Genomic DNA, 56302 nt, shown 5'->3' on the forward strand with positions numbered 1-56302 from the left:
ACACCCCGCCAGCCCGGCACCGACAACGCACCATCCCCGGCCAACAGCCGACACTGTGTGATTCAGACGCTTCGGTCAGGCGTGTCATGAGTCAGACCCCGGGCCCGGGACAGCACGGGCCCATCCTCTCGCCCCTCACCTCACACGGGCCCCCGTGCACAAACCCGATCGTCAGCCAGGACCATTCGACAACCGACGCCCACTGACGACAAGAAATGCGCGAAACAAAGAGACAGCGAGGCCCGCGGCGTTCTGTGCGAGCCGGCCCGCCGGGCCGCAGGACGCCCCGGACACGTGCGCTATCGGCGACATCTGCACCATCCTTACGACCGCTGACGGCTCACACAGGGCCAAGTAGGTCGGCGATCCGGCGGGCGGCTCCGCGGATGGGGCGGCCGCCAGGCGGCGAAGTAGTAGTAGGTCGCGCTCTTCCCACTAGCAACCGGTCCGTCCCTGGCACAGGATCGCGTTCACGATCTCCCGCACGTCGTAGGCACCTTGATGGCCTCTGACCGACCGATGCCGCCCCTTCCACGCGGTGATCACCGGCTCGATCAACGACCACTGCCCGTCCGATAAGTCACTCGGATTCGGCTTGCGTTCACTCACCCGGTCACATCACCAGATCAACGACCGTGAACCGGCAGATTCCGCCTCGACGCCACACCATCAGGCGACAGCAGATCCGCTCAAAGACTCACGAACCGCCCACTGAGTGCGGTGAGACAGGCAGCTGCGGCTACGCAGGCGAGGGCGATGAACAAATGAGGGTATCCGCCAAGCGATGCGGCCAAGGCTGCGCCGGCGAAGGGAGCAAGTGCTGAGGCCGTGGTGGTCGGCGCGGCAAGGATTCCGGACAGGCGGCCGTAGTGGGTGGTGCCCCATCGGTCGGTGATTGCTGTGGCCTGCAGCAGGGTGATGTTGCCGCGGACCATTCCGGCGGCAATCGAGAGCACCACCAGCAGCGAATACGGGCCGGGGGCCAGCGCGAGTGCCGCGGTGGTGACGCCGCCGAGCGCGATGAGCGCGGCCGTTCGGACGGTGACACCGGTTCGGGCGGCGAGTGTTGCGTACAGGGTGCGACCGAGGGTCTGTCCGGCGCCGCCGAGGCCGAGTGCCCATGCAGCCTGGCTGGTTGAGTACCCGCGCTCGATGAGGAGGGGGACCAGGGCGACGACTGCAGCGGACACCGCGAAGGCCGAAAGAGTGAGGGATGCGGCGAGCATCCAGAAGGGCCGGCTACGTGAGACCGCGGCCGCGGAGTCGTTGGTGTGGGGCGACGGTGGCGGCGCGGCGGGCCAGGGGGCCTTGAGTGCGAATAGGTGGGCGGGGATCGTGACGGCAGCAAGGATCACGGCAAGGACGGTGTAGGTCATGCGCCAGCTCATGTGGTCGGCGAGAGCTGCAGTCAGGGGCGCGAAGACGGTGGAGGCAAGTCCGCCGGCGAGGGTGATGATGGTGAGGGCGCGGACGTGATCGGGTGCCCACCAGCGGGTGAGTGCAGCGAATGCAGGCTGATAGAAGGTGGCTGCCATGGCCAGTCCTGCCAACAGCCAGCCGGCGAAGAACACCGGCAGGTTCGGGGCAGCTGCCATGACGAGCAGGCTTGCCACTCCGAGGACGGAGCCGGTGGTCATGACGGTGCGCGGTCCGCGGTGGTCGATGATCCGGCCGACCCGGATCCCGGCGAAGGCGGAGATGAGCAGGGCTGTGGAGAACGCGGCTGTCGTTGCACCGGCGGACCAGCCGGTGTCGGCTGTGATGGCCGGGTTCAGTACAGGGAAGGCGTAGTAGACGATTCCCCAGCTGGTGATCTGTGTGGCGCAAAGGGCTGGGAGCACGGCGCGGGGCCGCGACCGGTCCCCTGTTCCGGTCGCGGCCCCGCGGGCGTCAAGGTTGGTCACGGGCAGCAGCCACCGGCCTGGACCGGAGTGGACGGGTCGGCTACGGCGGCCGGGTCGGCGCAGCAGGTGCTGTTCTTCTGCTTGGCCATGGAGTCGGCGTCTGCCTTGACGACATAGACCTCCCACGGTTCCTGGCCGGGGCCGTGGACCCAGACCTTGTCCTGGAGGGCGTAGCAGCAGGTGGTGTCGTTCTCGACGTCGGTCGTCAGCCCTTGGTCCTGGAGGCGGGCGGTGGCGGCGTGGACTGCTTCCGTGGTGTCGACCTCGACGCCTAGGTGGTCCATGCGCGTGTCCTCGTCGAACTTGCCTTGGACGAGGACGAGTTTGAGCGGTGGGTCGGCGATGGTGAAGTTGGCGTAACCGTCACGCAGTTTCGCCGGTTCGGTGGCGAAGAGCTTGCTGTAGAAGGCGATTGAGGCTTGGAGGTCGGGGACGCGTAGGGCGAGCTGTACTCGGGACATGACGATCCTCCTGACGCAGGGTGGAAGCGCTCCGACCTAGGTAGGTCGGAGCGCCGATGTTCAGGACCCGCAGCATCCGCCGGACGCCGTGCCGGCAAGGGCTGCGACGGGAAGCGAGATTCCCGTTCCGATCTGTACGAGCGCTGGGGCTGCCGGGGCGCAGCAGCCGCCTTCGTCGGTCTGCCCGGCGGCGGGGTCATCGAAGAGTCCGGCGCCGCCGCAGACCCCGGTCTCGGGGAGGGTGAGTTCGACGCGGTCGGCGGCTTCGGTGTCGCCGGCGAGTGCGGCGGCGACGGAGCGGACCTGCTCGTAGCCGGTCATGGCGAGGAAGGTCGGGGCACGGCCGTAGGACTTCATGCCGACCAGGTAGAAGCCCGGCTCGGGGTGGGACAGTTCGCGGTGGCCGTGCGGGTAGACGGTGCCGCAGGAGTGCTGGTTCGGGTCGATGAGCGGGGCGAGCTCCACCGGCGCCTGGAGGCGCTCGTCCAGGGCGAGGCGGAGCTCCGACAGGAAGGACAGGTCGGGGCGCAGGCCCGTCAGGACGATGACCTCGTCCACCGGGTCGAGGCGCCGGCCGTCCTCGCCGACCAGGACCAGGCGGTCGTCGTCGGTGGGCTCGATTACTTCGGTGCGGAAGCCGGTGACGGCCTCGGCGTGGCCGTTGTCGACGGCGGTCTTGGCGGCCAGGCCCAGCGCGCCGCGGGCGGGAAGCTGGTCGGCGGAGCCGCCGCCGAAGGTGGAGCCGCTGATGCCGCGGCGCAGGACCCACACCGAGTGGGTGCCGGGTTCGTCCTTCGAGACGGCGGCGAGGGCGGCCAGGGCGGTGAACGCGGAGGCCCCGGAACCGATGACAGCGGTGCGCCTGCCCGCGTACCGGGCGCGGACGGCCGGGTCCTTGAGGTCGGGGATGCGGTAGGAGATTCGGGCGGACGCGGCATGCTCGCCCAGGGCGGGGAGGCCGTCGGCGCCGATCGGGGCGGGGGTGGACCAGGTACCGGACGCGTCGATTACGGCGCGCCCCAGGATCCGCTCCTCGACACCGTCGCCACGCGTGATCCGGATGGTGAAGGGCTGCTGCTCGCGGTCCGCGTCGACGATCCGGTCCCGTCCAAGGCGGGAGACGCCGGTGACGGTGGCGCCGTAGCGGACCCGGTCCCCGAGGACATCGGCGAGCGGCTGGAGGTACTGCTCGGCCCAGTCACCGCCCGTGGGGTAGGTGTCCGCGGCGGGCCGGACCCAGCCGGTGGGCGCCAGGAGCTTCTCGGCGGCCGGGTCCGTCAGCTCGCTCCAGGTCGAGAACAGCCGCACGTGCGACCAGCCGCGCACCGCGGTGGCGGCGGTCGGGCCGGCCTCCAGGACCAGGGGTTCGATGCCGCGTTCGACCAGGTGGGCGGCTGCCGCCAGTCCGGCGGGGCCGGCGCCGATGACGACGACCGGGAGGTCTGCAGTGGTGGTCATGGCGGTGATGTCCTCCGGGATGAGCGACCACTCCGGGCCGCTGTTTCGACTGTTGTCTATATCCAAAGGTTGCCACCGGTATCGACGAGTGTCAACATAGACGCATGTCGAATTCAGAGATTGCGGAGCTGCCGATCCTCGATACGGATGCCGTGGTGCCGTGCTGCCCGCCGATCACCGCCGGGGAGCTGTCGCAGGAGGACGCGGAGCGGATGGCCGCGATGTTCAAGGCACTGTCCGACCCGGTACGGCTGCGCCTGTTCTCCAAGGTCGCCTCACACCCGGGCGGCGAGGCGTGCGTGTGCGACATCTCCGACGTCGGCGTCTCCCAGCCGACCGTGTCCCACCACCTGAAGAAGCTGCGCGAGGCCGGCTTGCTGACCTCGGAGCGACGCAGCACCTGGGTCTACTACCAGGTCGCCCCGCCGGTCGTCGCCGCCATGTCCGCCATGCTCGACCTCCGCACCTGACCTTCGACCGACTTCTGAGCGTCAGCCGTTGCAGTCAGGCGGGCAGCAGCGCGCCAGGTACGCCTGGAGCGCAGAGACGCGCAGGGTCATCGTGGCGCCGTCGGCCCGGTAGTAGACCTGCTTGCCCTCCTTACGGGAGATCACCAGGCCGCCGCGGCGCAGCAAGCTCAGGTGCTCCGAGGCGGTCGACGGCTTCAGCGCACAGCGGTCGGCGATCTCGCCGACCGTCAGCTCGATCCCGCCGGCGAACTGCTGCAGCACCTTCTGACGCGTTTCGCTGGCCAGGGCCTTGAGGAAGTCAGCCGTCGCCGGATCCACCACGGACGCCTCGATGCCGTTCTCTGTCACAGCTCCCTGCCAAACATTTCGTCACTTCCCGAAATAACGACTCAAGTGAAGGATTACGTTCTCATGGAACATGCCGATCTCATCGTCATCGGCGCCGGGCAGTCCGGCCTGGTCACCGCAGCCCTTGCCCCACGTCACGGCTTCACCCGCACTCTGGTCCTGGAAGCCGCAAAGGAACCGGGCGGATCGTGGCCGCGCTACTACGACAGCCTCACGCTGTTCTCCCCTGCCCGGTACTCCTCCCTTCCCGGCATACAGTTCCCCGGCGACCCGGATCGCTACCCACGACGGGACGAAGTCGTGAACTACCTGCGCGACTACGCCAACCGCCTACTCGCCGACATCCGCACCTCGACCTCTGTCACCTCTGTAACGCACCAGGATGGTGCCTGGTCCGTACTCGCCGACGACGGGCGGAAGTTCACCGCCGGGGCGGTCATCGCCGCTACCGGCGACTACGGCACCCCCTTCACTCCGGACCTTCCTGGCCGGACGGAGTTCGGCGGCCAGGTACTGCACGCCGCCGACTACCGCAGGCCCGACGCGTTTACAGGGCAGCGAGTCGTCGTGGTCGGCGGAGGCAACTCCGCGATCCAGATCGCTGCGGATCTCGGCGCGATCGCCGACACCACCCTGGCCAGCCGACGCCCGATCGGGTGGATGCCCCAACGCCCGCTCGGCCGGGATCTGCACTGGTGGCTCAAGCACACCCGCCTCGACATCGCACCGATCCGACGGCTACTGGCGAAGGTCCCCGTCTCCGTGATCGATGACGGCCACTACCTGGCTGCACTGGACCGACACGGCGTCGAACGCCGCGACATGTTCAGCCGGTTCACCAACCAGGGCGTGGTGTGGGCCGACGGAACGAAGGAAGCCGTCGACACGGTCCTGCTCGCCACCGGCTACCGGCTCACCTTCCCCTACCTGCACGACAGCGGCGCCGTCGGCGCCGATGGCGCGCCGCTGCACAGGGGCGGCATCGCCAGCACCGTGCCGGGATTCGGTTTCGTGGGCATGGAGTTTCAGCGCAGCTTCTCCTCCAAGACCCTGCGCGGCGTCGGCCGGGACGCGGAGTACGTGCTGTCGCGGCTGCGGAAGCACTGAGTGGCTCTGTTCATGAGAACGGGCTCTGGCTCGACTTCTGTGAAGCGGAGCAGGAACGCCGCGTTCGGAAGGTCGCTCCTCCGTCTGACTGCGAGATATCCGGGCACGGCCTCGTCCGGACTCGGTATGACCGCTGACATCACAGAAGATGAGTCAGAGCTCGAGTTTCGACGGCATCCCAGCGCGGCAGAGGCGGCGATTGCTGGACGGTCAGCCCCGTACCTGCACCGCGTAGAGCGCGCCAACGCTGATGGCCAGGACGGCAAGCAAGAGGCGCAGGGCAGTTTCGGGCAGGCGTGGCTGGAGGTGTGCGCCGAGATATCCGCCCAGGAGTCCGCCGACGCCGCAGGACAGGCCCAGAAGCCAGTCGGGGGCAACGTCGCCTGTGGTGGTCAGGGAAAGCAGTGCGTAGGTGGCCGCGCCGACGATGGAGGTCACGAAGGTAGAGGCCAGAGCTGCAGGTGCGACGGTGGCGACCGGGGTTCCGCGGCCGACGAGGATCGGTCCGAGCAGGGAGCCGCCTCCGATGCCGTAGATGCCGCCGACGACGCCGACCACCAGGGCCAGCGTCCTCGTGGTGCGTGGCGGGAGCGGTTGCGGGTCACGGGCCGGTGCCGGACGTACGGTCCGCAGCCACAACCACAGCCCGAGCGGCAGGAGGAGTGCTGCGACGAGCAGTCGGAAGACGCGCGGGCCGGGTACGGCGAAGACTCGGATCAGGGCGCCGAGCACGACGCCGGGCAGGGTGCCGGAGATCAGCAGCCAGGTCAGCGGCGTTCCGAGACGGCCAGTCCGCGAGTACCGGAAGAGGGCGCCGGGGCCGGCCACGACGTTGTAGAGCAGGTTCGTTGGTGTCACCGCTGGGCTCGGCACGCTCAGCATGCTGAGCTGAACAGGCAGCAGAAAGACCGCTCCGGAGACGCCTACGGGCGCCGTGGCTACGGAGATCATCAGCCCTGCAGAGAAACCGAGCAGTCCCATCGACCAGTCCACGAGGGCCCCCTCGGCGATCCGCTCCCGGTGCCCGACGAAGGCTCCGGCTCAGGTGCCCCGTTCTCGTGAACATCGACCCCGACCTGATCCAACCGCCTCCCGAGGCGGTGAACAACTGCTGTCCAAACTCAGGCTCTGGCTCAACTTCTGTGACGCCAGCGGTCACACCGACTCCGAACGAGGCCGGGCCCGGATTCGCGCAGGTCAGACGAAGGCGCGACCTTGATGAGGATCTGTGAGAACGGCTCTGACCGGACTTCCGTGATGTCCCGGTTCGCTCAGCCTCGGCCACAGCAGATCCCCGGTTTGGATCACCGGTGCGCCTATACGGGTCGCTTCCGGGAGTCCCCCGAGCGAAAGATGCTCGGTGGGGGTAGGTCGCTTCGCGCAAGGTGAACTTGGGATCTGTGAGGAGATCAGCTGTGTACGCAGTAATTCGGCGTTACGAAGGAGTGACTGACTCTGCTGAGGCGGGACGCCGAGTGGATGAGGGATTCGTGCCTCTCCTCCGCCGAGTCCCCGGATTCGTGGCCTACTACTGGGTGGACGCCGGGGACGGAGTGATGGTCTCTACCAGCGTCTTCGAAGACCAGTCCGGGGCCGAAGAGTCGATCGAGCGGGCGGCGGACTTCGTAAGGGACAACCTCGCGTCGCTGCTCCCCAACCGTCCTCAGGTCACGGCCGGCATGGTTGTGGCTGCTGGGTAGCGACCTACGAAGGGTGCTGCTGAATCCCAGCCACCTCCACTCCGACGACCTGGCCCTTCACGAAACTCCGGCCAGAGCCGTGAAAACGGCCAATGCTGCTCCTCGTTCCCCACTCGGTTGCTGCCGTAACGACGACAAGCGCCGGCTCGGATGTCTTCAGCGGCTGAGGAGTTCAGCGATCTCTGAGGCGGCGTCGCGGGCCGGGCGGCCGACGCCGATGAGGGTGGCGGAGGCGGGGCCGGTCCAGTCGCCGTAGCCGAGCAGGTGCAGGCGCGGTTCCCCGGCCGCCCGCGTGCCGTGTGTGGGGATGTGGCCGCGTGATCCCCGAAGGCCCAGCGCGGCGAGGTGGGACAGGGCGGGGCGGAAGCCGGTGCACCAGATCACGGCGTCGGCTGCGGCCCGTGTGCCGTCCGCCCACTCGATGCCGTCGGCGGTGAGCCGGGTGAACATCGGGGACGCCTTGAGCAGTCCGGCGTCCCGCGCCTCGCGAACGGGTGGGACGGCGACGATGTCGCCCAGTGAGGCGACGCCGCCGGTATCAGTGCGTCCTTCGTCCAGGGCGCGGCGCCGGGCGGTCGCGGCGTCGAACAGGGCCCGGCCGTCGATGTCGTCAGCGAGGAAGCGTGGCGGGCGCTGGGTGACCCAGGTCGGATCGACCCCGTCGTGGGTGGCGAGATCCGCGGCGATCTGCGCTCCGGAGTTCCCGCCGCCGACCACGACGACTCGCTGCCCGGCGAAGTCGGATGGTCTCCGGTAGCCGGTGGTGTGCAGCTGCCGGCCGGCGAAATCGTTCCGGCCGGGGGTGGCGGGCAGGAAGGGGCGCCACCAGGTGCCGGTTGCCGAGACGACGGCCCGGGCGGACCAGGTGTCCTTGTCCGTCTCCACCCGCAGCCGATCGCCGTCCCGGCGTACCTGCTGGACCCGGACCGGGCGGTGAACGGGCAGTTCGTAGCGCTGCTCGTAGTCGCTCAGGTACTCCACGACGTGCCCGGCGTCCGGGTACTCGTGGCCCGGCTGGGCCGGCATGATCCGGCCGGGCAGCGAGGAGAAGGCGGCCGGCGAGAACAGGTGCAGGGAGTCCCAGGTGTGCTGCCAGGCCCCGCCGGGTGTGCCCTGCGCGTCCAGGATCACGAAGTCCAGCTTCTTGCGGCGCAGGTGGTAGCCGGCGGCGAGCCCGGCTTGCCCGCCGCCGATCACCACCACGTCCGTCTGCCTGGTCACGGTGTCAGGACGCATCGCTCAGGCGTCCTTTTGCGGGGTGGCGAGGGCTGAGGGGGCGAACTTCTTGCGCCAGGCCAGTGCGACGTACACCAGGCCGATCAGGACGGGGACCTCGATGAGCGGGCCGACGACGCCCGACAGGGCCTGGCCGGAGGTGACGCCGAAGGTGGCGATGGCGACGGCGATGGCCAGCTCGAAGTTGTTGCCCGCGGCGGTGAACGCGAGCGTGGTGGTGCGGTCGTACGCGAGGCCGAGGCCCTTGCCCAGGAGGAAGGTCCCGAAGAACATGATCGCGAAGTAGACCAGGAGCGGCAGCGCGATCCGTACGACGTCCAGCGGCTGGGAGGTGATGGTCTTCCCCTGGAGTGCGAAGAGGATGACGATCGTGAACAGCAGCCCGTACAGCGCCCAGGGGCCGATCTTCGGCAGGAATTTCGCCTCGTAGTTGCTGCGGCCCATCTTCTGCTCGCCGATGCGGCGGGTGAGGAAGCCGGCGAGCAGCGGGATGCCGAGGAAGATGACGACGTTCAGTGCGATGTGCCAGACGGACACGTCCAGGCCCTGGCCGTCGCCGAGGTTCATCCAGCGCGGCAGCAGGTCGAGGTAGAACCAGCCCAGCAGGCCGAACGCGAACACCTGGAACACCGAGTTCAGGGCGACGAGAACAGCGGCGGCTTCGCGGTCGCCGCAGGCGAGGTCGTTCCAGATGATGACCATGGCAATGCAGCGGGCGAGGCCGACGATGATCAGGCCCGTGCGGTACTCGGGCAGGTCGGGCAGGAAGATCCACGCCAGGGCGAACATGACGGCGGGCCCGACGATCCAGTTGATAACCAGCGAGGACACCATCAGTTTGCGGTCGCCGGTAACGGTGTCGAGCTTGTCGTAGCGGACCTTGGCCAGCACCGGATACATCATGACCAGCAGGCCCAGGGCGATCGGCAGCGAGATCCCGCCGACCTCGATCTTCGCCAGCGCATCGTTCAGGCCGGGAATGAGCCTCCCCAGGCCGAGCCCCAGGGCCATGGCCAGGAGGATCCAGACGGCGAGGAAGCGGTCGAGGGTGGAGAGCTGCTGCACGACCGAGGCATCCTCGGTCGTCGCGGGCGCGGGTGCTTGGGTCGGGGTCACGGGCATGCCCTCTTGTTCTCGGCGGCATTACGGGCGGAAGCCGCCAGGTCGGCGAACTGATCCGCGAGCTGGGTGATGACGTCGGGGCGGAGCTTGTAGTAGGTGAAGCGGCCGCAGGGCTCCGTCTCCACCACACCCGCCTCTCGCAGCACCCGCAGGTGGTTGGAGAGGTTCGTCTGCTTCGCCCCCGTCTCCTCCACCAGGTGTGTGGTGCACAGGGTCTCGCGGGCGAGCAGGGTCACGATCTTGAGCCTGAGCGGATCACCCAGCACCCTGATCAATTCAGTATCGACTGACGTCATCATGTACTGATACTGTCACATCAGTAGCCACTGACGCCATTCGGTGCTGATATCAATGACACCTGATCCCGCCGTGAGACAAGAGAGCCCCCCTGATGTCCGACAAGCCTTCGGTGCTGTTCGTCTGTGTACACAATGCCGGCCGTTCCCAGATGGCCGCCGCCTGGCTCAGTCACCTCGCGGGCGACCGCATCGAGGTCCGCTCCGCCGGCTCCGCACCGGGAGCGGAGGTCAACCCGGCCGCAGTCGAGGCGATGGCCGAAGTCGGCATCGACATCTCCGATCAAACTCCGAAGATCCTCACCGTGGACGCCGTGCAGGCGTCGGACGTCTGCATCACGATGGGCTGCGGCGACGCCTGTCCCGTGTTCCCCGGTAAGCGCTACCTCGACTGGAAGCTCGAAGACCCTGCAGGACAGGGCGTCGCAGCAGTCCGCCCCATTCGCGACGAGATCAAAGCCCTCATCGAGGACCTGATCGAGGATCTCGCCCCGGAGCCTGCGGCATGAGTGAACGCGTGCGCAACGTCATCATCATCGGCTCAGGACCTGCCGGGTACACCTCGGCCCTGTACACGGCCCGCGCCGAGCTCAAGCCTCTGCTGTTCGGCAGCTCGATCTTCGTCGGCGGCTCGCTGACCACGACGACCGAGGTGGAGAATTTCCCCGGCTTCCCTCAGGGTGTCGACGGTCCTGTCCTGATGGACAACATGCGGGCCCAGGCCGAGCGCTTCGGCGCCGAGATGGTCGACGACGACATCGTCTCCGTTGACCTCACCGGACCCGTGAAGCAGGTCACTGACAGCGCCGGGAGCGTGCATCGCGCGAAGACCGTGATCATCTCCACCGGCTCCGGGTACCGGAAGCTCGGGCTGCCGCTCGAAAACAATCTTTCGGGACGTGGCGTGTCGTGGTGCGCGACTTGCGACGGGTTCTTTTTCCGCGACCGCGACATCGTCGTCGTTGGCGGTGGCGACACCGCGATGGAGGAGGCCACCTTCCTCACCCGCTTCGCCCGTTCGGTCACCATCGTCCACCGGCGCTCGTCCCTGCGCGCCTCCCAGGTGATGCAGAACCGGGCCTTCTCCGACGACAAGATCTCCTTCGCTTTCGACAGCGAGATCGCTGAGATCAAGGAGGAGGGCGGAATGCTCGCCGGTGTGGTGCTGCGGGACACGTTCACCGGAAGACTGCGCGATCTACCGGTGACGGGGCTGTTCATCGCGATCGGCCACGACCCGCGGACCGAGCTCTTCACCGGGCAGCTCGACCTCGATGCCGAGGGCTACCTCAAGGTCGATTCGCCCTCGACCCGCACCAGCATCCCCGGTGTCTTCGGCGCGGGCGATGTCGTCGACCACACCTACCGCCAGGCCGTCACCGCAGCCGCGTCCGGGTGCGCGGCGGCACTCGACGCCGAGCGGTACCTCTCCTCGCTGACCGACCACACAAAGACCATCCCCTCGCCGGCCGGAGCCCTTGCCGAGGCCGTGACCAGCCACACCACCGTCTGATCACCCCCACCCCATAAGCACCAGCTTCTGTCCGCCGCGTTGGCGGACCTGGCGGACAGGAGCTGGCCCCCGCCTTCCGTGACCGCACGTGCGCGCAGGTCCCGCCCCGCCCCACCGCGCCCGTCGTCGCCGTGAATTCCATCGACCGGTTGGCGACTCCGACGTCCTCCGCCTCGGCCCTCTGATGAGCCCCGTCGTGCACTCGGAAAGAATTGCCGCAAGCACCTTCCCCACCGCACCCCAAGAGGAGAGCCCGTGCACGGCGCCTTCACCCTGGAACCCATGCATGCCAGCCATGCCAACCAGGTCCTGGCGGTCTACCAGGCAGGCATCGACGAGGGCAACGCCACCTTCGAAACCTGCGCACCGACGTGGGCCGCGTTCGACAGATCAAAGCTCCCCAGCCACCGTTTTGTCGCCCTACGGACGGACGGAACGCTCCAGGGGTGGATCGCTGCTTCAGCGGTATCCGCCCGCCCTGCGTATGCGGGCGTGGTCGAGCACTCCGTCTATGTCGCCCCGTCGGCACGGGGTCAGGGTGTGGCCCGGTCCTTGTTGGAAGCGTTCATCGCCTCAACGGAGGCTGCGGGAATCTGGACCATCCAGGCCGGAGTGTTCCCGGAGAACACCGCCAGCCTCCTCCTGCACGAGCGTGTCGGGTTCCGGGTTATCGGCACTCGTGAGCGCGTCGGTCGGCTGCACGGGGTGTGGCGTGACGTCCAGCTGATCGAACGCCGCAGTCCTGTAGTGAACTGACGGGCGGCCAAGGATCGTGCATCGCCTTCGCTCAACTCCCAGGCCCTTCAGCGACCGATCAGCGGCACTGTCGCCCCGGCGTTCTCCGCTCCTGGCATTCAGGGGTTGACCACCTATCGAACGGCCCTCACTGTCGCCTCGGGCGGGGAAACTGCTTCCGGGTCCGTGAGGAAGGTCCCGAGCAGGCTGAGAATGCCCGGCGCGAGCCGGTAGTAGACCCAGGTGCCGCGGCGTTCGGACGTCAGCAGCCCCGCCTCACGCAGCTTCTTGAGGTGATGGCTGACCGTGGGCTGCGAGACGCCGACATCGGCTATGTCGCAGACACACGCCTCGCCACTCGGGTGCGAGGCAACCCGGGAGAACAGGCGCAGGCGCACCGGGTCGGAGAGGGCCTTGAACATGACCGCCATGGTCTGGGCGGCCGGTTCGGACAGCGCTGCCGTGGTGATGGGCGGGCAGCAGGCGGCTATGCCGTCGGATATCTGCGACTTCTGCTCAGACATTCGTCCACGTTTCAGGCGGAGGCCGCGGGACGGCCCATGACGGCATCGGCAGCGCTGGGGAAACAAGCGACGCAGGCAACGTTGATCGAGTAAAGCATGGAGGTCCCCTGGCGTTCGCGCAGTACGAAGCGGACGTCGGCCAGGAGTTTCAGGTGGTGGGAGACCGTGGACTGCCCCACACCGACTCGCTCGACGATCTCGCCGACGTTCATCGCGCCAGGGGCGAGCGCGAGCAGGTTGAGGATCTGTACGCGGGTGGGGTCGGACAGTGCTTTGAACCACGTCGCATAGGACTCGGCGGTGGCTCGGTCGATCAGCTGGGCGTTCAGTGTGCCGCTCATGATCCATCGATGTTAGTCGATGGCGCGCGACAGAGGCAAGGTGCGTGCAACAGGCGACAGCACGCCGCACGACCACCGACGGAACGTTCGCGCCTATATGGACAAGAATCGATCCTGCCAAATCGGAGCCACCGGGAGGTCGGCCGAACCGCTTCCCACCCACAAGAGCCAGGGCCGATCGATCGGCCTGCATGAACAGGCCCTACAGGCCATTGCTCACCCGTTCTTTAATCGTCTATCATCGATATTCGATGAATGGGGGCGGGTTGTTGAGCCTCCCGTGCTGCCGACCGTGCAAGTTCGGCGAATTGACACCCGTGTGCCGCCTTCCCAGAGAGGTCCTCCTGTGAGCGAAGTGCAGGCCCTGAGCCTGTTCATACTGCGCGAGTTGCTGCACTACCTCCCGTGGTTTCTGGTAGCCATCGTTCTGGGCATCGCCGTTCAGCGGCTGTCCATCGACGTGGTCGCCAAGCGCAGTTTCGCCAACGGCCGCGGAGGGATCCTCGGCATCGCGATCACCACGGCCATCGGCGCTTTCAGTCCGTTCTGCTCCTTCACCGTCATTCCGCTCATCCGGCGCTTTCTGATCGCTGGGGTCCCTCTGTCGGCCGTGATGGCCTTCTGGATCGCCTCCCCCGCAATGGACCCCGAGATCTATGCCCTGTCCGCCACGCAGCTCGGCCTTCCCGTAGCAACAGCGCGTCTGGTCGGCGCGCTGATCCTCAGCTTCGGGGCGGGTCTGATCGTCCTGGCAATGGAGCGCCGGGGGCGCTTCGCCAATCCGCTGCGCGAAGGCACCAAGGATTCGGCTCCTGCCAAGGCGTGCTCCCAGACGGCGGTCGAGGCCCCTGCATGCTCGGCGGTGCAGTCTCCTGCCCCGGTCTCGGTCGGCGCAGGTTCCGCTCCCGGAGCCGGCGAGCCTGCACAGGATGCCTCCACCGGTACGAGCTCCTGCGAGGCGGCGGCGAATGCCCCCGACGAGGACGATGGCACGCCTTGGCGGATCCTGGTCAGGCGTGACATCAAGAATCTCAACGCGGTTGAGATCCTCAAGGAAATCGTCAGTGACTCGCTCATCCTGGGCCGCTGGCTGCTGCTGGCCATCGTGCTGGAAGCGCTGATCGTCCGCTACGTGCCGAGTGATGTCGTCAGCTCCATCCTGGGAACGGACGGCATCTTCTCCGTCCTGCTTGCCGGACTGATCAGTGTTCCGCTCTACCTCAACGGCGTCGGAGCCATTCCGGTCGTCGAGGGCTTGATGAATCAGGGCATGGCGGCGGGCGCCGGCGTCACCTTCCTCCTGGGCGGTGCGATCACGACCATTCCCGCGATGGTCGCGGTCCGCAGCGTCGTGAAGGGCAATGTCTTCGCCTTCTACCTCGGCGTGGGCCTGGTGGGCAGCGTCGGCATCGGGCTGGCCGCCCTGCCGCTCCTGTAGGACCGCTCCCCCGCCCCTGCCGGCCCCCGCTGCGCCACTCAGGCGCAGCGGGGGCCGTTCGCGCGGAAGGTTCCTGATCCCGGTTGGGGCGGCACCGGACTCGTTCAGGGCAGGTTGATGGGCAGCGTGATGCCGTCGAGTACTGCCGCGCAGCTGCAGGGGCGCGTGAGGTCGAGCTGGGCGATGGCCTCAAGAACCAGGCCCTTCAGCACTTCGACGTTCTCACCGAAGATGCGGAAGACCTCGTCCTGCGAGACACCGTCGCCTGCCTGTACGCCCGCGTCGTAGTCGGTGACCAGTGCGATCGGGGTATAGCACAGGGCCAGTTCGCGGGCCAGGACGGCTTCGGGGTGCCCGGTCATGTTGACCACGGACCAGCCGGACGAGGCGTACCAACGGGATTCGGCCCGGGTGGAGAATCTGGGCCCCTCGATGACCACCATGACGCCGCCGTCGTGGGCGGGGAGGCTGGTGCCGGCGGCGGCCTTGACCACGGTGGTGCGGCCGGCGGGGCAGTAGGGGTCGGCGAAAGGCACGTGGACCGCGCCTTCGTCGAAATAGGTCTGCACGCGCGAGGTGGTTCGGTCGACGAGTTGGTCCGGAATGACGATGCTGCCCGGTCCGAGCTCCGGGCGCAGCGATCCGACGGCGCAGGGTGCCAGAACCTGGCGTACTCCCAGTGAGCGCAACGCCCAGAGGTTCGCGCGGTAGTTGATGCGGTGGGGCGGGTGGCGGTGGTCGGTGCCGTGGCGGGCCAGGAAGGCGACCTGCCGGCCGGCGACCTTGCCCAGAGCTATCGGGTCGGAGGGCTCCCCGTAGGGGGTGGCGATGTGGACGAGCTGCGCACCGTCAAGGAGTGAGTAGAAGCCGCTGCCTCCGATGACGGCGATGTCGGCCTGCGGGCTGGGGGTGTGGGTGCTCATGGGCGGGATCCTTCGGCGTGCGTGGGAACGCCGGTTTGCGCGCCGGCCCGGATGAGAGGTGTCAGTGAGGTGAGCAGGCGATGGGCCGGAGGTGCGGGACGGGGGTCGTCCGGGCGGCGGACGGCGAGGGTCTGGAAGCCTGCGGTGGCCGCGGCATCCAGTTCTTCACCCGAGTCGCTGGCGAAGAGGACGAGCGCCGGTGGTGTGCGGATGGCTCTGGCGATGCTCAGGTAGGAGGCGGCATCGTGCTTGGGGCCGGCCGAGTTGAGGTCGAAGTGGCCGTCGAGGAGCAGGGTCAGGTCGCCGTGGGCGGTGTGGGCGAACCAGTCGCGTTGGGCGGCTTCGGAGCCTGAGGAGTAGATGTAGCGGGCGATGCCTTGTTCCCGCCAGGCGGCGAGGGCCGGCGGGACGTCCGGATAGACGTGACCGGTCAGTTCGCCGGCGGCGTATCCGGCTGCCCAGATGTGGCCCTGGAGGTTCTTGAGGGGTGCTGCCTTGGTGTCGGTGTCGGCCCATTCTTCGAGCTGGGTGATCACATCGGTGGGGTCGAGTCGCGGGTCGCCGAGGTCGGTTCGGACTGCTTGGAGGATCTGCTGGCCCTGGTCGGTGTGGTGGTGGGCGGTTATCCACGGGGCGATGCGCGTGCGGGCGTAGGGGAAGAGCACATCGCGGACGTGGGAGAGGGCGCCTGTGGTGCCTTCGATGTCGAGGAGGACTGCCTGGTGGTGCGGGTTCATGTCAGTCCTCGGCCAGCAGTGCGTCGAGGCGGGGGAAGGAAGCGGCGATGGGGTCTGCGGTGAAGTCGCCGACCCAGCCGTCCTCCTTTTCGAAGAAGCGGATGGCGGCGAAGTCCGGTACGGGGCCCATGTCGAACCAGTGCCGGGTGCCGGCGGGGACGGACAGGAGGTCGCCCGCCTCGCATACGACGGCGTGGACCTTGTCGTCCAGGTGCAGGTAGAAGCAACCGGTGCCGTGGGCGAAGAACCTCACCTCGTCTTCGTCGTGACGGTGTTCTTCGAGGAACATCGAGCGGGCCGCGTCGGCACGCACGGCCCATGCGGGGCTGTCCTCGGGATGGAGTCGGGCCACGTCCACCAGACGCAGGCCCTGCTCGGCGCACAGGGCGTCGACCTCCTTGCGGTAGGTCTCCAGCAGGTCGGCGGGGGTGGTGGTGGGGGCGACCTTCAGCCGCACCGGCCAGCGGCTGAAGGACGCTCCATGTGTGCGCAGCATGTCGGTGATCTCGGCGGTGTCGCGGGTCCGGGTGAGGACGGTGCCGGGTGCTTCGACCGGCATGACCTGAAGGAGTGTCATGAGTGCTCCGCGGTGGGTGAGGTGTCAGGTGTGGTGGTGGTGCTCAGGGGCGTAGCTGCCAGGACCAGGAGCTGGCAGATCGCTTCCAGGCATTCGAGACGGTTGCGAGCCTGGGCAAGGGAGTTGCCCCAGGTGGTGATGCCGTGGTCGGCGATGAGCAGTCCGGGCGGAGCGCCGGGGGTGGCCGTGGCCCAGGCTGCGACGTTGTGGGCGATGCGGGGGACGTCGGGCCAGTTGACGAAGACGGGCACGGTGGTCCGGGAGGGGTCGGCCAGACCGAGGCCCTTGAGGAGCTCGTAGCGTTCCAGGTGCAGAAGGCTGGTGTGCTGGGGGTGCTGGGCTCGGGTGGCGATGACGGTGGCGTACGGCGAGTGGACGTGGATGACGGCTTGTGCGTCGGTGGTGCGGTAGAGCGCGGAGTGGATGCAGGTTTCGGCCGAGGGGCGCTGGGACCCGGTGCGGACGGGTTCGCTGGTGTGGGCGTCGATCTCGACCATGTCCTGGTTGGTGAGTTCGCCCTTGTCCCGGCCGCTGGCTGTGATGAGGGCACGCTGCGGCTGGTCGGGCAGGAGCATCGACAGGTTGCCTGCGGTGCCGGGCATCCAGCCCTGCTCGTACAGGTGGCGGCTGGTGGTGGCCAGTTGCCCGGCAGTTGTGCGGCCGGTGCTGGTGGCGGGTGCGTAGGTCATGCGTGGTCTCCCTTGGGCCAGGTGATGCCGTCCTCGGAGATGACCGCTGTGATCAGCTGGGCGGGGGTGGTGTCGAAGGCGGGGTTGAAGGCGCGGGTGGAGGCCGGCGCGGTGAGTTTCCCGGCGTAGTGGGTGACCTCGTGGGCGGGGCGCTGCTCGACGACGATGTGACTGGCACCGGGGATCGTGGCATCACGGGTCGATTCGGGGGCCACGACGAAGAACGGGACGCCGTGGTGATGGGCGGCCAGGGCGAGGGCGTACGTACCGATCTTGTTGGCGACATCGTGGTTGGCGGCTATGCGGTCGGCTCCCACCAGGACGCAGTCGACCAGGCCCACTGCCATGGCGGTCGCGGCCGCGGAGTCCACGCACAGCCGGTGCGGGATGTCGGCCTCGGCGAGTTCCCATGTGGTCAGGCGGGCGCCTTGAAGGAGTGGTCTCGTTTCGCCCACCAGGACTTCACGGACTCGGCCGGATTCGGCGAGGGCGAGGATGGTGCCCAGAGCGGTTCCGACTGCGGCTGTGGCAAGGCGGCCTGTATTGCAGTGCGTCCATATGCTCAGCGGTTTGTCGGGGCAGGTAGAGGTGACTGCGTCGACGGCGTGCGTGACCATGCGCAGGTTGACGGCGATGTCCTGGTCCAGCATGTTCAAGGCTTCTGCCAGGACCGCGTCGGTGCCTTCGGGAAGGTGGTGCAGGACCCGGTTTACGGCCCAGGCGAGGTTGACGGCGGTGGGGCGCACGGCGACGAGCCGTTCTGCATCTGCCCGCACCGCTCCGGGGTCGGGTGCCGGTCCGGACAGATGGCGGCGAGCTGAGAGGGCCACGGCCAGGGCTCCGGCCAGTCCGATGGCCGGGGCTCCGCGGATGGCGAGGGTAGCGATGGCCTCGCTCACTTCCTCGACCGTGGTCAGCCGGATCTGCCGGGTCTCGTGAGGCAGGGCGCGCTGGTCGAGGGTGACGATCGTGCCGTCGTCCCAGGCCAGCGACGACTGCACGGTGCCGGGTGGGTTCACTGGTGGGTGTCCCTTCGGGTTGGGCCTGTGCCGACGGTTCAGCTGGCAGGGGGCTGGGCTCGCAGTTCGATCAGTGCGCTCGGATCGGCGAGGTCGGCGGTCACCTGCTCGGGGTCCTCGCCGACGGCGATGACGTATCCGTAGCGGTTGAGGTAGGCGCGTGGCGGCAGGGCGAGTGCGGTACCGGGGCCGGCGGTGGCCACGGCGCGATGGATGGTGGGGCCGAGGCGGTCGGTCCGGACGGTCACGGTGGCCGCGATGCAGTCCTGGGCCGGGTAGAGGAAGCGGATCGCGGCGGTGTTACCGGTGCGGGGTGTGGTGTCGGGGGCGAACCCGGCGGCCACGTGGGCGGCGGCGACTGCGGGGTCGGTGCCGGTGGCGAGGGCTCCGAGATAGGGGATGAAGTCACCGCCGAGCCGGGCGTTGATCTCGATCAGCCGGGGGCCGTGGGGGGTGAGTTTGAACTCGGTGTGCGTGGCGCCGTGGACGTAGCCGATCGCTTTGTGGATGCGGTTGAGCTGGTCGAGAAGTTCGGGGTCCTCCATGAGCGGGTCGGCGCCGTGGACGGTGTGTCCGATTTCCTCGAAGTAGGGGTTGCAGCCGACCTGCTTGCGGGCCAGGACCATCGGGGTGCAGACGCCTTCGGTGATGACGGCGTCGATGCTGATCTCCTCACCGGTGACCAGTTCCTCGATCAGGACGTCGGCTTCGTAGCGCGGCACTCCGGCGTAGGTGGCCCCAGCGGCGACCGTGTACGCCTGGCGGACGGCGGCCGGGGTGTCGGCGCGCAGGACGCCCATGCTTCCGGCGAGTCCGCGGGCCTTGACGACTACGGGGTATCCGATGGTCTCTGCTGCGGCGGTTGCCTCATCGGCGTCGGCCACGGGGATGGATGCCGGTTGCGGGATCTCGGCTTCGGTGAGGAGGGCGCGGGTGGTTGCCTTGTCTCGGCAGGCCAGGACCGCGCGCGGCGGGCTGCCGGGCAGGCCGAGGGTCTGGGCGAGCTGCGCGGCGGCGTGCACCAGTGACTCGTCGTAGGTGAAGACCCCCACGACGGGAAGAGCGGCGGCGACGGGACCAGCAGCTTCGTACAGGGCGCGGACGTCTTTGGTGTTCAGCACCGTGGCGCCTTCGATGTACGGAAGTTGCCAGGTGGGCTCGTAGGCATCCAGGAGCCAGAGGCGGAAGTCACGGGTGATCGCGGCGAGGATGTACTCGCGATAGCGGCGGTCTCCGCTGCCGATGAGCAGGAGGACGGGGGCCGGCGTGTCGCCGGTGGGCGGGGTGGTGGCGTCCATTTCGGGCCTCTTGATGGGCGTGTGACCGTCGGGGTGATCGGCTGCGGTGCGGGGACTGGCGCGGCCGGGGTGGTAGGGGCCGTTGCCGGTGAGGAGACCTGCGGGGAGTTGGGTGAGGCAGTGGTCGTCGAGGCTGTAGAGGATGCTGGTTCCGGCTCGGGCGGTGGTGAGGAAGCGGGCCTGGCGCAGGATCTTGAGGTGGTGGGAGACCGTCGACTGGCTGAGCTTGAGGTGGTCGACGATGACGCCCGCTGGTACCGGGCGTTCCTGCCGGCTGACGAAACGCACGATGAGAATGCGTGTCGGGTCGGCGAGGGCCTGGAACCAGCGGGCGTACTCCTCGGCGGTTGCCCGCTCGAGTGAGGGCTCGTGCACGAGGGTGGTTAGCGGGCCACCAGGAAGACCAGGGCGGCTACCGCTGCGGCGAAGGGTGGGGTCACCAGCCAGGCGATGAGGAAGTGACGCAGTGTCTTGCCGCTCAGACGGTTGAGGTTGGCCCCGGCCGAGCCCGCGATGGCGCCCGTCGAGGTGTGGGTGGTGGACATGGGCAGCCCGTAGCCGGCGCCGAGGCCGACCAGGGTGGCGGTGGTGATGTTGGCCATGAACCCTTCGCGGTGGTTCATGCGGATGACGCCTTCACCCAGGCGCTGGGCCAGGCGCATGCCACCGGTGAGGGAACCGAGGGCCATCGCTCCGGAGACCAGGAGCATGATTTGCCAGGTCGTCATGCCGGCCGGGACCAGGGCGAACGCGCCGATGGCGACGATCTTGGGGGTGTCGTTGAGGCCCCGGGCGAAGCCGGTGGCACCGCTGGTGAGCCAGTGCGCGGCGGCCAGGACGCGCCCGGCGGGGGGCTCGGTGGCGGTGGTCGGGGCGGCGTTGACGCGTTCGGCGGCCAGCACGGCTCCGCCCTCGCCTGCCGGGGTGGCCGGGGATGCGGGTTCGGCGGTCGCTTCCGGCTCAGTGGTGGGGGGCTTGGAGGCGGCGCCGCGGTTGAAGACCAGGGCCAGGATCAGGGATATGGCGTAGGCGATGCCGATGCTGACGAGCAGCGGGATGATGAGCTTCTCCGGAATGGCGCTCCAGGCGATGGAGTCGGATGCGAGCAGCATCCCGGCGCCCAGGAGGGCGCCGATCAGGGCGTGGGTGGTGGAGACGGGCAGGCGCAGGACGGTCGCGAGGGCGACCCAGGCGACCGCGCCGGCGAGCACGGCGACGGCGAATGCGTCGGTCGGTTCAGCGGTGACGATGCCCGCGGAGAAGAGCTTGGTCATGCGGTCGGCCAGGGCCAGGGAGCACAGGCATCCGGCGAGGGTGGTGACGGTGCCCCACACAATGGCGGTGCGGTACTTGGTCACCCCCGCCCCGGCGAGGGTGGCGACGCCTTTGGGGACGTCATTGCTGCCGTTGGCGGCGGCAAGGGCCGCTACCAGGATGAAAACGAGCACGACAGTGAAAGACATGGCGGTGTCTCCAGTGTGTGAAGGGGCCGCGGCCATCAGGGGGCCGCGGCCCGGAATCCGGCGGTGCGGATCAGCAGCAGGTGCCCCCGGGGGCACACTCCTGCGGAGCGTCGGCTTCGCTGTCGACGGGCTTGCGGGCGCGGATGATGGCGGCGTGCAGGCCGTCCGCGGCTTCCTGGGTGAAGACGATCTCGGTGTCCTTCAGGCCCACAGCGTCCAGGAGTTCGCGGTACTCCCCCACCGACAGGGCGCCTGCGATGCACTGACTGTGCCCGCCGCGCTGGGCCCGCTCGTCGGGACTGAGGCGGTCCTCGGCCACGACGTCGCTGATGCCCAGGCGTCCGCCGGGGGCCAGCACGCGGGCCATCTCGGCGAACACGGCCGGCTTGTTCAGCGACAGGTTGATCACGCAGTTGGAGATGATGACGTCGACGGTCTTCGCGGGCAGCGGAATGGACTCGATGGTGCCCTTGAGGAGGACCACGTTGTCGATCTCGGCGTCCTCGATGTTGCGGGCCGCCAGAGCGAGCATCTCCTCAAGGAAGTCCAGCCCGAAGACCCGCCCGTCGGGGCCGACGCGGCGTGCGGACAGGATCACGTCCAGTCCGCCACCGGAGCCCAGGTCCAGAACCGTTTCGCCTTCCCGCAGTTCGGCGACCGCGCTGGGGTTGCCGCAGCCCAGGGAAGCGAGCAGGGCGGTGTCCGGTGCGGCGCCGGGGCCGATCTCGTCGTAAGCGGCGGGGCCGAAGGTATTGGGGTCGGGGGAACAGCAGGCGCCACTGGTCTCGGCCTCTTCGGCCTTGGCGCGGTAGTAGGCGCGGACCTCTTCCTGCAAGGTGCCCGAGGCCGTGGTGGTGGTGTCACTCATGTCTGAAGTCCTTGAGGAAGGGGGTCAGGCGCCGGCGGGGGCGAGGCGGTGGACCGGGCGGGGATAGGACGGCTTGAAGGAGACCGGTGCGGTCGCGGAGGACATGACCTGGTGGCTGTCGTCGGCGGCTTTGACCGCTGCGGTGACGGCCTGGTCGAGGGCCTCGGGCTCGCAGGCGACGCGGGCGTTGACGACCGCCCGGCCGGCCGCGGCATGGGCAGCCGCGGCGCGGTCGCACGTGGGGTCGGCTCCTGCCTGGGTGCAGCTGAGCTTGGCGAAGTCCCCGTCGGGCAGCTCCACGGTGAGCTTGGCATGCCCGATCACCGCGTCGCTCTCCTGTGCCCAGCGGGAGAGCCCGGCCAGTACGGTGCCGGCCCAGGCGGTGGCGTCGAAGCCGGTGCCCGCCACTGCTGCGGTGAGGTCGAGTTCCTGGTTCATCCAGGCCAGTTGCGCCTCGGCGGCGGCATAGCGGTCGTAGTCGATGTCGAGCTGGACATCCTGGTTGGTCGCCGGTGCCTGCCAGGCGTCGGTGAGGTCCTCAAGTCCGGCACCAGTGGTGGCGGAGTAGCCCACAACAGTGGCGTTGGGGTACTGGGCGGCCAGGTCCTTCAGCAGAGTCTCGGCCCGCGGCGCCGGGATGGTGTCGAGTTTGTTGACGGCGATGACGTCGGCTTCGGTGAGCTGCTGGCGGAACAGGTAGGAGAGGTCCGATTCCGGTTCGGCTCGCTGGGCCGCGCGCTCGAAGGCCAGGTGGCGCAGCGGGTCGACGACCGTGGTGAGGGGGGCGACGACCATGCTGTCGCCGTAGTACTGGCGCAGCGGGCGCACGACGGTGGCCTGCAGGTCGGTGCAGGAGCCGACGGCCTCGGCGATCACGACGTCGACTCCGTCGGAGTCGACCAGGGCGACGACGGCCTCGACGAGGTCCTCGAACTTGCAGCAGAAGCATCCGCCGGTGACTTCAGCGACGCTGCCGAGTTTGCTGCGGACCAGTTTGGTGTCGACCAGCTCGACGCCCTGGTCGTTCGTGATGACGGCGACTTTGCGGCCGGTTTCCTGCAGGGCCAGCGCGGTTGCGGTCATGGTGGTGGTCTTGCCCGCCCCGAGGAACCCGGTCAGCGGAATGAACGTGATCATGTCGTTCCTTCTGGTCCGATTCGAAAGCCTGGGAGGGGGTCAGCCGGTGGAGCAGCAGCCCCCGTCCGGGCTCTGGCCGAGCAGGGTGAGGGGTGCGGGCTGGGAGGGTGCGGCTGTCGTGTCACCGAACGCGATGCGGCGGCTGGCGCCAAAGGCATCCAGCCAGGTGGCAGCCTGGGGACGTAGGTCGGGGTCGGACAGCACCAGAGTGGTGGTGACCTTCCTCGGGGTGCAGCCGCGCAGGGCCTTGGCCTGGTGGGCGCCCGCGCCGAACTCCACGGTGCGCAGCCCTTCGGCGTAGGCGTCCTTGACGGGTGCGTCCAGGACCAGGGCGAAGTAGATGCCGCTGCGTTCGCCGATCGCGGCGTAGTCGAAGCCGGCCCACTTGGGGAACAGGCGGTGGTTCTTGCGTACGGTGACGCAGGTGGCGACCAGGGCGCCGTCCTTGTAGCCGAGGTAGGCGCGTACGTCGGCGCCCTCGTCGATCAGCGTGGTGAGGATGCCGGCGATGTGCCCGGGCTCCTCGCCCGCACCGTTCTTCTCCCGGTTGAGGCAGGTCAGTTCGGCGATCCGGGCCGTGTAGGGGCGGATGTTCTCGCCGTCGACACGCTCGATGGTGACGCCTGCCGCCAGGGCGCGGCGCACGTCACCCTTGATGCGCTGGCGCTTCTTCAGCGGCAGCGCGGCCAGGTGTCCTTCCCAGCTGCCCGCGTCCAGGCTCATGAAGTCCTCGAAGCCCCAGAAGGCGCTGTGACCGCCGGCCGCGTTCAGTGCGGTGACCAGGGCCTCGTTGCCTCGCCTGTCGGGTATCCACGGGGCGGCGATGCAGCGGATGCCCGCCTCGAAGGCCGCCGGGACGAGCTTGTCGACGATCGCACCCATGAGGGTGGGCGTCCAGAAGTTGTAGGCGACCTCTGTGCGGTAGCCCAGCGGAGACCCGAGCAGGAGGGTCGGGAAGAACGGCTCAGTACCCAGGGCGTCGACTGCCGCGCTGCGGGCGGCATCCGTCTCCGCGCCGCAGCACACTTCCTCACCGCTGGGGGCCTGCCAGCCCAGGTAGGTGCGCGGCTCGTGGTCGACGACAGGCGGGTTGGTGATGATGTATCCCGGCAGCAGGGCCAGTTCGCCCCGCGCGCGGGTGGCGATCGTGTGCCAGGGCTGGGCCTCGGGCAGGACCTTCTCCGTGGCCCGCAGCCAGGTGGGTCCCAGGTAGGGCCAGGAGTCGGTGAGGCGGTCGAGTTCGCCGGACCAGTCCATGTCGGGCAGGGTCTGGCCGGTGGAGATGACGATGCGGGGTGATCCACCCATGTCAGTGTCCTTCGCGTGTGAGGGGGCGGGTCAGCACTTCACGCAACAGCGGATCTTGCCTGCGTCCTCGGCATCGGTGCGCCGGTCCTGCCACAGTTCCTCGACGCGCTTGTCGGGGTGGGTCCACTCCACCCAGAAACCGCGGTCGACGGTGGCGATGTCTTCCATCCACGGCGAGGACAGCAGCGGGGACCCCTTGAACAGCAGCAGCCGCGTCTGCAGAGCCGTGGGGTCGGTGACCCGGGCCAGCCCCGTCTCCACCAGCCAGTCCTCGAACCCGAGGAGTTCCTCGTACTCGATCCATGGCGTGAAGGGAATGAAGGTGGGAAACAGCTCGAAGCCGATGCGTTCGGCTTCCGCCACCGCCTGCTTCATGTGGTCGACGTCGATGTGCTTGTCGAAGATCCGCAGGATTCGGTTGGAGGGGAACTCCAGCGCGCACGTCACCTTGCGCAGGCCCAGCGAGACGAGCTTCTGCAGTTCCTTGGTGTAGTCCAGGACGTGGTCGACGCGGGTGGTGAACTCGAACGTGATCGGCCCGATCGCCTCGACGAGCCGCTCGACGACACCGACACCAATGGTGCGGGAGTTGAAGAACTCCGCGTCGATGAAGCAGAAGTGCCGTACGCCTTCCTCGGCCAGTTGCAGGGCGTCGGCCAGGACGGTGTCGCCGTCGAAGGCTGCCACCCCGCCGTCATAGGCCCCGTACACCGAGCAGTAGGTGCACTTGTGGTGGCAGCCGCGGGACGCCTCAATGTTGCCCATCAGCCCGTACGGGGTGTGGTGGGCCGGGTAGTGCACCAGCGAGGGGAACAGCTCCCTGGCCGGGGCGGCCACGCTGATCCGGCGGCGCGGCGGCTTGGGACGCATCCCGCCGGCTGTCATGAGCGCCGGCACCTCGCCCAGGGGCATGGTCCCGGAAGCGAGGTGGACCAGGTCCTCGGCGATCAGTTCCGGCTCCTCCATCGCCACCCCGCTCACGACCTGGAGGAATTCACGATGATTCATCTGCGCGTACTGGCCGAACGTCACCACCAGGGTGCCGTACGCCTCGCTGACACGCCGGGCCAGGGCGATACCGCGCTCCAGACCCTCGAACTGCTGCACCGAGACCAAGGTGAGATCGAACGGGCCCTCAGGCAATGCGTCAGGCTGCAGATGGGCGTCCCAGCCCACCACGTCAGCGCCGTGATCACGCAGAGCAGCCGCCACGCAGGCAGAGGTCAGAGGTTGGAGCTCCGCCTCGAAAGCAGAAGCCACGAGCACACGGGGTGTGGTCACACGTCCCCCCAGGGAGTGGTCAGAGTGAGCGACGAAACAGCCGGGCCGGCAGAGACCCGGGCCTGGTCGGTGACGGCCCTGTCAGTCCGACGGCGGAACACTCCCAGCATTAAACGATGTATGTCAATAGATCGATGAATAGCTGGTACGCACCCCCGGACAGTGGCGCAATGTGACACCCTCCCGGTGGCGCGATCCGATCCATGCAGCACGGAAGGCCCGGTCACCGGTGCAAACGGCCAGAGTTGGCGTTTCGCAAATGCGGTCCGGCGCACCGAACTCCCCAGGTCACGCGGTCCGCAAAGGCATGGGGTGAAGAGGGTTAGCAACCATTGAGCTGGGGTAGCACCAGCGTCATTGAATCGGCGTACTTCGATGTACCTGCCGTTCCGGAGCAGCACACTGCTCCGGAACGGGCACGACCCATCAGGATGCGGTCAACCGCTCGTCGGCAGGCAAGGGGGACACACCACACGTGCACTGGCGAATGCGGAATCTCCCGTTCAGAGGGGAGTTACGGGCAGGGGCGCCGGGCGTTTCCGGCGTTGTACACACTCTGCGCCAGGCCGCCGAAGAAGGATGCGAGTGCTTCAAGCGCCTCGGGCCGGACCTTGTAGTAGGTGAAGCGGCCACACGGTTCGGTCTCCACCACACCTGCCTCACGCAACACCCGCAGATGGTTGGAGAGGTTGGTCTGGCGCGCACCGGTCTCGGCCACCAGATGCGTCGTACACAACGCCTCCCGGGCCAGCAACGTCACAATCCGCAGCCTGAGCGGGTCCGCAAGCGCCCGCACAACCTCAGCGTCGACCGATGTCAGCATGAGATTGATGGTGACACATCAGGATCATCCGCGAGGCAGACCACCGGGCACACACCCATACCAACAGGAGCAAACAATGCCCGTCAGACCGTCCGTACTGTTCGTCTGCATCCACAACGCCGGCCGCTCCCAGATGGCCGCTGCCTGGCTCCGCCACCTCGCCGGCGACCGCATCGAGGTCCGCTCCGCCGGCTCCGCACCCGGTGACACGGTCAACCCGGCCGCGGTGGAGGCCATGGCAGAGGTCGGCATCGACATCTCAGACCAGGCACCGAAGATCCTCACCGTCGACGCGGTAAGGGCTTCGGACGTCTGCATCACGATGGGCTGCGGGGACACGTGCCCCGTCTTCCCCGGCAAGCGCTACCTCGACTGGCAGCTCGAAGACCCCGCCGGACAGGGCGTCGCAGCAGTCCGCCCTATCCGCGACGAAATCAGAACCCTCGTCGAAGCCCTCATCAAGGAAATCGACCCAACCTCGTAACGCCTAGTGCGGCACGAGGGAGCCAAAGACGCGGTCCTGCAAGTCTCGCAGCGCTGAGGGAACCAGGGAGAACCAGGCCCACGTGCCTCGCTGCTCACGCGCAAGAAGACCGGCCATCGCCAGAATCTTAAGATGACGGCTCACCGCGGGCTGGCTCAGCCCCAGCGAATCCGTCAGGTCACACACGCACAACTCTCCTGCAGGGGCCTGCTGGATCAAATGAAGAATCTGCAGCCTGGCCGGATCGGCCATGGCTTTCAGCCCAGCCACCCTCAGCTCAACCTCGTCACGAGTGATGAGGTCCCCAGACGGTCCCGGCGAGCAACTCCCCTGCCCTACTGGACTTATACGTAAGTTTGAAGCAGCAACGACCATGCCCTCACTCTACGAGCAGTCGGCTCACCACAAGATCTGGGGCAGCCCGTCCCGGGCGCGAACTCGCCGCCACCTGACGCTCGGCTTGGCCGACAGCGTTACCGGCCCGGGAGCGCCCTCTTCTCAAGCCGGGAGGTTCGGGGAAGGTCCGCAGACTTAGCAGCGATCAGACCTTGCCCTTACGCCACGGGGCGGCAGGGTCAGACAAAGTGTCGAGAATCAACTCACACCAGGTCACAGCGGCGTTGACCGTCAAGCGCGCATGGCGAACCCCGAGTCCTGACGGCGCACTCGCCTGGCCGTGACCGCTGCCGAAGCCCTGGTTGCGCAGCTCCGCGACGCCCACGGCAATGTTCACAGCCCCTGAAAGGATCTTCTTGATGGCCTTGCTGCCGTCCGGCCCCTCGGCTGCAGAAGCGGCATCGAGCTTCAGCTCCCTGTGGACCATGCTGATCAGCGAGGGGAGGGCAGCGTTCTTGTCGACCTCGATCTTCAGCTCCTGAAGTGCCGTCTTTGCCGTGGCCTCGATAAGCTGCTTAGCCGCCCCAATGGCCCCCTGCGAGTCGGTCGTCAGATCTCGCCGGATACGCTCCAGCTCGATCGTGATCCCGGAGGCGTCGCTGAGAGTACTGAGGTCCCGGACCAGCACCGGCGGGTTGGGCCACGTGATCCGTCCCTCCTTGTCGAGAGTGAACCCGTCGCGCTCCAGCCGGACTCGGATGTCCTCCAGCCACCTGGGGGTGCCCTGCTCATCAGGGTTCCTACACGCGCGAATGAAGTCCTCGAAGACCAACAGCGCACGCCGGACCTGGTTCTGATCCGACCAGTCCACGCCCTCGGCGTAGAGCATGAACTCCGTACGCCGCTGCCCCGGGTCCTGGTACTTCAGCTCATCGGGCGGGATAGGGACGAACCCGTGATCCTGCCACAGTTCAGACACGATCCGGATGGTCAGATCTGTCGCAAGCGAGCGGATGGCGTTGCGGACTGCTGGACTCACAAGCTCCTGGCGTGCAGTGACGGTCATGGTCTGAAGATACGAGGAGACTCTGACACCGTCATGGCCTTTACCGACAAGGGCGCTCAACTCAGGGATGTGCTCAGACCGAGCCGAAGCCTTTGGGCCTGAGTCAGTCCTCAACCCGGTAGGCAATTTCCCCTCCAGTCGAGACCTGCGGTTCGATGGTGACGCGCACCGTGTTAGTAGAGGTCTCACCGCGAATCGCTTCCGGAAACGGCCGTCCAGAACCCAGATGTTCAGGCCGCCCTGGCGCTCTGGAGTTGCTCACGGCGATGGCCATCTCCAGCTCGATGGTGCTGCACCTGAAGCGCATGGCGGCGTTGCCCTGTTCGTGGAACTGAGCAGCCGACAAGGCCCCTCACCTCCGCGCCCGGGGCAAAGGTGAACCCCCTGCGCCCCCGCTCGCCACGAGAAAGCACAGGCGCGCCGGTTACCACCCTTGCATACACGGCGGAGCCGTCCATAGGGCAACCGCGAATGTCGCCGGCCTCTCCTATGAACGGGTTCCTGGCTGCAGTTGTCCGACCAGGTGGAACACCTCCCGGGCCGCGTAGCGTTTGAGGCAGCGGACGATTTCGCGGCGGGTTTTGCCCTCCTTGATCCGGCGCTCGTAGTAGTCCTGCGTGCGCGGGTCGACCCGCAGGCGGGTGAACACGATGCGGTGGAGCGCGGCATTTGCCTGCCGGTCACCACCGCGGTTGAGGCGACGGAACTGCCGGCGTCCCGAGGAACGCTCGACCGGGCTGACCCCGCACAACGCGGCGAAGGACGCCTCACTGTCCAGCCGTTCCGGGTTGTCCCCCACCGTGATCAGCAAAGTGACAGCCGTGTCCGGACCGATCCCCACCACATCGAGCAACTGCGGGGCGTACCAGTTCACGAGCCGGGCCAGACGAGCGTCCACATCCCGGATCTGCTCGGAAAGCTGGCCGATCCGGTGAGCCAGCAGACCCAGCGCGACTCGAGTGGCCAGCAACACCCCCTCCTCGCCCATCTCCTCCTGAGCGCTCACGTCGGCGAACCGTGCACAGCGACGGAAGAGTTCGGCATTGCCCAGGCCCGCCAGTTCCTCCCGCAAGGCGGGGTCGGCAGTGATGAGGATAGCTTTGAGCTGGTTGATGGCCTGCGTGCGGGCTTTTACGGCGGAGGCCTTCGTGAGTTTGTACATTCTCGCGATCTGTACCGGCCCATCGCCCGACTTGGCCCTGGCGCGGGCCCGCCCGCTCAATACAGCTCGCGCCGCGTTCTGCGCATCGAGCGGATCCGATTTGCCGCGCCGACGGCGATCTGCCCGGTCCATACGATTCACGTCGAACACGTCCACGCCCTGAGCCAGCAGATAGCGCGACAGTGACGCCCCGTAGGAGCCGGTCCCCTCCACACCGGCCCGCCCCACCCCGCCCAACGTCCGTGCCCACTTCAGCAGATCGCGGTATCCCGCTGCGGTGGCCGGGAACTCATCGGTGGCCAGGACTGCCCCCGTCACGGAAAGCACCGCAGCCACATGAGCATCCCGGTGCGTATCCACTCCCAAAATCACCTCCCCCGCAGGGCGGCGACGGCGAGCCTGCGGAGCAGGCGACGTAATGGACACGGTCGAACTGGACATGCCCGTTCTCCTTCCGGTCCGATGGCATATCGCGGTGCCGGTGCCGGTCCGGATCGGACGGTCAGAGTCGTGAGGACGCCACAATGATCGGCAGGCCCCTATCGGGACACACCCGCCGGCCCGGCACCGACAACGCACCGTCCCCGGCCAACGGCCGACACTGTGAAAGCTGGACACAGTCGCACTTCGGTCAGAGATGTCATGAGTCAGACCTCGGACCCGGAACAGCACCCACCCATGCTCCCGCCCCTCACAACACATCGGGCTCTGCGTTCAAACCTGACCGTCGATGGAGAACATTCGGCAGCCGACGCCCAGTCGCGACTACACATGCGCGAAGACGAACAGCGAACAAGCGCATTTGCTTCACAACTCGGCAAGGTGCTTGCGATGCCTCCGAAGGCAAGGAAGTGCTCGGCCTTGCGCTCATAGCTGCAGTGCAGACGGCGGCGTCCACCGAGCCCAACATCGGGGTACCGATGCAGCGTCCAACGAAGCCAGCGGAAGCCGCCGGTCGAACGGGCCCAGTCCGCCGGCACCGTCACGACAGCGTTCAGTACGTCTTCTGGGACCGGCCCGTCGACTGCATCACTCTCGTTCCGGGGCCTGTCGCCCGACAGAGCGATCTCCGCGTGTGCGAAACCAACGAGGTCTTCGGGTCCAGGCGATCCCGCGCCATGAGCGATCTCCGCGTGCGCAGCGATGTTCCGCACCTGTGTCGCTGGGAGATGGCCTGACGCACGTCCGCTCCGCGTAGGTGTTCGGTCGGATACCCGGGCCCTGGCGGGGTTTCTGACGTCGTCCGCCGTTGATGGCGGCGAACATGCGAGAGATACAGCCGTGACGAACACGATATGGCAACCCTAAGTTCCTCCGCGAAGCGACCTCCTGATCTGCGCAACGATCCACCGTCTCGGGCGGAAGATGCCGATGAAGCCCTCCCTCACTCAACAGCGCTCACCAGACGTGCAGTTGGACTGTCAGTGGCGCGTGGTATCCCTGAAGGCATGACACTTTACGGATCATGTCCGGAATATTCTGAGGGATAAAACCGTGTATCCTCAGCGGAGTTATGACTTGCCAGGGCTGGAGGTGGACCGTGAGTGATCAAAGGGAGTTGCTGGCGGATCCCGCCATGCTCGGCCTGGCGCGCGACTCTCGGGGGTGGACCCAGTCCGAGCTTGCGGAGCAGATGTCGCACGTGGAGGGCAACCGCATCTCGCAGGGGTACGTAAGCCGGGCCGAAGCCGGACGCATCCCGGTCCGGGCGGAGCGGGTACTCCTGTTCGCCGCCGCACTTCGCTTCACCCCCGAGATGCTGTGCCAGGCCACCGACACGGCCGGGGCAGGCATCGGGCTGATCCACCACCGTAAGCGGGCCTCACTGGGCGCCCCCGCACTGCGCCGGATCCATGCGACGCTGACGCTCACCCGCCTCCAGGTCGAAGCGGTAACGCAGGCGGCAGACCTCAGCCATCCCCACCGGTTCAGGCCCATTGAGGTCAACGACTTCGACACCCCCGCGGACGCCGCGGAAACGGTACGCGAGGAGTGGAACGTTCCCGCCGGCCCCATCGCCGACCTGGTCGAGGTGCTCGAAGACGCCGGCACCCTGGTCGTAGTCCGCGACCTGGGCACCACGGGACTCGACGCTGTAAGCCAGTGGCCGCGCGGCCGGACGCCGCTGGTTCTTCTCAACTCCGCTGTGCCTGGTGATCGTTCACGCTTCAGCCTCGCTCACGAGCTGGGCCATCTGATCATGCACCAGGAACCGGGCGAGGGCCGTACTCAGGAGGCACAAGCCGACCGGTTCGCCGCCGAGTTTCTCATGCCGCACGAGGAGATCCTGAGCGAGCTGAAGCCCGGCATCGACATCGCCCGCCTCATGGATCTGAAAGCCCGCTGGGGGGTCTCCATGGCCGCTCTCATCCGGCGTGCTGTGGACCTGGGCGTGATCACCGAATGGCAGTACCGCACGCTCATGGTCGAGTTGTCCGCACTCGGCTACCGCACAAGCGAACCGATCGTCATCCGGCGCGAGACCCCGCGCCATATCGCTCAGGCCGTCACCCGGCTTGCAGGACAGCACCACCTCAGTGCGACCGAGACCGCTCACCTGGCGGGTCTGGGGCGTGAGGAGTTCCACGAGATCTACCTGTGCGCTTCTTCGTCCGGACACAAGGACGTGCCGGACCCTTCTGCGAGGTGATTCATGAGCAACGCCCCCGATCCGAGGCGGCGGCCGCCCGCCGTGAAGACGCTCGACCACACCGTGGCAGCGGTGCCACTCCTGCAGGGACGCGTGCTACTGCACGAACATGCCCGGTACACCCCTCGGCCTCGTCCTGCCCTTGATGATGACCTGAGCGGTGTCGTCATGACCGGCGCCAACGCCGACGCACGCGCCTTCCAGCTCCGCGCCGATGTCGGCTACACAGGAACTCTCCTGATCGACAGCGCCGCCTACACCACGTACACGGCAACGGCGGAGGAACCGTTCATGGCGCCTCCCGACGAACTGTTCGCCACCGTGCACGACTCCTTGAACTTCCAGAAGGCTCGAGGGGCAAGCGCAGCACTGACGCCCACCGGCTACATACCGCCGGCGAACTCCCGGACGCTCAAAGCAGTAATGCGGGAAGCCAACCGAATCGAGCGAGCAGACACCCTGATATCCCTCCCGATCGACGCCACCTGGCTCAACCGGGAGAACATCAGTCAGCTGATCGCGGTCTGCGCCAAGATCCACCACCCCAAAGCCCTCATCCTCTTCCGCCAGTTCGACCCGCTGGAACAGGCGAAGGACATTCCGGCCAACCTCCGGCGGTTGTTCACCGAGGTCGAGCACATGTCACTGTTGCGCACAGACCTCGCAGCCCTCGACGTGATGGCGCACGGCGCCTTCTGTGCGGGAATCGGTGCCCAGAGCTCGCTCCGCCACGCGATACCGCCCGACGAGAAACCCCGGATAGGAAAGCGCGGCGGCGGGCCCACATACCCGCACGTCCTAATGCCGCAGTTAATGTGCTTCAAGGGCGCCGAATTTCTGTCCAACGTCTACGGCAACGCCGACCCGGCAACCTGCGACTGCGAGGAGTGCGACGGGCGCGGTCTCGAGCGTTTCTACCTTTCCGACGGCGACACGCGGCGTGAGGCCGAGAACCACAACATCCTCACCTGGAGCGAATGGGTCAGCGACATGGCCGGCCACCGCGCCGGCAGCGAGCGCAAGACGTGGTGGCGCAACAAATGCGCGGCAGCCGTCGACCGCTACGGACTGGAAAACCAACGCTTCGAAGTGGGCGCAAGCCCCAGGTCCGGGTTCCAAGTACCGCCGCCGCTGAAGACGTGGGCAACGCTGCCCGTCTCTCCCTAATCGAAATCGGGCAGAGAGCTTAGGACAGCTGACGGTGGACATCCTCCAGGAACTTCCAGTTGGCCACCGTATGACGTTTGCGAACAAAGGGGCTCGGCGGCACAACAACCTCCACGGTTGCCCCTTGGACACGGAGCAATCCGATGCCATAGAAGGCTGCACGCATCACAGCTTCCTCCTTGCGCCTCAACACACCATCGATCAGTACGGCACGAGCAGTGAATGGCGTGAACCGCTCGGCCTGCTCCATCGCCGACTCCCAGCCGCGTCCAGACACGAACACCATGTCGACATGCACCGGCTGGGTCGCCAGACGGGTAATCAATCCGTCGCGCCGAACCACAGCCCCCTTCGGAAGGCACTTCAACGCTCGGCGCTCCCTGTCGCTCAGTGACCCGGCAGGAACAGGCTCTCCGAGTGGCAGCGCCATCAAGAGGTTCAAGGCATCCGGCCGCGTCAGCGGTTTCATCCCCGCAGCCGCCCGCCGCTCCCGCTCTCGCGCCTCGAATCGGTAGGCCGCCACGACCTTCGCCCCCAAGGCTTCAACGACCGCCAGGCTCGCTTCGCGGGGTACGAGATCGCCGGGAGCCAGCGCTCCCGCAACCACACCCAAGGACTCTCGTGCCGCGATTGCCATCGACCAACCCGCTCTCGTCCCGCATCGACGCTCTTCCAGCAGGGCTGTGCGCGCCCATCCTTACCGCTTGCCACGCGCCACCGGGAGCAGCCTCAGCAACAAAGCCAACGGACCTCAACCGGCCCTAGACACGGGAACGCGCCCAAACGAACGGCAAGGCTAGTACGGACACTCGCACGATCATCGACCACCTCCCCGAACAGCTCCACATCGGTCACCCACCGCCCTCTCGCTGCACAATTTGCACCCACAACAGGTCGCGGACGAGCGACTGCGATCGTAGCCATCCCACGCCACGATGCCTACAGCTGTTCGAATTCTGGGGCGCGCCTCAGCTACCGGAAGCATCTCCCAGGCCACGGCCGACCAGTACCGCGCCAGCGGCCCCGCAGGCCGACGGGGGGCAACATCTGTCACGTCCGTGTCACCAACAACGTCGACGCACCTGGACCACCGAGACCAAACCCGCGTGAACAGCGTCGAACTGGACCACGTGGACGCCACAAGACGCCATCTACCACCTGTGCCAGGTGGTACCGAGGGAGGGGCCGATCACCAGAACTGGTGCGTCTTCCGGCCCGTCAAAGCGGTATTGCAGGGTCTCTGCCGTCGTCTCACTCACCCGTCCAGACTCCCATCTCTCACAATCACTCACGACCCCGGTATGTCCTCCCCCGCCCCATGCAGCCCACCCACCCCACACTGTGGCAGCTCCACGAAGTTCCTCCACACCCGGCTTGACGTACCACCTCTCCGTGGTCAGGACGTGCGTGTGTCCCGCCCACCGAGCCAAAAGGTGATCCGGCACACCCTTATTGGCCAGGTACGTGAAAACACGACGCCCGAGCGTCGTGCAGGCGCACCCGACCTAGGGCCTCTCATGGCGGCACCGACATCACCTGGTCAGCGGCCTACCGGCACGCCCTCCCTCTCTTGGACATGCTCAGGAGACGGCGTCTGCAGGTTCGGGTCCACGATCTCAAGCACCGACCTGTCCGCTCACGCCCCCGAGCACCTGGCCGCCGTCGCCGCAGAACTCAACAGCCGCCCACGCAAAACGCTCGACTGGGAAACCCCAGCCGAGCGCCTCGCTAAGCTACTGGGCCCAGCCAGTTGACCAGCAGTGTTGCAACGACTCCTCGAATTCGCCCACCAGGGTGGGGCCTTCCCGTGGCCGCCGCACTGTCGCTGGACCGGTACAGCCGAAAGACCTGCACTGCTTCAGGATCTTGATGGCTGGGCTCGCGTCGTAAACAACGAAGAGTGCTGATCAGTCGCCGGACTTCACGGGCTCCAGCTTGATGCTGAAGTGTCGGAGGATCGGGGACTGGCCCGTAACCCGGTAGCCACGGACCGATTCAGGATTCTTCGCGATATCTGCCAGGGTGGCGGCAACGTGGTCGTAGTGGCTGCGGGTGTAGACCCGTCGGGGGAGAGCCAGCCGTACAAGTTCGTAGGGCGCCGTCTTGACAGGGTTGCCGTGCTCGTCCTCTTCACCGAGGTACAGCGACCCCAGCTCCGCCGAGCGGATGCCTCCGCGCAGATAGAGCTCGCAGACGAGTGCGGTGCCGGGGTACTGGTGCGGGGGGATGTGGGGCAGGAGGCGCCCGGCGTTGACGTAGAGGGCGTGCAGACCGGCGGGTTCCACGATGTCGACGCCGGCCTCGCGGATGCGTGCGGCGAGATGGGCGGCTATGTCGGCACGCTCGGCGAGGTAGGCCGGCTCGGTCACTTCGAGGAGGCCGCGGGCCATCATGTCGAGGTCACGTCCGGACAGACCGCCGTAGGTGGTGAATCCTTCGGTGGCGATGAGCAGTCCCCCGCACCGCTCGGCGAGTTCGGCGTCCTTCAGACCGATGAAGCCGCCAATGTGGACGATCCCGTCCTTCTTCGCGCTCATGACGCAGCCGTCGGCGAGGCGGAAGGCTTCCTCGGCGACCTGGCGCGGGGTGCGGTCGGCGTAGCCGGGTTCGCGCTGGGTCACCAGCCAGGCGTTCTCCGCGAACCGGGCGGCGTCGAGGATCATCGGCACGTTGTGACGGCGGCACAGTTCGGCGGTGCGGTGCAGGTTGTCCATGCTGACCGGCTGGCCCCCGCCACCGTTGTTGGTGATGGTCATCAGCACGGCCCCAACGGGCGTCCGGTCCGCGTTCTCCAGGGCCTGTTCGAGGGCGATCAGGTCGATGTTGCCCTTGAACGGAAAGTCGCTGTCGAGGTCCTTCGCCTCGGCGCAGGGCAGGTCGTACGCCGTGCAGCCAGTCAGTTCGACGTTGGCGCGGGTGGTGTCGAAGTGGGTGTTGGACAGCACACTCGTGCCAGGCCGCAGCAGCGAGGAGAAGAGGATGCGCTCGGCCGCGCGGCCTTGGTGGGCCGGCAGGATGTGGGGGTAGCCGGTGAGTTCGGAGACGACCTCGTGCCACCGGTAGAAGGAGCGGCTGCCGGCGTACGACTCGTCGCCCTGCATTCCTGCGGCGAGCTGGTCTGCGGAGATGGCACCGGTCCCGGAGTCGCTCAACAGGTCGATGGTGACTTCGTCGGCCCGCAGATCGAAGGGGTTGTAGGCGACCCGCTTCAGCGCGGCCTCGCGCTCCTCCCGGGTGGTGAAAGCAAGAGGTTCTACGACCTTGATGCGGTAGGGCTCCACGTGACTTCCTTCTGTGCGGTGGGCGGGCTGATGTGGCCGACGGCCTGGTGCCCGAGGTCCAGGACGCTCTGGGTGAGTTGCGCAGGCATCCAGGTGCCCCGCGGGTACTGCTCCTGCGGCGGCCGGACGCGGTGGGCCTCGGAACTCAGGTAGGCGGTGAGCCGGGGCGGCCGGTTGCGCTCGTACACCAGGGCCAGGTAGGCGATCAGCCCCACGCCGTCGGCGAGGGTTCGCTGTGTGAGCGCTCCCAGACTTCGGTTCAGGACGGTGGGGTCCAGGCCGGCCCGGGTCAGCAGTGCTGTGGCGCGGGCGAGGGCCTCTTCGTCATCGCGCACGTAGTCGCGAACGGGGATGTGGAGCGTGAAGCCGCTCGGGTTGCTGTCGCCTTCGGTGAAGGAGTGGCAGGTGAGCGCCGGCCGCCGTACCAGTCGCAGGATGTCGTTCCCGCCGCGCTCGGACGGCGCGAGGGAGCCCGCGGCCGCGTGGAAGAAGTAGCGGATGTCGGCCGCTGCGGCTCCGGAGGTACGGCTGAGCGCGCAGGCGTCATCGGCTGACATGCGCGGGTGTCTCACGTAGACCTTGACGCGGGGGGACGTCCAGGCGCCCAGGTCCAGAGCGAGGAACGGATAGCCGGCCCCCGGGGGCAGTTGCTCGAAGGCCTGGCCGTAGCCGAGCCGCCGCAGTGCCTCGTGCACGGTGCGGGCCGCGCTTTCCGGGCCGGAGGCGGAGGGGTTCAGGTAGACCTTGACCCCTGGGACCCCTCCAGCGCGCAGATCGAGCGCGTACCACAGGGCCAAGGGGCCCTGTGCTGCAGCGGGGAAGAACAGGTCGGCGAGGGCGTCGAGTCGGTCGGTGGCGAAGCCCCAGCGGGCGCCCATGGCGCGGATGACCGCAAGCCCGGCGCGGCCGCTGTCGACCATGTCGCTGTGGGCCCACCCGGGCTCCACGAGCACGCGCAGGGCCGGGGCGGCGTCCGGAGCACTGGCGAGGGAGAACTCGACGGGGGTGTGGTCATCGGAGAGGAAGGTGGGCGAGGCCGGTGGCAGAAACAGCGGCCGGTGGGCGGCGCCTGCGAGGGAGTCGATCAGGACATTTCCGTACAGTTCGATGTCCGCCTCGCTCAGGCCCACCGTGGCGCCCAGGCGCCGTAGTTGACCGAGTACGTGGTCGCCGAGCGTCGTCTCGCCGGGGCTGGTTGCCGGTACGCCGGGATCCGGGCGGGAGGTCATCGTGTGCCTCGCACATCGTGGCGCGTAACGCGTCTGGACGGTGCGGGAGTACGGGGACGTGCTCCGCCGGCAAGGGAGGAGACGAGGGCCGATCCGCTGCCGGGAGCAGCGGGTATTCGGTCCTGCGGCCGGTCGGGGTCTCGGCCCCCGCACGGGTTCCGTCTGCTGAGGGTGGTGCGCCGTGGGCCCGGTCGGGCGCTCGCGGATGGGGGCGCGGAGATATTTGCGAGGTCCACTGCCTCTCCTTCATCTTGTGTCACTCCAGACACTCCGCGCCGTCCTACCCAGGAAGTTGATCTTTCATGCAGGCCATGTCAACTGCCTGTGTCACATGCATCACAGGGGGTGTGGGGCTACTCGCCCGTCAGCCACTTCATGAAGCTGCTCCAGCGCCCCGCTTTGCCGGTGGGCTGCGGCGCCGCAGGCGCGGGTGAGGCCGCGACGGGGGGTGCCTCGTAGCGGGGCACGGCCGTCGGCGCCGGTGCGGCCGCGGCGCGCGGGGTGACTGCGCTGAACCGGACGGGCAGGGAGATCAGGGCCCGGTTGAAGGGGCCGGGCCGCCAGGCGAGGCTGTCCGCGGGGACGGCGAGTTCAACGTCGGGCAGGGCGTTGAACAGCGTCTCCAGGCCCGTCAGGGCGATCAGCCTGGCCGGCTCCTTCGACGGGCAGGCGTGCGGGCCGGCGCTCCAGGCGAGGTGACCGCGAGTGTCGGCACCGCGGTCCGCGAGCGCCGTGTTGGCGGCGCCGAAGGACACCAGCACCAGGTCACCGGCGCGCACCTTGTCGCCGGCCACGTCCGTGTCGACCACCGGGTAATGGGGCGCGTAGTTGGACATCGGCGCATTGCGCCACAGAGTGTCGTCCACAGCCTTGTCGAACTGCCCCAGGCGCGCGAACTCCTCGTTGGTCAGCATCGTGTAGAAGGCGTTGCCGATCAGGTTGCCCTCCGGCTCGCCGCCCGCGCCGAGGAGCAACACCAGTGTGTGCGCCAGTTCCTCGTCGTTCAGCTGCGCCGGATGCTGCATCAGGTAGGACGTGACGTCCTCCCCGGGCTGGGCGCGCTTGAGCGCCACCAGCTCGCTGACCGCTCCGAGCAGGACCTGGCTGGCCGCTTCGGCGTTGACTCCGTCGAACATGCCGGAGATGCCGAACAGCACCCGGTCACCGATCTCTGCCGGGCAGCCGAACAGCTCGTTGAACACGTACAGCGGGAGCTGCTGGGCGTAGTCGCGGAGCAGGTCGGCGCTGCCGCGGGCGCTGAACTGGTTGATGAGGAACTGGGCCGCCTGGCCGACGATCCGGCTCAGCCGCTTGTTGCTGACGCGGGCGAAGGAGTCGGTGATGGCCTGCCGCAGCCGCACATGCTCGGCGCCGTCGGTGAACATCGCGTTCGGCCGGTAGGCCAGCAGCGGCAGGACCGGGCTGTCGGGGCGGATGCAGCCCTCAGCCAGGGCACGCCAGCGGCGTGAGTCCTTGCGAAAGGTCGTCGAATCCTGCAGCAGTTCCAGAGCCGCGTTGTAATCGGTCACCAGCGTCGCCTCCACGCCGGGGGCGATGGTGACCGGAGCGGTGGGGCCGAGCTCGCGCATGTAGCGGTAGTACGCGTGCGGATTGGCAGCGAACTCCGCGCTGTCCAGGGGTATGCGCTGCCCGCTGCCGTGTGCGGGGCAGCCGGGCGGAGGTACAGAGGGGGTTGTCATGCGTGCTCCAGGTCGGCGCGCTCGTGCAGATAGCGGACCAAGGTGATCAGGGCGTCGACGGACGACTTCTCGTCGCGTGCGTCGATGGTGACGACGGGGGTGTCGGGCAGCAGGTCGAGTGCCTCCCGGACTTCCTCCGGGGTGTGGACCGTACTGCCGTCGAAGTGATTGATGGCCACGGCGAAATCGAGGCCGTAACTCTCGACCAGATCCATGATGTCGAAGGAGTCGGCCAGGCGCTCGGGGTCCACCAGGACCAGGGCGCCCAGCGCTCCGCGGGCCGTGTCGTCCCAGAGACTCACGAAGCGCTGCTGTCCGGGGGAGCCGAACAGATACAGAACGATGCGCTCGCTCAGCGTCAGCCGGCCGAAGTCCAGGGCGACGGTGGTGGTGGTCTTTCCCTGAACCCCTTTGAGGTCGTCGACGCGCTCCGAGAGCGTCGTCATCCGCTCCTCGGTGGACAACGGCGTGATCTCGGAAAGTGAGCCGATCAGGGTGGTCTTGCCGACGGCGAAATGCCCGACGACCAGGATTTTCACTGCAGTCTGCTGTGCGCCGCTGGGCACGTAGGCATCCTCAGACAGAGAGAGCCTTGAGGCCATCGAGCACCTCCTTAAGCAGGGCCTTGTTGGTGGGACGAGCCGAGGGCACCGGCGCCCGGGTCACGAGATAGCCCCCCTCGGCGAGGGAACTGAGCAGCGCCTTGACCACCCCGAGCGGCAACTGGGAGTGCGCGGCGATCTCAGCGACCGAGAGGTAGCCACTGGAGCACATCTCCAGGATCTGTTCCTCCTCGGGCGAGAGCCGTTGGGGGCGCTGCTGCTCGTCGGTGGCCGTCGTAACGAGAGTGATGAGGGCGAACTCGCCCTCATCAGGCAGGTCACGGCCACGGGTGATCACGTAGGGACGGACTAATGCTCCGGCCTCGGACACGAACTCGGGCTCGGGCTCGGGACGGCCGGGTTCCGTCATGAGGTGACCGATTCGCCGCGAAGGCCGGTCGACATCGCCTTGCCCAGCCGGCTGACCAGCTGCTGCATCCGGTACGTGATGTCCTGCATGTCGACCTCGGCCGACGCCGCCACGGCAAGGTAGCTGCCGCCGCCCGCAGCGTTCAGGAACACCCAGCCCCCGTCGAACTCGATGAGGGTCTGGCGCCAGTTCGCTCCGTGCTCACCGCAGAAGAAGCTGACGGCCCGGCTGAGCGACTGCAGGCCGGAGACTGCGGCGGCCACCTTGTCGGCATCGCCCCTGTCGAACTCCGCAGTACGGGACATCTGGAGGCCGTCGGCAGAAATCAGGACCGCGTGGAGAGCATGCGGAATCTGCAGCGCGTCCTCAAGCATCCAGGACAGGTCGTCGCTCACGGGGCATCGAATCCTTCGTGTGAATCGGCAGTGGTATCGCCTTCGGCGGCCGGTACCCCCGCACCTCGGCCGCTGAGAGTGCCGCGCTGAAACGCGCCCATGGCCGCCACCCTTGCCTCTGCTGACCGGGCCGGCGGCGCTTCATCAGATCTGCGGCCGCCGTCCGGCACGAGCGCCATGCCGCGCTTGTTCCGTCGCCGGGGCAGCCCGCCCTCTGCCGCCGCAGGAGCCGAAGCGCGGCTCTCGGCAGCGGCATTGACTTCCTGCGTGGTAGTGGGCGTCTTGGGCTCGGGCATCTCGGTCAACAACTCCTTCGGCACCATCACCACCGCGCGGACGCCGCCGTAGGGAGAGGTGCTGTCGATGGCGACCGTGAACCCGAACCGCGCGCACAGGGCACCGATCACCGCGAAACCGAACGCGGGAGGGTTGCCGAGCTCCGCAACGCTCACCGCAGACCCGCTGGACAGCAGAGCGGTGGCGTTCGTCCGTTCTTCCTCGCTCATGCCGACACCGGCGTCGTCGATCACGATGCAGATGCCCCGGGGCACCGTCCGCACCTCGACCTCGACCATGGTGGACGGCTCGGAATAGCTGGTCGCGTTGTCGAGCAGCTCGGCCACCGTCAGCGCGATCGGTTCGACGGCACGGCTGGTCACCGCGAAATCGACCCGTGAGGCGATTTCGATGCGCTGGTAGTGCCGGATACGGCCCTGCGCTCCGCGGATCACGTCATAGACCGATGCAGCCTCCCGCTGCCGGCCGAGCCACCCGCCGCACAGCACAGCAATGGACTGCGCACGCCGGTTGAATTGCGAGTTCATGTGGTCGATGTCCAGCATGTCCCGCAACACGGCCGAGTCGCCGTACTTCTTCTGCAGCCCGGAGATGGCCCGCTGCTGCTCCGCGGCAAGGCCTTGAAGGGTCCGCATAGCCGACTTCAGTACGGTGTTCGTGGCCTCCTCCGCCTCTTCCTTGGCCTGGCGGACCACCTCGTCGTAGCCGCTGCGCAGCTCGGTGACGGTGGACTCGAGGTCGGCGGCCCCGCCCTGCGATGCGGTCAGCTCACCCTGAAGGCCCTGCTTTTGACGACGTAGCGCCTTGATCGTTTTTCGCTGGCGAGTTATTACCGTGGCGGCGACAGCGACGCCGACGGCAAGCGCCCAGACTGTCGGATCCTGCCAAAAATTCGTCATGTGACTCTCTATTGAGCGGCTGGATTCCAGCTCTCGAAAACTGTCCAAGCGGACCCTCGGCTGTGGGCAGACGTCACCGCCCGGAGAGCCCCCTGGCTGTAGCCATGCCAAGGTGAATGCTCACGTGGCATGTGCACGCGAGCGTATCACCGGACGATCATGAGACTCTGTCAAGTCCGCCACGCCGTTGCTCCGTTGGCGAGAAATGCATGTTCATGTCAGTGAGGAAGGTGTGCCTGCGAGGTGGAGGCCCAGTGGCGGAGCGCACCATGCCGCTCAGTAGTGTGGCACCTGGGTTCTTGCAGCTCTGCGCCGCATCTCGCCTCGTAGCGGGCTGACGCGGCGATACAGGGCAGGGCGAGTGTGATCCGACCAACAAGCGTGCCCAGGGCACAAGATGGCCGATTCGAGAGCGGTTACGGACAGCGACGCGAGCTGCGACTCAGGACATGTGACCGCAACCCTCACGGTCTGGGATTCCTCGCCGCCGGCAGCCTGTCCAGAACGCGGCGACGCGAACGACCGAGGCGGCCCAGCCCATATTCAGGTGCGCCCGTACTGGAAAGACCTGCGGGAAACGCCCCATGAAGACCGCGTCGCCCCGTGATCACTGACCCGCCCGACTGCGATCTGCACGGACACCCCTAGTACTCCAGCCGGACTTCGGTGTATGTCCTGGTCAACGGCTGGAGCGTGGGGATTTTAGCGGGGTGGTGCCGGGTGTGGGGCGGGTTCGCCCGGCCTGTCCCGCGAAGGAGTGACCGCGCCGTGTGTAGTGACAGCGGCGGGCCCGGGCCTGGTGTCGGCGGCGCCATCTCGACCACTTCATTGCATGGTTGCCCTGTCGAGCAGGATGCCGGCGGGTAGTTGCCAGTAGACGGCGGATCTCGGCCGGGGTGAGGTCCACGAGGTCGGGTGTGTCGTGACCGGCTCCCCCTTTTGGCGCTCTTGGGCGGCGGTGACGGCGAGAAACGCGTGGGCGAGCATGGCAAGGGTGATGTGCCGGTGCCAGCCGACGTAGTGGCGGACTTCGTACTGGTCCAGGCCGCATTCGTTCTTCGCGCTCTGGAAGCACTCCTCGATCTTCCAGCGGCACCCGGCAACCTGAACGAGATCGGCGACGGTGGCGTCCAAGGGCGCGGATGCGAGGAAGTAGGCGAGCTCGTCGGGCTTGGTGATGCTGCGGCGGGCGAGCATCCAGCGTTGTCGGGTGGGCTCGTCGCCGTCGAACTCCCAGACGGCGGGCAGGCGGGCGGCAGCCCAGTCGTAGAGCCGAGGCCCTTTGGCGCCGTCGCCGCAGGAGAGCCGCTGCCATGCCTGATCGGGGGCCTGGCCGATGAGGTGGTCGATGCGGGGGCCGTGGACCTGCTGGGATTTGGGCACTGCCATGACGTAGGAGAGGCCGGCGTCTTCCAGGAAGCGTCGGAAGCGGGAGTCCTGTCCGTAGGCGGCATCGGCCGCGACCCAGGCGACGGGCAGGGGGCCGTCCTACGCACGCAGGACCATGGTGCGGGCCAGCTCGTTCTTGGTCGCGAATGGGCGATTCTCGGGGATGCGGGCTGTGCGGCAGCGTTCGGGGTCGTCGGTCCAGGACTTGGGAAGGTAGAGCTCGCGATCGACGAGAGCGTGGCCGCGGGTGGTGGCGTAGGCGGCGAATACGCCGATCTGGCAGTTCTCGGTGCGGCCGGCGGTTCCGGAGTACTGCCGTTGCACCCCGGCGGAGGTGGTGCCTTTTTTGACGAATCCGGTGTCATCAATGATCAGGATGCCCTCGTCGGTGCCGAGGTGTTCGGCGACGTATCCCTGCAGGTCGTCGCGTATCCCGTCGGCTACCCAGCGGCTCTTCCCCAGGAGATGCTGCAGCCCGTCAGGGGTGGGGTGCCCGGCGAACTCGGCCAGTTGCCAGGAGTTCTTGCGCCCCACGGGCCCGAGCAGCCCTCGCACGTAGTCCCGCATCCGGCGTCTGGGCTCGACGCGGGGGAAGCGGTGTCCGATCCGCAAGAAGAGTTCTTCCAGGTCTTGTTCCCACACGGAGGCAGGTACGTCATCGATCACGTGCGATGGCTGTCCCCATCGCTGTCACTACACACGGCGTGGTCATACGTTCGTGGGACAGGCCGGGCGAACCCGCCCCTCACCCGGCACCATCCAGCTAAAATCCCCACACTCAAACCGTTGACCAGGACATACACCGAAGTCCGACTTGAGTACTAAGGGGCGCACCGCACAGGCTGACGGTTGAATCCTCTGCGCCCGTCATCCTGCGCTTGGCGTCCGGAGGAGCTGCCGGCCGGGGCTGCCCGCCCTTCTCGATCGACGCCCCATGGTGTCGCGATCATCTTCGGGGCGGGCCGGGGCTGTCGTCCGGGTCATCTGGCAGGCGGTAGTTGGGGACGGTTCGCGCCCGACACGGGCGCGCTCACGCTTACACGGATCGGGCGCATCGCGGGAGTGGATGCTCGTGCGGCAGCCCACGGCCAGGGGAGGGATACGGTTCCCGGTCCGGGGCCTCGCGCTACCGGTCGCCAGGAAGAGGCGCCCTTGCGGCCTTCGGTGTTGCTGGGCAACGAGACCGGCGGGTGCGGCGTCACCTTTCGGGGGTGCGGTGCGTCAGGGAGTCGATGCCGTCGAGGAGGGGCTCGTGATCGTGAATCCACCTGAGTTCTTGGCCATGCGGTTCGAGGAGCACCGGCCGCATCTTCGTGCAGTGGCGTACCGCATGCTCGGTTCCCTGGCCGAGTCTGACGACGCAATCCAGGAGACCTGGCTGCGCCTGGCGGGCTCCGACGACAGCCGGATCGACAACCTTGGGGGCTGGCTGACCACGGTGGTCGGCCGTGTGTGTCTGGACATGCTCCGTGCGCGCAAACGGCGCGGCGAGGAGCCGTTGGAGCAGCGACTGCCCGATCTTGTGATCGGCCATGACGGTGCGGACGGGGCTGGCCCCGAGCAGCAGGCGCTGCTGGCGGACTCGGTGGGTCTGGCTCTGCTGGTGGTGCTGGACTCGCTCAGCCCGGCGGAACGGCTGGCGTTCGTGCTGCATGACCTGTTCGGGCTGTCGTTCGAGGAAATCGCGCCGGTCGTCGACCGCACGCCCGCGACGGCCAAGAAGCTGGCCAGCCGCGCCCGGCTGCGGGTCCGCGGCACGACGCCGCCCCCCGACCCGGACCGGGCCGATCAGCGGCGGGTGGTGGACGCCTTTCTGACCGCTGCCCGCGGCGGCGATTTCGACGCGCTGCTCGCACTCCTCGACCCGGACGTGGTGCTGCGCGCGGACGGCGGTGCTCTCACCGGGGGCCTGCGGACCAACCGCGGCGCCGCCGCGGTCGCCGGCCGGCTTGACACCTTCCAGCGGATGGCAACCACCGCCACCACTCGCCCGGCGCTGGTCAACGGCTTCGCGGGCCTGGTCAACTCCCTCGACGGACAGCCGCTGTCCGTCATGAGCTTCACCATCACCGAAGGCAGGATCGCCGCCATCGACATCCTGTCTGACCCCCAGCGGCTTGCCCGGCTCGACCTCGCGTCCGTCGAGGACTGACCTGTTCGGCTACTCGCCCCCCGCCCCGCTGACCGTCGTCCTTGGGGCGGGGTCTGTGGTTCACGCGCGTGCGGCACCGGCCTAGCAACCTGCTGAAGAGATCCGCGTCTGCCGGTCACCTTCCCCCCGCGGGCGTCGTCAGCGCAGTGAACCAGCCGAGAAAGCCGGGCGACGAACAGCCCGCACTGACAAAGGGATACTCCTGTGGACACGATGGCGACCAGCCTCGACAGCCTCACCTCCCGGTTCTCCGACCCGCAGCAGCTGGTCCCCGAACTCGGCGACGTCAGCACCGCTCTCTTCAAGATCATCGGCAATGGGGCGGTGCCCCGGAGCACCGTCACCCTGGTCCACCTGCGTGCCGGGCAGCTAGCCGGGAACACGTACCTGACGGTGATGCACACCGCGAACGCGCGCCGCGCGGGAGTACTGGAGGAGAAGATCGCCGCCGTCGTCTCCTGGAAGGACGCCCCCTACTTCAATCAGGCCGAGCGGGTGGCCCTGGAGTTGGTGGAAGCCGTCCTTACGCCCGGCGGGTGCAGCGAGCGAGTCCCGGACGGCCTGTACGCGCGGGCAGCCGAGCACTACGACGACAGGGCGCTGGCCACCCTCGCCATGGCGATCGGGCAGGTCAACTTCTTCATCCCCCTCGCCGTGATCGGCAAGCCCCTGCCCGGTGTCTCCATGGCCGATCAGTGGCGCACGTCCACGACCGATTAGCCCGGGGCACAGCCCTGCGGGCCCGGCGCACCGCCAAGACCGATCGCCGCCGGGCCCGCCCGGGCCAGCCCGCTTCACCCAGCCAGCCCGGAAGGAAGAGCATTCCGCTATGAGTTCACCCCAACCCAGCCCGCCCGCCCTCACACACGCCACGACCGCCTCCTCCTTCGAGGCCATGTTCCCGGCTTCCGGCCCCGTCGTCTGGCACGGCGCGTGGACCACTTCGGTCATGCGGCCCTCCGCCGCGCCATGGTTCGAAACCTGGGCCGAGCAGGGCTTCATGAACCAGTCGCTCCGTCAAGTCGTCCGAGTCCACACCGGCGGCACCCAGGTCAGAATCCGCCTCTCCAACGCCTACAGCCACACACCTCTGCGCCTGACCGGCGCGAGTATCGGCGGTACCGCCGGCGCCGCGGCCGTGCGCCCGGGCACCTTGCGCACGCTGCGCTTCGCCGGCCTCCCCTCCACCACCATCCCCGCGAAGGGACGCGCCGTCAGCGACCCGGTCGCCCTGCCCACCGAACCGCTCGACCAGCTCACCATCAGCCTGTACTTCAAGGAGGCCACCGGACCGGCCACGTACCACCAGCTGTCCATGGCCACCACCTACCGGGCAGCCGGTGACCACCACCGCGACCCGGCCGCTGCCGCCTACACCGACAAGGTCCAGCCCGCCTACGGATCCTGGTACTACCTCGAAGGCGTCGAGACCTCGGGCAAGCACCGCCTGCCCTCCGCGGTTGTCACCTTCGGCGACTCCCTCACCGACGGGTTCGGTGCGACCATCGACCGCCACGACCGCTACCCCGACCTCCTCGCCCAACGCCTGCTCACCGCCGCCCTGCCCCGCCCGGTACTGAACGCCGGCATCGGCTCCAACAAGCTCCTCACGGACGCGGCCCTCGGCGGTGACGCCGGTATCGCGCGATTCGCTCGGGACGTCCTCGACCAGCCCCACGTCGGCACCGTGATCGTCCTGATGGGCATCAACGACATCCAGCAAACCTTTGAACCGGCGCGCAGCACCAGCCCTGAGGCCACGCCAGTCACCGCGCGGCAGCTGATCGAGGGGCACCGCACACTGATCCGCGCCGCCCACGCCCGCGGAGTCAGGGCCGTCGGCGCCACGCTCACCCCCTACCGGGGCGCGGCCGGCTGGACCCCCGCAGGCGAAGAGATCCGCAGCCGGGTCAACCAATGGATCCAAACCGGCGGCGAGTACGACACCGTCGTCGACTTCGCGTGCGCCCTGGACCCCGACGGCACCGGCAGCATCACGGAAGACCTGCACATGGGCGACCACCTCCACCCCAACCCCACCGGATACCGGGCGATGGCCGACGCCATCGACCTGGCCTCCCTGGGACAGTGAGGTGTGAGCTCCCGATCGGGACTCGGTCCGCTGTGCGCAGGCGTGCCAGTGTGTGGGCCTAGTACACAAGCAGCACACTGAGCATCCTGCGGAGCTCTCCCTTCCGCGGACCGCCATGCCTACCCTGGCAGGCATGACTACGGGGGATGAACTACTCCTGCTCGCGATAGTCCCGGGCAGGCAGCGCATACGCATACGAAGCGACAGTCGGCTTCGGTACGCCCTGCGGGCCTCGGAGTTGGCAGATCTGTGCCTGGCCGGACGGATCGCCGTCGGGCGCCGACGGATCGAGGTGTTGGACACCCGGCCTGTCGAAGACCGTCGCCTGAGCAATGTCCTGCAAGGTCTCGGCGCAGCTACTCCCCCGCCCGGCCTCAAGGACTGGCTGCGCCGGACACCGCGCTCCCTGACCCTCGAGTACCTCTCCCAACTGGAGGACCAGAAGGCGGTCCGTGTCCGTCGGTGGCGCGATTCCAGCGGCCGTACTCGCAACGACATTCTTTCCCTGAACATGCCACGCCGCCAGGCGCTACTGATCCGCCTCGACAGCGTGGTCCGCTCTGGCTCGGCAAGGTCCACCGCTGACCGCAACCTCACCCTCGCCGTGCTTGCCCAGGCCGCGGGCCTCGCCCCTGCCGCCTACCCTGGACTGCGCGGCATCACCGGCCGCCGCCGTATGGCCGCCCTCGCCGCAACGCACCGTCTCACCCCCGCAGCCGCCGGAGCGGTCCCGGCCGCCGACGTGGAGCTCGCTGCGGCACTGACCACCGGCGCCGACGTCCTCACCCGCCAACTCCTCGGCGAGCTCAGTGACCTCTACGCCGACTTCACTACCGGCGGCCACGGTCTTGGCCACGGATTGGACTCCGGCGGTTGGTCCGAGGGCGGCGCAGGCGGCACCGGCCACCACGGCGACGGGCACGCCGGCTGGTGACTCCGACAGCCGAAAGTCACATGGCTCTTGACCTTGCCCGGGCCCGGCGGAACTCGGTACGCGAGCCGTGCGGGCATCCCTCGCCATCCATCACATGACATGGTGTCAGGGGCTCCTCTACTATCCGTAGCTTGGCGTCGAGCCCACATCAGGAGCGATGCGAGAGCGACTGCTGCCCGGTAGGACTCGGCGGTCTTGTCGTAACGCGTGGCAATGCCGCGCCATTGTTTCAAGCGGTTGAAGCAGCGTTCGACGACGTTGCGCTGTTTGTAGAGCTGCTTATCGAAGGTTGGCGGGCGCCCGCCGCGGCATCCTCGGCGGAGCCGGTTTCGGATTTGGTCGGCCCGTTCCGGGATTGTGTGCCCGACACCGCGCTGTCTGAGCCAGACCCGGATGGCTTTGGAGCTGTAGCCCTTGTCGCCCAGGACGTGGTCGGGCCGATTCCGTGGCCGTCCCGGTCCGAGGCGGGGCACCCGTATCGCGTCCATCACGGCAGTGAACTGGGTGCAGTCGTTGGTGTTCCCACCAGTGACAGTGAAAGCGAGCGGACGTCCCAGGGCATCGCAGGCCAGGTGGATCTTGCTGGTCAGTCCGCCCCGGGAGCGTCCGAGTGCGGGACTGCCCCCTTTTTCGTGCCCCGGCGGCGTGCTGGTGAGCCCGGACGGCCGTGGAGTCGACCGACACAAGCCAGTCGATGCCCCCGGCCGCGTCCGCCTTCGCCTGGGCGGCCCGGAGCATCCGGTCGAAAGTGCCGTCCAGGGCCCACCGGCGAAATCGGGTGTGCAGCGTGCCCCACGGGCCGTACCGCTCAGGAACGTCCCGCCATCCCACCCCGGTGCGGAACTTCCACACTATGCCGTTGAGCACGGTGCGATCATCCAACCGCTTCCGCCCTCGCAGCGACGCGGGCAGGAGCGACCGGACGAACTCCCACTCGACGTCGGATAGTTCATGGCGCCGTTTCACCCGACCATGATCCACTAAGCAAGGGCTTCTGAAGACACTGCTCGTCTTGATATTTGTATGCCCTGCCCATCGGGCGAGGGTGTGATCCGGTACACGGTTGGTGGCCAAGAAGGTGAAGGAGCCGGGCACTCTGGATCAGACCCGTGCGCGGGCCCTGCCCGGACGTACTCGGACACTCGTCGCTCTCGGCCTCGGACGGGACACTCCTCCGGCTACCGTCCGGCCGGGGTGACGGTCCGGCGCCGCCGCTACCGCCCCGGCGTGCTGCCACGCACGACCGGCTCCGCATCGAGCAGCAGACCACTCGTCGGGACGGCGGCAGGGTTCTCGACGGCCGTGATCAGCCGGTCGACGAGGTGGTGGGCGATGGTGGCCAGGGGAAGGCGCGCGCTGGTGAGCGCGGGCTGGAGCAGCGTGCAGAGCGGGATGTCGTTGAAGCCGGTGACGGCGATGTCGTCGCCGACGGCGAGCCCGGCGGCTCGGACGGCCTCGTAGGCGGTCAGGGCGATCCAGTCGCTGACGCAGACCAGGGCGGTCGGACGGTCGGGGCCGGTGAGCAGACGCTGGACGACGTGAGAGAGCGCGGCCGGGTCGTCGTCGGGGACGCTGACTTCGAAGGCTCCGTCGGGGGCGGATGCCGCGGCCTGGAGGAAGCCGGCCCTGCGGTCCGCGAGCCAGGGCAGTGACGCGGCGGAGTTGAGGAAGCAGATCCGGCGGTGGCCCTGTTCGAGGAGGAGCCCGGCCAGTGCGGCGGTGGCGGCGGTGGAGTTGATGTCCACCCAGTTCTGGGGGCGGCCGGGGGCCGTACGGCCGAAGGCGGCGAAGGGGAAGCCGGCCTCGGTGAGCACATCGACCCGGGGGTCGTCGTGGACGACGTCGGAGAGGATGAACCCGTCGACCTGGCGGGCCGCGATCAGGCCGCTGAAGGATCTGGCGACCGCCTCGGCGCCCTGCCGGGGATCGGAGCGGAACACGAGGATGCGGTGGCCGACCGCGTCGGCGGCGGTCACCAGTGCCTGGAGGAAACCGCCCATCAGGGGGTTGGGGTCGGCGGGGTTGTCGGCGGGCGCCGGGTAGCCGATGACCTTGCGGGTGCCGGTGCGCAGGCTGCGGGCGGACTGGTCGGGCTGGTAACCGAGTTCGTCGATGGCGGCGGTGACCCGGGCCAGAGTGGTGGCGCGCAGCCGGTGGGGCGCGTTGAGGGCATTCGAGACGGTCTGGCGGGAGACTCCTGCCGCCTGCGCGACGTCCTCGATAGTCACCTGGCGAACGGTCATCGTTCCTCTGTGGTCGGTGGGCTGGGGCGGCGGGTGGCCGCCCCCCAGCCCCCGGTCGTCAGTGCTCTCGGGTCAGGGTGAGCAGGCCACCGGTCGGCACGGTCACCGCGTTCGCCCCGGCAACGAGGTCGAGCACGGTCTCGGACAGGATCTCACCCCGGCAGTCCTGGACGCGGGCGAGGGCCTGTTCCGGTCGGGCAGCGGTCAGGAGCACGACCGGGTCCCCGTCCGCGTTGGCGACGAGCACGGTCTGCGGGCCGCCGGCCGCGCGCCGGTCCGGAAGCGCGACGGGCAGCGGCGCGTAGCGGGCGACCACCATGGTCCGGTGGTCGCCTGCGCGGACCAGCGGATAGCCGAGTTCCGGTCGTGCGGGTTCCAGGTCGCCGAGCTGGAGGACATCGGCGTACCGGCGGAAGACACCGAGCCAGAAGCGCAGGGCGGCGAGCTGGCCAGGGCTCTGGGCGTCGAGGTCCACGGAGATCTGCGGCACCGAGAACAGGGCGTTGACCAGGTGGACCGCGACGGACTCGGGGGTCTCGGCGGGGTGCCACGTGATCATGTCGGCGTGGACGGCGAGCGGGCCCGCGGTGAGCCGGCAGTCGACGGTGCGCTGGCGGTTCTCGGCGGGGCTGAGGGGACAGTCGGTGGCACGGATCATGGTGGCGTTCGGCCAGAGCCCCGGGCTGACGTACGGCTGGCGGTGCTCGACGATCACGTCCGGCCGGGTGCGGCGCAGGCGGGTACCGAGGTCGGCGAGGAGCTGGCGCACGCCCTCGTGGACGTCGGTGCGGTCGGCGCCGGCCGGGGCGGGCGGGGGGTCGGCAGCAGCGAAGCGATCGATGAAGTCCAGCTTCAGACCATCCATGCCCCACTCCTCGACGGCGCGGGAGATCTTTTCGATCAGGTACGCGCGGACATCGGGGTGGCGGGGGTCCAGCACCGCCGCGTCCAGGTGGGGCTCCTCGCGAAGGATCATCCCCTTGAAGCGGTCCCAGGCCTCGTTGTGCCGGCCGATGAACGGCACGGCGTACCAGAGGAGATAGGCGACGCCGAGCCGGTGGACCTCGGCCACATGAGCCGCGAGGTCCGGGAAGGCCGCCGGGTTGGGCTCCCAGTCGCCGCAGTGGCCGTAGCCGCGGGCACGGTCGGTGGTCTGCCAGCCGTCGTCGACGATGATGCTCTCGCAACCGACCGCCGCGGCCAGCTCGGCCTGGCGCTCAACGACGGCAGCGTCGACGTTCTGGTGGAGGCTGTACCAGGTCGAGTAGGCGGGCATCCGGGCGGCGGGCGCGATGCCGGGGTGCTTCAGGCCCTCTGCCCACCAATCGGTGACGGCCCGCAGCGTGGCCGCGAAGTGGCGGCCGCTGAGGTCGAGCCGCAGCCGCAGCGGCGGCCCGTCCGCGGTGAGGTCCTGTTCCACGGTGAAGGCGAACTCACCGCTCTCCTCCACCACACCGGCGCCGACGCGCACGGGTGCGGAGGTCTCGCCCGCGGCGGCGGTGCACAGTGCGCGGTCGTCGGCGCCGACCAGACTGGCGACGGGCGCGCCCAGGGCGAGCGAAACGGTCCGCGGGGCGACCCAGGACGGCGGCAGCCAGCGGGAGGCGTTGGTGTCCGGCGTCCAGTAGGCGGTGGCCCCGACGCAGGGGATCCGCCATTCGGCGCGGACCGTGGCCGCGTCCGATGCCGTGACCTCTATCAGGGCCACGCCGCCGCCGGCCCGGGTGACTGCGGTGTCCAGCCGGTCGCATCCCAGACCGGTGAGGTGGACGGTGAGCGGGGTGCCGGCGTCGTGGAGCAGCCCGGTGTCGAGTTGTCGGTGGACGACGGTGGCGGGTGTCGCGTCTGCCGGCGCGTTGGGGCGCCAGACCTGGACGGGCTGCTGCGAGACCGTGGGGACTTCGGGGGTCACAGTGGTCACTCCTTGGTGGCACCGGCCAGCAGGCCGGAGATGAACTGGCGTTGCAGGACGAGGAAGAGGGCCATCACGGGGATGGCGGCGATGGCCGCCGCGAGCAGGACCTGCGCGTAGTTGGTGGTCGCCAGCCCCTGCAGGGTGGCGGTGGCCACCGGCAGCGTGTACATGTCGGGGCTGCGCAGCGCGATCAGGGGCCACACGAACTGGTTCCAGCCGCCGAGGAAGACGAACAGGGCGAGCGCCGCGATGACCGGCCGGTTGACCGGGATGACGATCCGCCAGAGCACCCGCAGTTCACCCGCGCCGTCGACACGGGCCGCGTCGAGGAGTTCGTCGGGCATGGAGCGCAGCGCCTGCCGCATCAGGAAGATGCCGAACGGGGTGACCAGCCCCGGGAGGATGACGGACTGGTAGGAGTCGATCAGGCCCAGTTTCATCATCATCTCGAAGATCGGGATGAGCATCACCGTGTCGGGCAGGACGAGGGTGCTGAGCAGCAGGACGAAGAACAGATTGCGTCCGCGGAACTCGAACTTGGCGAAGGCGTACCCCGCGAGGACCGAGACGACGACCGCGCCGATCGTCTGGACGCCTGCCACCAGCACGGTGTTGAACAGGACACGGGTGAGCCCGATGGAATCCTGGAGGCCCTGGAGGTTCTCCATGAGGTGACCGCCGGGCAGCAGCTTCGGCGGCCAGGAGAAGACATCGCTGTTCTCCTGTGTCGCGGCCATGGCGAGCCAGTAGAACGGACCGACGCAGAGCCCGAAGGCTCCTGCGAGAAGCAGGGTGAGGACGAGGCTGCGGCGCTTCACTTGCGCTCCCCCATCAGGCGGAACTGCAGGAGTCCGAGCACCGCCACGATCAGCGCCAGCGCGTAGGCAAGGGCCGAGGCGTAGCCGAAGTCGAAGTATTTGAAGCCGTTGTTGTAGAGGTACATGGTGACCGTCAGGGTGGAGTTGTCGGGGCCGCCGCCGGTGAGGACGTAGGGCTCGTCGAAGAGCTGGAGGGTGCCGATGGTGGAGAGCACCACGGTGAGGAGCAGGATCGGGCGCAGCTGGGGAAGGGTGATGGAGACGAAGCGGCGGATCGGTCCCGCGCCGTCGACCTTGGCGGCCTCGTACAGCTCCTGGGGAACGCCCTGCAGGCCGGCCAGGTAGATCACCGCGTTGTAGCCGGTGTAGTGCCAGGTGATGACGAGGACGACGCCGACGCGGGCCCAGAAGGGGCTGCCGAGCCAGTTGACCCGGTCGATCCCGAACCAGGACAGGACCCAGTTCAGCAGTCCTGCGTCGCGGTTGAGGATCACGGAGAACATCACGCCCGCTGCGACCAGACCGGTCAGCGAGGGCACGAAGACGCCGAGCCGCCACAGCGGGCGCAGCCAGACCTTGGTGGAGTTGAGGCCGAGGGCGACGAGCAGGGCAAGGCCGAGCATCAGCGGCACCTGGACGACCAGGATCAGCGCGGTGTTCTTCAGTGCGGTCCAGAACAGGGGGTCGTGCAGCAGGCGTCGGTAGTTGTCGAGCCCGGTGAAGTGCCGGCCTGTGCCGTTGCCGGTGGTGAGGCTGATCCAGAGCGAGGCGACGACGGGGTACGCCTTGAAGATCGCGAACCCCAGGACGGCGGGCATGATCAGCAGGTACGGGACGGAGGCGCGGGTCAGCAGCCGGCGGCGGGCCGGGCGGGTGCGGCCTGGTCGCTTGAGGGGGCCGCGGACGGCCGCGGTAACGGTGTCGGGAGCCCGTTCGGGCGAGGCGAGGGACATGGTGGTCAGGCCGCCCGCTGCCGGCCGGTCTGCTGGGCCAGCTGGTCGGCGGCGCCTTCTAGGGCGCCGGCCGGGTCGGCACCCTTGAGCAGCACCTTGGTCTGGGCGTCGCTGGCGAACTTGAGGGCGCGGGCGTAGTCGCCGGTGAAGTTGGTGGCCCGGGCGTCGGCGGCGAGCGATTCAACGAAGGGCTTCAGCACCTTCTGGCCCCCGTAGAAGGGGGCCGGCGCACTGAACTTCGGGTCGTCGTACGCCGCCGTGAGGGCGGGGAAGACACCGCCGATGCTGAACATCCGGTTGATCTCGGCAGGCTTGGTGAGCGCGTACTCGATGAACCGCCAGGCGGCCTTGCGGCGCGTGCTGGAGCCGGCGACGGCCAGGTAGGTGGAGTTGACGATGGCGTTGCGCTTGCCCCCGGGCACTGCGGCGGGCGGCTGCATGGCACGCCACTTGCCCTTCTGCTCGGGGTATGTGGTGGCCAGGTACTCCACGGCCCAGGCGGCCTCCGCGTAGGTGGCGAGTTTTCCCTGGCTGAGGAGGCGCTTCTCCGTGCCCTGACCCGCGGTGTCGGCGACCAGCCCGGCGTCGTTGAGCCGCTTGATGAGGGTGAGGGCCTTGACGGCCTCCGGGGAGGCGAGCGTGATCTTCCCGTCCTGGTCGAAGTAGAACGCGTCCTGGAGTTGCAGCAGGTTCTGGAAGAAGTCCATGTCCTGGGTGGCCCCGGTCCTGTCGATCCCGAGCAGCTGGACCCCGGTGGCGTCGAGGATCTTCGACCCTGCGGCGGTCATGTCGTCCCAGTCGCTGATGGCTGCGGGGTCGACACCGGCCTTCTCGAAATGGTCGCGTCGATAGAAGAGACCGAGCGGGTTGACCTCCCACGGCAGGGCGTGGGCTGCCTTGTCCTTACCTATGACGGTCGGCCACAGACCCTTGGCGAAGGCGTCCTTGTGCCGGTCGGCGCCGAGCTCCGACAGATCGGCGATGCCGTCGGGGAACTTGTCCAGATAGCCGGGCAGGTAGTCGACGCCGATGTGGAGGACGTCCGCGAGACCCTGGCCTCCCGAGGCGAGCCCGACGGTGATCTTGTCCCAGATGGCCGGGTTGCCGACGTCCTGGACGTCGACCTTGATTCCGGGGTTGTCGCGCTCGAAGGAGGGGACGACGCTGCGCAGGCCCTTGGCCGCGGTGGTCCAGCTCCAGACGGTGATCGTGCCGCTGTCGCCGTCGGCTCCGGCGCCGCCCGATCCGTTGTCGCCACAGGCGGCCAGGCCGAATCCGGCGGCGGAGGCAGTGGCGAGCTGAAGCAGACGGCGACGGCTCAGTTGCTGGGACATATGGGCTCCTGGAAGTGGGACGTGGTGTGGGACGTGGTGTGGGACGTGGGGCGGGTGA

Annotated in this window: 54 protein-coding genes and 4 pseudogenes (1 of these 58 running past the window's edge); 14 read left to right on the forward strand and 44 right to left on the reverse strand. The window is 68.1% G+C overall.

Features of this window, described 5'->3' with window-relative positions; all coding sequences use genetic code 11:
- Nucleotides 1-395: 395 nt before the first annotated feature.
- From OG912_RS02740 to OG912_RS02755, 4 genes and pseudogenes are all read right to left on the reverse strand, one after another.
- Nucleotides 396-609: pseudogene (locus tag OG912_RS02740) on the reverse strand (transposase); the annotation flags it as partial.
- A gap of 80 nt (nt 610-689) precedes the next feature.
- A complete protein-coding gene (locus tag OG912_RS02745) occupies nt 690-1904 on the reverse strand; it encodes an MFS transporter (protein WP_327707991.1) in 1215 nt (404 codons plus the stop codon).
- Nucleotides 1901-2365, reverse strand: a complete 465-nt coding sequence (locus OG912_RS02750) for an ArsI/CadI family heavy metal resistance metalloenzyme (RefSeq protein WP_327707992.1) — start codon at nt 2363-2365, stop codon at nt 1901-1903. Before OG912_RS02750 ends, OG912_RS02745 begins: the two co-directional genes overlap by 4 nt.
- A gap of 60 nt (nt 2366-2425) precedes the next feature.
- Nucleotides 2426-3823 (reverse strand): NAD(P)-binding domain-containing protein, encoded by a 1398-nt coding sequence (locus OG912_RS02755; protein WP_327707993.1) that lies wholly within the window; start codon nt 3821-3823, stop codon nt 2426-2428.
- A gap of 104 nt (nt 3824-3927) precedes the next feature.
- On the opposite strand from OG912_RS02755, the gene OG912_RS02760 reads away from it, so the two are divergent.
- Nucleotides 3928-4293 carry an ArsR/SmtB family transcription factor gene (locus OG912_RS02760; protein ID WP_327707994.1) on the forward strand — a complete coding sequence of 122 codons (366 nt, stop codon included), beginning with the start codon at nt 3928-3930 and terminating at the stop codon, nt 4291-4293.
- 21 nt (nt 4294-4314) lie between these two features.
- Here OG912_RS02760 and OG912_RS02765 read toward each other — a convergent pair whose 3' ends face one another.
- Complete coding sequence (locus OG912_RS02765) at nt 4315-4641, reverse strand: ArsR/SmtB family transcription factor (protein ID WP_326656688.1); 327 nt, start codon at nt 4639-4641, stop codon at nt 4315-4317.
- Between the two features lie 63 nt (nt 4642-4704).
- On the opposite strand from OG912_RS02765, the gene OG912_RS02770 reads away from it, so the two are divergent.
- Nucleotides 4705-5748 carry a flavin-containing monooxygenase gene (locus OG912_RS02770; RefSeq protein ID WP_327707995.1) on the forward strand — a complete coding sequence of 348 codons (1044 nt, stop codon included), beginning with the start codon at nt 4705-4707 and terminating at the stop codon, nt 5746-5748.
- Nucleotides 5749-5958: 210 nt separating this feature from the next.
- Here the strand turns inward: OG912_RS02770 and OG912_RS02775 are convergent, their stop codons facing one another.
- Entirely contained in the window at nt 5959-6741 is a 783-nt protein-coding gene (locus OG912_RS02775) for a TSUP family transporter (RefSeq protein ID WP_327707996.1), read from the reverse strand.
- 497 nt (nt 6742-7238) lie between these two features.
- Here OG912_RS02775 and OG912_RS02780 point away from each other — a divergent pair, with 497 nt between their 5' ends.
- On the forward strand, nt 7239-7448 hold the full coding sequence (locus OG912_RS02780) for a hypothetical protein (RefSeq protein ID WP_327707997.1): 210 nt from the start codon (nt 7239-7241) through the stop codon (nt 7446-7448).
- A gap of 156 nt (nt 7449-7604) precedes the next feature.
- Here OG912_RS02780 and OG912_RS02785 read toward each other — a convergent pair whose 3' ends face one another.
- Genes OG912_RS02785 through OG912_RS02795 form a run of 3 tightly spaced genes read right to left on the reverse strand, consistent with a single transcriptional unit; the run spans nt 7605 to nt 10105 of the window.
- On the reverse strand, nt 7605-8684 hold the full coding sequence (locus OG912_RS02785; RefSeq protein ID WP_443060937.1) for an ArsO family NAD(P)H-dependent flavin-containing monooxygenase: 1080 nt from the start codon (nt 8682-8684) through the stop codon (nt 7605-7607).
- A 3-nt stretch (nt 8685-8687) separates the two neighbouring features.
- On the reverse strand, nt 8688-9800 hold the full coding sequence (gene arsB, locus OG912_RS02790) for an ACR3 family arsenite efflux transporter (protein ID WP_443060938.1): 1113 nt from the start codon (nt 9798-9800) through the stop codon (nt 8688-8690).
- On the reverse strand, nt 9797-10105 hold the full coding sequence (locus tag OG912_RS02795; protein WP_327707999.1) for an ArsR/SmtB family transcription factor: 309 nt from the start codon (nt 10103-10105) through the stop codon (nt 9797-9799). Before OG912_RS02795 ends, arsB begins: the two co-directional genes overlap by 4 nt.
- Nucleotides 10106-10197: 92 nt before the next feature.
- Here OG912_RS02795 and OG912_RS02800 point away from each other — a divergent pair, with 92 nt between their 5' ends.
- The 3 genes from OG912_RS02800 to OG912_RS02810 all read left to right on the forward strand — a co-directional run bounded on the left by OG912_RS02800 (nt 10198) and on the right by OG912_RS02810 (nt 12371).
- Nucleotides 10198-10611, forward strand: a complete 414-nt coding sequence (locus OG912_RS02800; RefSeq protein WP_327708000.1) for an arsenate reductase ArsC — start codon at nt 10198-10200, stop codon at nt 10609-10611.
- The gene (gene trxB / locus OG912_RS02805; protein ID WP_327708001.1) at nt 10608-11615 is read left to right on the forward strand and encodes a thioredoxin-disulfide reductase; all 1008 of its coding nucleotides are present in this window, start codon (nt 10608-10610) and stop codon (nt 11613-11615) included. Before OG912_RS02800 ends, trxB begins: the two co-directional genes overlap by 4 nt.
- 282 nt (nt 11616-11897) lie before the next feature.
- The gene (locus tag OG912_RS02810) at nt 11898-12371 is read left to right on the forward strand and encodes a GNAT family N-acetyltransferase (protein ID WP_327708002.1); all 474 of its coding nucleotides are present in this window, start codon (nt 11898-11900) and stop codon (nt 12369-12371) included.
- A 113-nt stretch (nt 12372-12484) separates the two neighbouring features.
- Here OG912_RS02810 and OG912_RS02815 read toward each other — a convergent pair whose 3' ends face one another.
- A complete protein-coding gene (locus tag OG912_RS02815; RefSeq protein WP_285570428.1) occupies nt 12485-12874 on the reverse strand; it encodes an ArsR/SmtB family transcription factor in 390 nt (129 codons plus the stop codon).
- Between the two features lie 11 nt (nt 12875-12885).
- Nucleotides 12886-13215, reverse strand: coding sequence for an ArsR/SmtB family transcription factor (locus OG912_RS02820; RefSeq protein ID WP_326656698.1), 330 nt, complete (start codon nt 13213-13215; stop codon nt 12886-12888).
- 346 nt (nt 13216-13561) lie between these two features.
- Here OG912_RS02820 and OG912_RS02825 point away from each other — a divergent pair, with 346 nt between their 5' ends.
- Nucleotides 13562-14653, forward strand: coding sequence for a permease (locus OG912_RS02825; protein WP_327708003.1), 1092 nt, complete (start codon nt 13562-13564; stop codon nt 14651-14653).
- A gap of 104 nt (nt 14654-14757) precedes the next feature.
- Here the strand turns inward: OG912_RS02825 and OG912_RS02830 are convergent, their stop codons facing one another.
- From OG912_RS02830 to OG912_RS02885, 12 genes are all read right to left on the reverse strand, one after another.
- Nucleotides 14758-15576 (reverse strand): S-methyl-5'-thioadenosine phosphorylase, encoded by an 819-nt coding sequence (locus tag OG912_RS02830; RefSeq protein WP_327708004.1) that lies wholly within the window; start codon nt 15574-15576, stop codon nt 14758-14760.
- On the reverse strand, nt 15573-16313 hold the full coding sequence (mtnC, locus tag OG912_RS02835; RefSeq protein ID WP_327708005.1) for an acireductone synthase: 741 nt from the start codon (nt 16311-16313) through the stop codon (nt 15573-15575). The genes OG912_RS02830 and mtnC overlap by 4 nt, the downstream gene beginning before the upstream one ends.
- Before the next feature lies 1 nt (nt 16314).
- Nucleotides 16315-16890, reverse strand: coding sequence for a 1,2-dihydroxy-3-keto-5-methylthiopentene dioxygenase (locus OG912_RS02840; RefSeq protein WP_327708006.1), 576 nt, complete (start codon nt 16888-16890; stop codon nt 16315-16317).
- Nucleotides 16887-17579: a methylthioribulose 1-phosphate dehydratase gene (gene mtnB / locus OG912_RS02845; protein ID WP_327708007.1), complete on the reverse strand. Its 693-nt coding sequence runs from the start codon at nt 17577-17579 to the stop codon at nt 16887-16889. Before mtnB ends, OG912_RS02840 begins: the two co-directional genes overlap by 4 nt.
- Complete coding sequence (gene mtnA / locus OG912_RS02850) at nt 17576-18598, reverse strand: S-methyl-5-thioribose-1-phosphate isomerase (RefSeq protein WP_327708008.1); 1023 nt, start codon at nt 18596-18598, stop codon at nt 17576-17578. The genes mtnB and mtnA overlap by 4 nt, the downstream gene beginning before the upstream one ends.
- Before the next feature lie 38 nt (nt 18599-18636).
- Entirely contained in the window at nt 18637-20271 is a 1635-nt protein-coding gene (locus OG912_RS02855; protein WP_327708009.1) for a metalloregulator ArsR/SmtB family transcription factor, read from the reverse strand.
- A gap of 8 nt (nt 20272-20279) precedes the next feature.
- Nucleotides 20280-21359 carry an inorganic phosphate transporter gene (locus OG912_RS02860; protein WP_327708010.1) on the reverse strand — a complete coding sequence of 360 codons (1080 nt, stop codon included), beginning with the start codon at nt 21357-21359 and terminating at the stop codon, nt 20280-20282.
- A gap of 70 nt (nt 21360-21429) precedes the next feature.
- Nucleotides 21430-22227: a methyltransferase domain-containing protein gene (locus tag OG912_RS02865; RefSeq protein WP_327708011.1), complete on the reverse strand. Its 798-nt coding sequence runs from the start codon at nt 22225-22227 to the stop codon at nt 21430-21432.
- A 24-nt stretch (nt 22228-22251) separates the two neighbouring features.
- The gene (locus OG912_RS02870) at nt 22252-23364 is read right to left on the reverse strand and encodes a GTP-binding protein (RefSeq protein WP_327708012.1); all 1113 of its coding nucleotides are present in this window, start codon (nt 23362-23364) and stop codon (nt 22252-22254) included.
- 39 nt (nt 23365-23403) lie between these two features.
- Nucleotides 23404-24672 (reverse strand): GNAT family N-acetyltransferase, encoded by a 1269-nt coding sequence (locus OG912_RS02875; protein WP_327708013.1) that lies wholly within the window; start codon nt 24670-24672, stop codon nt 23404-23406.
- A gap of 30 nt (nt 24673-24702) precedes the next feature.
- Nucleotides 24703-25953, reverse strand: coding sequence for an arsinothricin biosynthesis radical SAM protein ArsL (gene arsL, locus OG912_RS02880; protein ID WP_285570385.1), 1251 nt, complete (start codon nt 25951-25953; stop codon nt 24703-24705).
- A 514-nt stretch (nt 25954-26467) separates the two neighbouring features.
- Nucleotides 26468-26776: an ArsR/SmtB family transcription factor gene (locus tag OG912_RS02885; RefSeq protein ID WP_327708014.1), complete on the reverse strand. Its 309-nt coding sequence runs from the start codon at nt 26774-26776 to the stop codon at nt 26468-26470.
- A gap of 76 nt (nt 26777-26852) precedes the next feature.
- On the opposite strand from OG912_RS02885, the gene OG912_RS02890 reads away from it, so the two are divergent.
- Nucleotides 26853-27260 (forward strand): arsenate reductase ArsC, encoded by a 408-nt coding sequence (locus OG912_RS02890; protein WP_327708015.1) that lies wholly within the window; start codon nt 26853-26855, stop codon nt 27258-27260.
- A 3-nt stretch (nt 27261-27263) separates the two neighbouring features.
- On the opposite strand, the gene OG912_RS02895 is transcribed toward OG912_RS02890, so the two are convergent.
- The 5 genes and pseudogenes from OG912_RS02895 to OG912_RS02915 form a co-directional block, all read right to left on the reverse strand.
- Nucleotides 27264-27635, reverse strand: a complete 372-nt coding sequence (locus tag OG912_RS02895) for an ArsR/SmtB family transcription factor (RefSeq protein ID WP_326656716.1) — start codon at nt 27633-27635, stop codon at nt 27264-27266.
- Nucleotides 27636-27801: 166 nt separating this feature from the next.
- Nucleotides 27802-28662, reverse strand: a complete 861-nt coding sequence (locus OG912_RS02900) for an abortive infection family protein (RefSeq protein ID WP_327708016.1) — start codon at nt 28660-28662, stop codon at nt 27802-27804.
- Nucleotides 28663-28765: 103 nt separating this feature from the next.
- The gene (locus OG912_RS02905; RefSeq protein ID WP_327708017.1) at nt 28766-29008 is read right to left on the reverse strand and encodes a hypothetical protein; all 243 of its coding nucleotides are present in this window, start codon (nt 29006-29008) and stop codon (nt 28766-28768) included.
- Nucleotides 29009-29149: 141 nt separating this feature from the next.
- Nucleotides 29150-30265, reverse strand: a complete 1116-nt coding sequence (locus OG912_RS02910) for an IS110 family transposase (RefSeq protein WP_327708018.1) — start codon at nt 30263-30265, stop codon at nt 29150-29152.
- 377 nt (nt 30266-30642) lie between these two features.
- A pseudogene (locus OG912_RS02915) lies at nt 30643-30726 on the reverse strand (IS5/IS1182 family transposase); the annotation flags it as partial.
- A 638-nt stretch (nt 30727-31364) separates the two neighbouring features.
- Between OG912_RS02915 and OG912_RS02920 the strand changes: the two are divergent.
- On the forward strand, nt 31365-32474 hold the full coding sequence (locus OG912_RS02920; RefSeq protein ID WP_327708019.1) for an ImmA/IrrE family metallo-endopeptidase: 1110 nt from the start codon (nt 31365-31367) through the stop codon (nt 32472-32474).
- Between the two features lie 3 nt (nt 32475-32477).
- The gene (locus OG912_RS02925) at nt 32478-33641 is read left to right on the forward strand and encodes a hypothetical protein (RefSeq protein ID WP_327708020.1); all 1164 of its coding nucleotides are present in this window, start codon (nt 32478-32480) and stop codon (nt 33639-33641) included.
- Nucleotides 33642-33660: 19 nt separating this feature from the next.
- Here OG912_RS02925 and OG912_RS02930 read toward each other — a convergent pair whose 3' ends face one another.
- From OG912_RS02930 to OG912_RS02975, 9 genes and pseudogenes are all read right to left on the reverse strand, one after another.
- On the reverse strand, nt 33661-34278 hold the full coding sequence (locus OG912_RS02930; protein ID WP_326656722.1) for a hypothetical protein: 618 nt from the start codon (nt 34276-34278) through the stop codon (nt 33661-33663).
- A gap of 1270 nt (nt 34279-35548) precedes the next feature.
- Complete coding sequence (locus OG912_RS02940; RefSeq protein WP_327708021.1) at nt 35549-36922, reverse strand: tryptophanase; 1374 nt, start codon at nt 36920-36922, stop codon at nt 35549-35551.
- A complete protein-coding gene (locus OG912_RS02945; protein ID WP_327708022.1) occupies nt 36895-38151 on the reverse strand; it encodes a tryptophan dimethylallyltransferase family protein in 1257 nt (418 codons plus the stop codon). The genes OG912_RS02940 and OG912_RS02945 overlap by 28 nt, the downstream gene beginning before the upstream one ends.
- A gap of 353 nt (nt 38152-38504) precedes the next feature.
- On the reverse strand, nt 38505-39851 hold the full coding sequence (locus OG912_RS02950; protein WP_327708023.1) for a cytochrome P450: 1347 nt from the start codon (nt 39849-39851) through the stop codon (nt 38505-38507).
- The gene (locus OG912_RS02955) at nt 39848-40453 is read right to left on the reverse strand and encodes a GTP-binding protein (protein ID WP_326739823.1); all 606 of its coding nucleotides are present in this window, start codon (nt 40451-40453) and stop codon (nt 39848-39850) included. The genes OG912_RS02950 and OG912_RS02955 overlap by 4 nt, the downstream gene beginning before the upstream one ends.
- A complete protein-coding gene (locus OG912_RS02960) occupies nt 40428-40823 on the reverse strand; it encodes a DUF742 domain-containing protein (protein ID WP_327708024.1) in 396 nt (131 codons plus the stop codon). Before OG912_RS02960 ends, OG912_RS02955 begins: the two co-directional genes overlap by 26 nt.
- Nucleotides 40820-41218, reverse strand: coding sequence for a roadblock/LC7 domain-containing protein (locus OG912_RS02965; RefSeq protein WP_327708025.1), 399 nt, complete (start codon nt 41216-41218; stop codon nt 40820-40822). The genes OG912_RS02960 and OG912_RS02965 overlap by 4 nt, the downstream gene beginning before the upstream one ends.
- Nucleotides 41215-42414: an ATP-binding protein gene (locus tag OG912_RS02970; RefSeq protein WP_327708026.1), complete on the reverse strand. Its 1200-nt coding sequence runs from the start codon at nt 42412-42414 to the stop codon at nt 41215-41217. Before OG912_RS02970 ends, OG912_RS02965 begins: the two co-directional genes overlap by 4 nt.
- 825 nt (nt 42415-43239) lie before the next feature.
- Nucleotides 43240-44469: pseudogene (locus tag OG912_RS02975) on the reverse strand (IS701 family transposase).
- Between the two features lie 586 nt (nt 44470-45055).
- Here OG912_RS02975 and OG912_RS02980 point away from each other — a divergent pair.
- The 4 genes from OG912_RS02980 (at nt 45056) to OG912_RS02995 (ending at nt 48981) form a co-directional block, all read left to right on the forward strand.
- Nucleotides 45056-45955 (forward strand): sigma-70 family RNA polymerase sigma factor, encoded by a 900-nt coding sequence (locus OG912_RS02980; RefSeq protein WP_327708027.1) that lies wholly within the window; start codon nt 45056-45058, stop codon nt 45953-45955.
- Nucleotides 45956-46168: 213 nt separating this feature from the next.
- A complete protein-coding gene (locus tag OG912_RS02985; RefSeq protein WP_327713328.1) occupies nt 46169-46675 on the forward strand; it encodes a carboxymuconolactone decarboxylase family protein in 507 nt (168 codons plus the stop codon).
- A gap of 109 nt (nt 46676-46784) precedes the next feature.
- Complete coding sequence (locus OG912_RS02990; RefSeq protein ID WP_327708028.1) at nt 46785-48047, forward strand: SGNH/GDSL hydrolase family protein; 1263 nt, start codon at nt 46785-46787, stop codon at nt 48045-48047.
- Nucleotides 48048-48180: 133 nt separating this feature from the next.
- Nucleotides 48181-48981, forward strand: a complete 801-nt coding sequence (locus OG912_RS02995) for a GOLPH3/VPS74 family protein (RefSeq protein ID WP_327708029.1) — start codon at nt 48181-48183, stop codon at nt 48979-48981.
- Nucleotides 48982-49115: 134 nt separating this feature from the next.
- Here OG912_RS02995 and OG912_RS03000 read toward each other — a convergent pair.
- The 7 genes and pseudogenes from OG912_RS03000 to OG912_RS03030 all read right to left on the reverse strand — a co-directional run.
- Nucleotides 49116-49947 (reverse strand): annotated as a pseudogene (locus OG912_RS03000) (IS5 family transposase); the annotation flags it as partial.
- A gap of 248 nt (nt 49948-50195) precedes the next feature.
- Nucleotides 50196-51209 carry a LacI family DNA-binding transcriptional regulator gene (locus OG912_RS03005; RefSeq protein ID WP_327708030.1) on the reverse strand — a complete coding sequence of 338 codons (1014 nt, stop codon included), beginning with the start codon at nt 51207-51209 and terminating at the stop codon, nt 50196-50198.
- A gap of 73 nt (nt 51210-51282) precedes the next feature.
- Nucleotides 51283-53136 (reverse strand): glycoside hydrolase family 36 protein, encoded by a 1854-nt coding sequence (locus OG912_RS03010; protein ID WP_327708031.1) that lies wholly within the window; start codon nt 53134-53136, stop codon nt 51283-51285.
- A 5-nt stretch (nt 53137-53141) separates the two neighbouring features.
- Entirely contained in the window at nt 53142-53957 is an 816-nt protein-coding gene (locus tag OG912_RS03015; protein ID WP_327708032.1) for a carbohydrate ABC transporter permease, read from the reverse strand.
- The gene (locus OG912_RS03020) at nt 53954-54910 is read right to left on the reverse strand and encodes a carbohydrate ABC transporter permease (RefSeq protein ID WP_327708033.1); all 957 of its coding nucleotides are present in this window, start codon (nt 54908-54910) and stop codon (nt 53954-53956) included. Before OG912_RS03020 ends, OG912_RS03015 begins: the two co-directional genes overlap by 4 nt.
- Before the next feature lie 5 nt (nt 54911-54915).
- On the reverse strand, nt 54916-56244 hold the full coding sequence (locus OG912_RS03025; protein WP_327708034.1) for an ABC transporter substrate-binding protein: 1329 nt from the start codon (nt 56242-56244) through the stop codon (nt 54916-54918).
- Nucleotides 56229-56302 carry the final stretch of an aminotransferase class V-fold PLP-dependent enzyme gene (locus OG912_RS03030; protein WP_327708035.1) on the reverse strand. The gene runs 1075 nt beyond the window's last position, so the window shows 74 of its 1149 coding nt (coding positions 1076-1149); its start codon lies beyond the right edge, outside the window — the gene reads right to left on this strand; it ends in the stop codon at nt 56229-56231. Before OG912_RS03030 ends, OG912_RS03025 begins: the two co-directional genes overlap by 16 nt.

Origin of the sequence: Streptomyces sp. NBC_00464, from assembly GCF_036013915.1 — a bacterium.
Lineage (GTDB): Bacteria > Actinomycetota > Actinomycetes > Streptomycetales > Streptomycetaceae > Streptomyces.

Coding starts and splice junctions, on each gene's coding strand:
- OG912_RS02865 (WP_327708011.1), bottom strand. CDS start 22,227: ATGAGTGACACCACCACCACGGCCTCGGGCACCTTGCAGGAAGAGGTC.
- OG912_RS02945 (WP_327708022.1), bottom strand. CDS start 38,151: ATGACCTCCCGCCCGGATCCCGGCGTACCGGCAACCAGCCCCGGCGAG.
- mtnC (WP_327708005.1), bottom strand. CDS start 16,313: ATGAACCCGCACCACCAGGCAGTCCTCCTCGACATCGAAGGCACCACA.
- OG912_RS02785 (WP_443060937.1), bottom strand. CDS start 8,684: ATGCGTCCTGACACCGTGACCAGGCAGACGGACGTGGTGGTGATCGGC.
- OG912_RS02995 (WP_327708029.1), top strand. CDS start 48,181: ATGACTACGGGGGATGAACTACTCCTGCTCGCGATAGTCCCGGGCAGG.
- OG912_RS02895 (WP_326656716.1), bottom strand. CDS start 27,635: ATGGTCGTTGCTGCTTCAAACTTACGTATAAGTCCAGTAGGGCAGGGG.
- mtnB (WP_327708007.1), bottom strand. CDS start 17,579: ATGACCTACGCACCCGCCACCAGCACCGGCCGCACAACTGCCGGGCAA.
- OG912_RS02755 (WP_327707993.1), bottom strand. CDS start 3,823: ATGACCACCACTGCAGACCTCCCGGTCGTCGTCATCGGCGCCGGCCCC.
- OG912_RS02960 (WP_327708024.1), bottom strand. CDS start 40,823: ATGACGGAACCCGGCCGTCCCGAGCCCGAGCCCGAGTTCGTGTCCGAG.
- OG912_RS03025 (WP_327708034.1), bottom strand. CDS start 56,244: ATGTCCCAGCAACTGAGCCGTCGCCGTCTGCTTCAGCTCGCCACTGCC.
- OG912_RS02985 (WP_327713328.1), top strand. CDS start 46,169: ATGGCGACCAGCCTCGACAGCCTCACCTCCCGGTTCTCCGACCCGCAG.
- OG912_RS02750 (WP_327707992.1), bottom strand. CDS start 2,365: ATGTCCCGAGTACAGCTCGCCCTACGCGTCCCCGACCTCCAAGCCTCA.
- OG912_RS02800 (WP_327708000.1), top strand. CDS start 10,198: ATGTCCGACAAGCCTTCGGTGCTGTTCGTCTGTGTACACAATGCCGGC.
- OG912_RS02820 (WP_326656698.1), bottom strand. CDS start 13,215: ATGAGCGGCACACTGAACGCCCAGCTGATCGACCGAGCCACCGCCGAG.
- OG912_RS02795 (WP_327707999.1), bottom strand. CDS start 10,105: ATGATGACGTCAGTCGATACTGAATTGATCAGGGTGCTGGGTGATCCG.
- OG912_RS02810 (WP_327708002.1), top strand. CDS start 11,898: ATGCATGCCAGCCATGCCAACCAGGTCCTGGCGGTCTACCAGGCAGGC.
- OG912_RS02770 (WP_327707995.1), top strand. CDS start 4,705: ATGGAACATGCCGATCTCATCGTCATCGGCGCCGGGCAGTCCGGCCTG.
- trxB (WP_327708001.1), top strand. CDS start 10,608: ATGAGTGAACGCGTGCGCAACGTCATCATCATCGGCTCAGGACCTGCC.
- OG912_RS02950 (WP_327708023.1), bottom strand. CDS start 39,851: ATGACAACCCCCTCTGTACCTCCGCCCGGCTGCCCCGCACACGGCAGC.
- OG912_RS02955 (WP_326739823.1), bottom strand. CDS start 40,453: ATGGCCTCAAGGCTCTCTCTGTCTGAGGATGCCTACGTGCCCAGCGGC.
- OG912_RS02760 (WP_327707994.1), top strand. CDS start 3,928: ATGTCGAATTCAGAGATTGCGGAGCTGCCGATCCTCGATACGGATGCC.
- OG912_RS02910 (WP_327708018.1), bottom strand. CDS start 30,265: ATGTCCAGTTCGACCGTGTCCATTACGTCGCCTGCTCCGCAGGCTCGC.
- OG912_RS02925 (WP_327708020.1), top strand. CDS start 32,478: ATGAGCAACGCCCCCGATCCGAGGCGGCGGCCGCCCGCCGTGAAGACG.
- OG912_RS02990 (WP_327708028.1), top strand. CDS start 46,785: ATGAGTTCACCCCAACCCAGCCCGCCCGCCCTCACACACGCCACGACC.
- OG912_RS02840 (WP_327708006.1), bottom strand. CDS start 16,890: ATGACACTCCTTCAGGTCATGCCGGTCGAAGCACCCGGCACCGTCCTC.
- OG912_RS02885 (WP_327708014.1), bottom strand. CDS start 26,776: ATGCTGACATCGGTCGACGCTGAGGTTGTGCGGGCGCTTGCGGACCCG.
- OG912_RS02930 (WP_326656722.1), bottom strand. CDS start 34,278: ATGGCAATCGCGGCACGAGAGTCCTTGGGTGTGGTTGCGGGAGCGCTG.
- OG912_RS02830 (WP_327708004.1), bottom strand. CDS start 15,576: ATGAGCACCCACACCCCCAGCCCGCAGGCCGACATCGCCGTCATCGGA.
- OG912_RS02870 (WP_327708012.1), bottom strand. CDS start 23,364: ATGATCACGTTCATTCCGCTGACCGGGTTCCTCGGGGCGGGCAAGACC.
- OG912_RS02875 (WP_327708013.1), bottom strand. CDS start 24,672: ATGGGTGGATCACCCCGCATCGTCATCTCCACCGGCCAGACCCTGCCC.
- OG912_RS02900 (WP_327708016.1), bottom strand. CDS start 28,662: ATGACCGTCACTGCACGCCAGGAGCTTGTGAGTCCAGCAGTCCGCAAC.
- OG912_RS02890 (WP_327708015.1), top strand. CDS start 26,853: ATGCCCGTCAGACCGTCCGTACTGTTCGTCTGCATCCACAACGCCGGC.
- OG912_RS02970 (WP_327708026.1), bottom strand. CDS start 42,414: ATGACGAATTTTTGGCAGGATCCGACAGTCTGGGCGCTTGCCGTCGGC.
- OG912_RS02815 (WP_285570428.1), bottom strand. CDS start 12,874: ATGTCTGAGCAGAAGTCGCAGATATCCGACGGCATAGCCGCCTGCTGC.
- OG912_RS02860 (WP_327708010.1), bottom strand. CDS start 21,359: ATGTCTTTCACTGTCGTGCTCGTTTTCATCCTGGTAGCGGCCCTTGCC.
- OG912_RS03020 (WP_327708033.1), bottom strand. CDS start 54,910: ATGTCCCTCGCCTCGCCCGAACGGGCTCCCGACACCGTTACCGCGGCC.